Raw genomic sequence first — 57671 nt, forward strand, 5'->3', positions numbered from 1 at the left:
GGCGACACCTCACTCACGATGGGGTTTGAGGTCACGAATCTCAATGCGCTGATGCTCGTCGTCGTCACGCTGGTCAGCCTGCTCGTCAATATTTACTCGACGGGCTACATGCATGACGATGAGCGGATTCACGTGTTTTTCGCCTATATTGCGCTGTTTACGTTCTCCATGCTGGGGCTTGTCATTTCGGAGAATCTCGTGCAGCTGTTCATCTTCTGGGAGCTGGTGGGGGTCTGCTCCTTCCTGCTCGTCGGGTTCTGGTATTTCAAGCCTGAAGCCCGGGCGGCAGCCAAAAAAGCATTTATTGTTACCCGTGTAGGCGATGTGGGGCTGTTCCTCGGCATGCTGCTCCTGTTCTGGGTGATGCCTGAGCATTCGCTCAGCTTCAGTGCCATCACCAATGCGTTTAACCAGGGGCAGATCCCGGAAGCAACCGCTACCTGGATTGCCATACTGATCTTCATCGGAGCGATGGGCAAGTCGGGCCAATTTCCGCTGCACACCTGGCTGCCGGATGCGATGGAAGGTCCGACACCGATCTCGGCCCTCATCCATGCCGCAACGATGGTGGCCGCAGGAGTCTACCTCGTCGCCCGGACGTATCCGATCTTCATGGAGGCGCCCACGGCGCTTACGGTTGTGGCCGCGGTCGGTGCCTTCACGGCCATCTTCGCCGCCACTATCGGCACGGCGCAGAATGACATCAAGCGCATTCTGGCCTACTCCACGGTCAGCCAGCTCGGCTATATGATGATGGCGCTCGGGATCGGCACGTCGGTTGCTTTAACGGCAGGCATCTTCCACCTGTTCACGCATGCCTTCTTCAAAGCTCTGCTGTTCCTCGGGGCCGGAAGCGTGATTCACGCCGTACATACGCAGGATATTCACGAGATGGGCGGCGTCGGCAGGCATATGAAAGTCACGGCATGGACGTTCGCGGTCGGGGCCCTGGCCCTCAGCGGCATCTTCCCGCTGTCGGGCTTCTGGTCCAAGGATGCGATCCTGACGGAAGCCTTGGTTCAAGGACATCCGGTGCTCTTTGCGGTCGGTCTGATCGCCGCTTTCTTCACCGCGTTCTATATGTCCCGCCTGTTCTTCCTGGTATTCACCGGCACCTCCCGCTCCCCGCAGGGCGGTCATGCACACGAGTCTCCGGTCTCGATGACCTTCCCTCTGATGGTACTGGCCGTACTGGCTGTGGCGGCAGGCTTCGTGTTCACACCGTTCAACCCATGGCTCGGCGGCTGGCTGACTGGGGAAGCACACGAAGAGCATGCGAATTACCTGGTGATGGTACTGTCGACGCTGGCGGGTCTGCTGGGGATCGGCCTCGGTTACCTCATGTACTACAAGCAGAGCGTCCGTTCCGACCTTGTGTCCGGTCCCGCCCCGGGTCTCTATACTCTGCTGAGCCGCAAGTATTATATCGATGAGCTGTACCAGCTGGTGATCGTCAGGCCCCTGCAGGGCATCGGTTCCCTGCTGCATCTCTTCGATGTTTACGTCGTGGACGGGGTCGTCCGTCTCTGTTCCTACGCGGTTACCGGCGCCGGCCGGCTCGGTTCGCGCATGCAGAACGGGCAGGTGCAGACGTATGGGCTGGCAACCCTGCTCGGACTTTTGATTCTGATGCTGGCGCTTGCGGGAAGGAGGTTCATCGATGCCGGATAACTTGCCTGTCTTGTCTCTGATTACGTTCTCACCACTCATCGGTGTGCTTCTGCTGCTCTTCATACCGAAGACCCAAGGCCAGTGGATCAAAACGGTGGCAGTGCTCACCACGGTAGTACCGCTGCTGCTGTCCGGTTGGCTGTATTACGATTTTAATGCCAACCTGGAAGGCATGCAGTTCAAAGAAGAAGTCCCCTGGATTCTTGTCCCGCTGAATAAGGAGACGCTGAGCGGACTGACGTCCTTCTTCTATCAGTTTAACTATGTGATGGCTGTCGACGGACTCTCGCTTCCGCTGGTCTTCCTGACCGCTCTCGTCGCCTTGATGGCGGCTCTGGCTTCCGTGTACATCAAGAAGCGCTGGAAGACGTACTTCATTCTCTTCCTGCTGCTGGAGACGGGTATGTTCGGCGTCTTCATGGCTCAGGACCTGTTCCTCTTCTTCGTCTTCTTCGAGGTTACCCTGATTCCCATGTTTTTCCTTATCGGGATATGGGGGTATATGGACCGGGAGCGGGCAGCCAACAAGTTCCTGATCTACAACGGGCTGGGCTCGGCGATCATGCTGATTGCCTTTCTGATCCTGGTCACCACCGCAGGCTTCATCCAGACGGCGGCCGGCGGCGGAACCTCCATTCATTACTCCGGTGATATCAACGTCATTACGGAGAACCTGTTCCAGAACGCGCAGTCCTATGTCAACCAGAATGATCCCTCAGGAAACAATCCGTTCTTTCTGAGCGAGACGATGAAGTGGGCGCTGTTCGTTCTCCTGCTCGTGGCGTTCGGCATCAAGCTTCCGATCTTCCCGTTCCATACGTGGATGCTCAAGGTACATACGGAAGCGCCGCCGTCCATCGTCATGATTCACTCCGGCATTCTGCTCAAAATGGGCGCCTACGGCCTCATCCGTTTTGGGATCCTGCTCTTCCCGCAGCAGGCCGTCGCCTGGGCCGGCGTATTGGCGGTACTCGGCGTCATCAACATCCTGTATGGTGCGGTGCTCGCCTTCGTCCAGAAGGAGTTCAAGCTTGTTCTGGCTTACTCGAGTATCAGCCATATGGGGATCGTGCTTCTCGGCATTGCAGCCTTCAACACGGTAGGACTGGAGGGCGCGATCTTCCAGCTCGTCTCCCACGGTCTGATCTCCGCGCTGATGTTCCTTCTGGTCGGCAGCATCCATGAGCGGACGGGAACGACAGAGCTTGGGAGCCTCGGCGGACTGGCCAAAAGCATCCCGTTCATCTCGGGCATTCTGCTTGTGGCGGGGATGGCCTCGCTGGGACTGCCGGGCTTGTCAGGCTTCGTGAGCGAATTCCTGGCTTTCCTCGGGCTGTTCGAATCGCATCCGGTGATCACCGCCGTCGGTGCGCTGGGTATTATTCTCGCTGCCGTCTACGTGCTTCGAGGGGTGCTCAGCATCACGTACGGCCCGCTTCAGGAAGGGCTGCCCGAGATGCGCGATGCCCGGCTGATCGAAGCCGTGCCGATGATCACACTGGTTGCGTTCATCGTGGTGCTGGGGATCTACCCCGCCGTGCTGAGCGGACCGCTGCATCAAACCGTAAGCAGCTTCGACCAATTCATCCACAGCGTCGCGAAGATAGGGGGGTAGACCGGTGGAATCTCCATTACAGTTACTTACCGCCGCGGACTTGGCCCTGCTCGCTCCGGAGCTGACCCTGGTCGCCGCCAGCGTGGTGCTGGCCCTGCTGGACTTGGTGCTGCCGAAGAGCAGCAGCCGTCATGTCCTCGGCTGGCTGTCCTTCGTCAGCATCCTGCTCTCCGCTTACTTTGTCGTCTCCATGCTGCATCCGGCCGAGCCGAAACAGCTGCTTCAGTTCAGCTACCGGGTCGATGACTTCGCGGGTGTGCTGAAGCTCGTGCTTCTGGCGGGAGCGGGACTGATCACGTTCATGAGTATCGGTTCCGTGAAGGAAGAGGATATTCCGCATCTAGGCGAGTTCTACTATCTCATCCTTCCGGCTACGCTCGGCGGCATGATCATGGCCTCCTCCGGAGAGCTCATCACCTTGTTCGTGGGACTGGAGCTGCTCAGCATTACTTCTTATATTCTCGTGGCCATGCGCAAAAGGAATCTCCAATCGAACGAAGGGGCCTTCAAGTACATCGTGCTCGGGGGCATCTCTTCGGCGATTATCCTGTACGGCATGTCTTTCCTCTACGGGATGACCGGATCGACGGTGATCGCCGAGATCAATGCGGGGCTGGGCCAAGCATCGCAGGGCATGCTGCCGCTCATGTATCTGAGCTTCTTCCTGCTCCTGGCCGGTTTCGGGTTCAAGGTGGCTGCGGCGCCGTTTCATATGTGGGCGCCGGATGTATACCAGGGGGCGCCTACCCCGGTTACCGCCTATCTGGCGGTCGTCTCGAAGGCAGCGGCCTTCGCCATCCTGTTCCGGGTGATCTACAATGTCTTCGGTGTAGGCGAGCTGATGGGCCAGCCGTTCCAGCAGGACGTGCTGCTGAGCCTGATGGTGGTGGCGGCCATTGCGATGGTCGCGGGGAACTTTGTCGCGCTGCGCCAGTCGAATCTGAAGCGGCTGCTCGCCTACTCGGGCGTAGCCAACTCGGGGTACCTGTTGGTGCCGATCGCGACACATTTCTCGCTCGTGCACTATTCCAACTTCTCGGAGTTCGCCTTTTACCTGATCGCTTACCTCTTCATGAACATCGGCATCTTCGCGGTACTGATGATCCTCGAGGGGGCGACGGGAGATTCGGAACTGAAAAGTCTGGCGGGCCTGTATTACCGGGCGCCCTGGACGGCGGTGGCGACAGTGCTGCTCGTGCTTTCGCTGGCGGGTCTGCCTCTCTCGGGAGGCTTCTTCGGGAAGCTGTACATCATGTTCGGCACGATGCAGACGCAGCATTACTGGCTGGCCGCCGTTCTGATCGGCACCAGCGTCGTCTCGTTCTACTATTACTTCGGATTCATCCGCCAGATGTTCATGCGCAGCAACGAGGAAGCAGGGGAGACCCGTATTCCGCTGACCCTTGGCATAACCATGTGGCTGTGTGCCGGTGCGAGCCTGCTTCTCGGGGTCATCCCGCACGTGGTGCTCGGCTATATCGACAGCATCTTCTCGCTGACGAAGGACCTGTTCTTCATGTTCTGACAGGTGCCCAGCCGGAAGGACCGGGGATAACACCCCGGGTGACCAAAAAGCAAAAACTCCATGATCCCTGTACAAAGGGAAGCATGGAGTTTTTTTTGTGCTGTGCGAAGGGTTGTAAGGGACCGGGGAGGAATTTATGCAGCGCCCTGGCCTGAGGCAATTTGACAGGAGCTTCGCTACCCCCGGTCCCCGTTACCCGTACGGCCGCCGGCTTCGTGCACGCGCTTCAGCAGCGACTTGAACTGCTGAAGCAGGCCCTCGAACTCGGCGGCCGACAAACAGGTCTGCTCCATCAGGGCCTGCGGCACGATCGCAGCCTGCTCGCGCAGAGCCTTCCCCTGCTCCGTGAGGCCGATGCGCACGACCCGCTCGTCTTCGGCGGAACGGTTGCGGGTGACGAGCCCCGAAGCCTCCAGCCGCTTCAGCAGCGGTGTCAGCGTGCCGGAGTCGAGATAGAGGGCTTCGCCGAGTTCCTTGACACTGCACTCCTGCCGCTCCCACAGGACCATCATGGCCAGGTACTGCGGATACGTAAGGCCGAGCCGCTCGAGGAACGGCTGATACAGCTTGGTGATTTCACGAGATGTGGCATAGATCGCAAAGCAGAGCTGATTGTCCAGCTGCAGAAGTTTGGCATTCTGGTCCATGCGGGCTATCCTTCTTCCGTCTAAAGGCATTTTCTCTAAGGTATCCCGAAACGGGAGGGATGTCAATTGAGGGGGGATGATGGAAGTAGGGGAGAAGGACCGGGAGCCGGTCATGCGGAAAATCCGGAAAGGGGTCGCACGGGCGGAGGCCCTGTCGAACTCATCAATAATCCTCTAAAGGTTTCGGATTCCAGTTGCAGGGAGAGGGTGGAACGCTTAGAATGGGATAATGGAGTAAGACCGCACATATCAGACAAAGGATCCTGCATGCGATGAACGCTACTAAATGGAAGCTGTCGACGCTAACGTCGTTAACTTGTCTCGCACTATGTCTGACCTTTACCCAAGCGGCCAGAGGGGCTGAAGCAAGCGATCCCCTGGCTGCCAAGCAAACGTACCTCGGACCGACCGGGATGACCAAGGCATGGGACATCTCGAAGGGAGCCGGGGGCGTGACCATCGCCATTGTGGACACGGGCGTGGATCTGAATCACCCGGACCTCAAAGGCAACCTGGTCCCCGGCGTGAACCTCATCCAGCCGGGACAGCCTCCGGCGGACGATAACGGCCACGGCACCAATGTGGCCGGGATCATCGGCGCCGCAGGCGGCAATGACAAGGGCATCGCGGGGATGCTCTGGCAGGCCCGCATCATGCCGGTGAAGGCACTGGAAGCCGACGGCTCGGGCGGAGAGACGATGCTCGGCGAAGGAATCCGCTACGCGGTGGATCATGGAGCCAAGATCGTCGTTCTGTCGCTGGGACTCAACAAGTATTCCGATTACCTCAGCGAGATCGTCAAGTACGCCGAGTCCAAGGATGTGCTGCTTGTCGCGGCGACCGGGAACGAAGGCAACCGGGTCAAGTACCCCGCCGCTTATCCTACAGTGCTCGCCGTCGGCGGCATGACGGCCGGCGGCGCCGTGGACACCCGTTCCAACACCGGCCCCGAGGTCGATGTGGTGGCCCCTTGGAATGTGTTCACCACGGCGCTTGGCGGCTCGTACGAAGCCAAGGACGGCACGTCCATGGCGGCTCCGCAGGTGGCTGCGGCAGCAGCCTTGCTGTGGGAACGATACCCGCAGATGAAGGCCCACCAGATCCGCCAGTGGGTGCGTCAGACGGCACAGGACCTCGGTCCGGCCGGCTGGGACCCCGGGACAGGCTATGGCCTGCTGCGGGTCGACAGGCTGCTCAGCGAACGGATCGCAGAGGATATGTACGAGCCGAACGACCGCAAGGACCAGGCGAAGACAGTCTCGAACGCCAAGTCCGTTACGGCCTCGTTCGCCAGCGGCACCGACGCCGACTGGTATGTCATCGATGCGCAGTATGACGGCACCGTAAGCCTGTCTTTTGCTATGGACAGCAGCATGACGGTCAGCGCACAGCACACCGATGCCTCGGGCGTGCTGTCGGCCAAGACGGTACAGGGCGGGGGCGCCGTGACGTTCCCGGTATCCAAAGGCCGCAGCTATGTGCAGCTGCAGCTGAAGGACCGGGGACAGGCGGAGGCCGTGCCCTACCGGATGACGACCTCGTTCGAGATCTATCGGGATGCGTTCGAGGATAATGACCGCCAGTTCAAGGCTTCCGTGCTGCCGTCCCGTACCTTGACGGTCAAGGGGACGTTCCACCAAACCGGCGATACGGATTGGTACGAATTCCCGGTGCCCGAATCGGGATCCATGCGGATCCGCCTCACGTCGGACACCGCCCGCATCGACCCTGTCCTGCTCGTGCAGAAGCAGGGGGAGAAGTCGGTCACGGTGGACTATGGGGATGACGGGGCCGAGGAGGGCTATGAGCTGACGGAGGTGTTCCCGGGATCTTACTATATCCGGGTGACCAACGTGAAGGAATACGCCAATGCGGTCGTGGGCGAGTATACGCTGAAGATCGAGTATGATGCGAAGCTGGCGGATCCGAACGAACCGAACAACAAGTCGTATCAAGCCACGGTGGTCTCCCTGGATACGCCTTATACCGGGCTGCTCGATAAGCCGAATGAGACCGACTGGTTCCAGTTCCGGGTGGAGCAGGAGAGCCGGGTCGGCATTGGGCTGACGGACATTCCGGCCGGGGTCAGCCTCTATATGCACCTGTACGACGGCTCGATGCGGTCGATCGCCTCGTCGATGAACGAGCAGGGCTCGGCTGTCCAGTCGCTAACGGGCAGGCTCGAGCCGGGAACGTACTATGTGAAGCTGACCTCCAGCGTGCCGTTCGATAACCGCATGTATGAGCTCACGGTGGAAGCGAAGCCGCTGCTCGGCGGGTATACGGATGTGAGCGGCCACTGGGCCCAAAGCGCTATCCTGACCCTGTCCGGCCGGGGAGTGATCAACGGCTATGAGGACTATCTGTTCCAGCCGGACCGGCCGATTACCCGGGCGGAGGCCACGGCGGTGCTTACGCGCGCTTACGGCCTCACGAAGGAGAAGGAGATCGCCTACAGCGATCTTGGCAGCGGCCACTGGGCCTATACATACATCGCCCGGGCAGCGCAGGCCGGGATTATCGAAGGCTATCCCGACCGGACCTTCGCGCCCGACCAGCCGGTATCCCGCATGGAGATGACCGCGATGCTGGCCAGGGGCGCCGGTATGAGCGGCAAGCGGAGGGGGGCAGTTCCTTTCACCGACGTGGACGAATCGTACTGGGGGACGGGACTGCTCAAACAGATGAAGGCCGAAGGGCTGATCGGCGGCTACGCGGACGGCACATTTCGTCCGGACCAGCAGGCAACGCGTGCGGAATTCGTTCAGCTGCTGGCCGGGATGCTCAAATAAACATTTGGCATTCCGGGCCTCCGGGCCCGATTAAAGATACAGCAACTTGGGTAAAAATCCATGACGAAGCCGCGGTTCAACCGGTGGCTTTCGCCAAAGCAAGGAGCTCCGAAGCATGGATTATGTCGATCAAATGAATGCGTCCATGGGACTTAAGGGTGTCATCAACATCGCCGTGGTTCTTGTGTTCATCGGGTTTTCCTGGTGGGCCCTTCAGGAATTGAAGCTGGAAGCGATCCTGAAGCGTCCCCGGAGCGCAGCGGCCAAAACGCTGCAGATCTTCCTCTCCATTGCCCTCGGTTACCAGGTCGCTCGGTTCGTGATTGATTACCTGGACTGGTCGACATGGTTCTCCAAGATGTTCTGAAATTCCTTTTTTCTCGAATAACCGAGGAGAATGTTGTCAACAATGGATAGTACAACCGATATAAATCTAAGCGGCCTCACGAATGGTATAGTGACCGGCGGCTACAAGCACATCATACAGAATACGCGGAGGGGGACCATGATGAGCAAAATTATCGTCCGCGGCGGCAAAAAGCTTTCCGGCAGAGTGAGAATTCACGGTGCCAAAAATGCCGTACTGCCGATCATCGCAGCCTCTATCTTGGGATCCGAAGGAGTCAGTGTCATTCATGACGCGCCTCCCTTGGACGACGTACTGGTCATCAATAAAGTACTTGAAAGCTTAGGCATTGCCGTGGAATACCGGAACGAAACGATCCGGGTCGATGCCGGACGCATCACCACCTGCGAGGCATCCTACGACCTTGTCCGCAAAATGCGGGCGTCCTTCCTTGTCATGGGACCTTTATTGACCCGGATGGGTCAGGCAAGAATTTCCCTGCCGGGCGGCTGTGCCATCGGGACAAGGCCGATCGATCAGCACCTGAAGGGCTTTGAGGCCATGGGGGCGGAGATCGAACTGGGCCAGGGCTACATTGAAGCCCGGGTCAACGGCCGGCTCAAGGGCGCGAAGATTTATCTTGATGTCGCAAGCGTCGGCGCGACCGAGAACATCATGATGGCGGCCGCTCTCGCAGAAGGCACGACCCTCATCGAGAACGCCGCCAAGGAACCGGAGATTGTGGACCTTGCGAATTACCTGAACGCTATGGGCGCGAAGATCCGCGGAGCGGGCACGGGCCTCATCCGGATTGACGGCGTGGAACGGCTTCAGGGGGCGGTGCACACCGTCATTCCGGACCGGATCGAAGCGGGTACATACATGATTGCCGCGGCGATTACCGGCAGCGACCTCTACGTAGAGGGCGCGATTGGGGATCACCTGCGGCCGGTCATCTCCAAGATGCAGGAGATGGGCGTGCAGATCGAAGAAGACGAGAACGGCATCCGGGTCTACACCGTAGGTCCGCTGAAGGCCGTAGACGTCAAGACGCTGCCGTATCCGGGCTTCCCGACCGATATGCAGTCGCAGATGATGGCGCTGCTGCTGACCGCCGAAGGCACCTCCATTGTGACGGAGACGGTATTCGAGAACCGCTTCATGCATGTGGAGCAGATGGCGAACATGAGCGCGCAGATCAAAGTCGAAGGACGGACGGCCGTCATCAGCGGCGGTGCCAGACTCCAGGGCGCCAAGGTGTGCGCAACGGACCTTCGGGCCGGTGCAGCCCTTATTCTTGCCGCGCTGGTAGCGGAAGGCGACACGGAGATCACGGGGCTGCATCATATCGACCGTGGTTACGTGGGCATCACCGAGAAACTGAGCCTGCTTGGCGCCGAGATCCGCCGGCTGCCGCTCGAGATCGTCGAGGAGACGGAGCGGGAAGAAGTGCTGCCGCTGTTCGCGGTGCAGCCGAGCCTGGCGTAAGAATGCCGGCAGGATGGATACGGAATTTCAGAGAGAACCGGTTTTTCCCGCAGGGGAGAGCCGGTTCTTTTTTTGTTGCTCCACGTCTGGTAGCCATAGAATGAGATTCTCATTTCCCTGCTCCTATTACCTGGTCATAGGGAAGAGAGAGGGAGAGCCGGGTTCTATTCTATCTTTCGGATTCATATAGTTAAGGTACCTGCAGCCGTTGCCGCAGCCAAATAGAGCAGCCCTGACAGGGCCGGAGGACGAACCTTAGATGACGAAGTACAAGCTGAACCCCAGGCAGAAAAAGGTGCTGGGCTGGTTTGCCGTGTGGCTCGCCAGCTTTACGGCCGTCGTCGTGCTGGTGCCGGGTCTGCTCGTCCGTTCCACCACCCCTTCCGCGGACCCGGCGGCGGTCCGTCCGGCCAGTGCCCAGCCGGAGGCAGGCGACGTGCCTCTCATCCCGGTCTATCTCTCGAAATCGAAGTCGACGGACCGGATTCCGCTGGAAACCTACGTGCGGGGCGTCGTGGCGGCGGAGATGCCGGCGGAGTTCGAGCCGGAAGCGCTCAAAGCCCAGGCCTTGGCCGCGCGCACCTATATCATCCGGCGGATGCTGGCCGGTGACCGGACCGGCGTTCCTGCCGGGGAGGCCTTGGTTACGGACACGATCGCCCATCAGGCCTATATCAGCGATGAGGAGCTGGGGCAGCGGTGGGGCGCCGATTACGCCCGGGTCCGGGACAAGCTGAACCGTGCCGTGGAAGAGACGAAGGATACGATTCTTACTTATGAGGGGCAGCCGATCGAGGCCAGCTTTTTCTCCACCTCGAACGGGTATACCGAGAATTCGGAAGATTATTGGAACGTGAAGATTCCTTATCTGCGTTCCGTGGCCAGTCCCTGGGATGCGAAGCTGTCCCCCCGTTACAAGGAGACGGTCCGCTTCTCGGGCAAGGAGCTGCAGACGCGGCTTGGACTGCCCGCGGCGATCCCGGCGACCACCGGGGCCTCCAGGGGTCTCAAGGTGCTCGAGCGCAGCCAGGGCCGGCGCATCCTGAAGCTGTCCGCCGGCGGCAAGCAGTTCACCGGCCGTGAGGTCCGCGAGAAGCTCGGGCTGAACTCAAGCGGCTTCCAGTGGAGCTACAAGGACGGGGCCTGGGAGATCACGACGTTCGGATATGGCCATGGCGTGGGCATGAGCCAGTGGGGAGCGCAGGGAATGGCTCTGGAAGGCCGTAAGGCGGAGGAAATCGTGAAACACTATTATACGGGAGTTGAACTCTCGAAGGCTTCGACTCTATTGTCTGCAAAAAGTTTCTGAAAAGCCGCAAGCGGCGTGCGTATAAATCTCGCAAACCTGGTAAGACTGGTTAGCGAGGTGATATACATATGAATGAACAAAAAAGAGATTCCCAAAACGAGGCTCCTAAAACCATCGAAGGAGCGCAACACACGTCGTCTGCTTGGAAGAGATTGCTTGCCAAAAAGTGGGTGTTTCCGGCAACGTACATCGCTGCAGCGGCTATCATCCTAACCATCATGTGGGTGTATCAGGGCGGGGGTGGCCTGACAACGAACAGCGATGTTTCCGTTGACAAGCCCGCCGGTACGGTCACCGACAGTGTATCCGGTCCGGATTCGGTCGCGACGACAGCCAAGCAGGAAACGATGCAGTGGCCGGTGAAAAACCGCAGCGAGCTTGAAGTGGTGCTGCCTTACTTTGATCCGAATGCCGCGAATGATGTCAGACAAGCCGCCATGGTGGAGTACGGCGATACGTTCACACCGCACATCGGCATGGATTTTGCCAAGAAAGACAATGCACCCTTCGAGGTTCTCGCTGTCATGGGCGGCAAAGTAACGGCCGTACAGAAGGATCCGCTGGTAGGCAACCTGGTTGAAATTACGCATGCCAACGGTCTTGTGTCCGTGTACCAGAGCCTCGCCGAGGTGAAGGTGACCAAGGATGCGGAAGTGAAGAAAGGCGACGTGATCGCCCAAGCCGGCCGCAACGAGCTGGAGAAGGATCAAGGGACGCACCTGCACTTCGAACTGCGCCAGGGCCAAGGCGGGCCGGCGGTCAATCCGGAGCAGTACATCGCCGAACAGTAAATCGAACCGTGCAATATAAAGAAGAGGCAGGGAGGAGCCACCGACCTGCTTCTTTTCTCTTATCTGAAGATGCTTTCGTGCAGCCCGGATCGCGGATTCGAATGAATGCGCTGCCGTCCAGCTCGTGTCCGGGCCGGACGATTCGGGAGGAAACGTTTGAAAAACCGGGCTTGTCCTTGAAAATAAATGTGCTCCTGCGGCTTGTCAGGCCGGGAAACAGCGAATATAAGCGTGTGCCCCTCATATACTGTACCAAACTAACTCGAGTAGGGAGGCGAGGGGAGTGCACGATTACATCAAAGAGCGAACGATTAAGATCGGCCGCTGCCTGGTGGAGACCAAGCACACGGTCCGCACCATTGCAAAGGAGTTCGGCGTTTCCAAGAGCACGGTGCACAAGGACTTGACGGAGCGTCTGCCGGAGATCAACCCGGAGCTGGCCAATCAGGTCAAGCACATACTGGAATATCATAAGTCCATCCGTCACCTGCGCGGCGGAGAAGCAACCAAGATCAAGTACCGCAAAACCCGCAGCCCGAAAGTACAGGAGAAGCTCGTCACCGTGAAGTAGGCCCGAATTCCCGCTCTCTGCAGCCCTCCCCTGACCGGCCGGAAGCGAAGCGATATTTGTCGAAAAATCGTTCATGAAAAAGAGGATTTTGCGAACTCATGGCGAATGTACCTTATAAGCGTATATCATCTTGTATATCATGTTGTGCCGCTTCTGAGATTGTAGGAAAGACGGACGGTTGGCTAGGGAGGATTATTGGATGTTAAGCAAGGATATCGGCATTGATCTCGGGACGGCGAACGTTCTGATTCATGTGAAAGGTCGGGGCGTGGTGCTCGATGAGCCGTCCGTCGTCGCCATCGAAAGCGATGGGAAGCGGGTGCTTGCCGTCGGCGAAGAAGCGTTCCGCATGGTCGGTCGCACACCGGGCAATATCGTGGCGATCCGCCCGCTGAAAGACGGGGTCATTGCCGACTTTGAGATTACGGAACTGATGTTGAAGTACTTCATCAATAAGGTCGGAGGGAGGAATTGGTACTCTCACCCGCGTATTCTGATCTGCGCTCCGACCAACATCACCTCCGTGGAGCAGAAGGCCATCAGGGAAGCTGCCGAACGGAGCGGAGCGCGGGAAGTCTTCTTGGAAGAGGAGCCGAAAGCGGCAGCCATCGGCGCCGGCATGGATATTTACCAGCCGAGCGGCAACATGGTTGTGGACATCGGCGGGGGGACGACGGATGTCGCCGTTCTGTCCATGGGCGACATCGTCACCTCCTCTTCCATTAAAATTGCAGGGGACAAGTTCGATTCCTCCATCATGAAATATATCAAAAGCAAGTACAAGCTCCTGATCGGTGAGAGAACGAGCGAAGACATTAAGAAGCGCATCGGCACGGTTCATCCGGAAGGCAAGAAGGAGACGATGGATATCCGCGGCCGCGACATGGTCAGCGGACTTCCCCTGACGATGACGATCAACTCGCAGGAGATTCAGGAAGCCCTCGACGAGCCGGTCTCGAACATTGTGGCCGCGGCCAAGAGCGTGCTTGAGCGGACTCCGCCGGAGCTGTCGGCGGACATCATCGACCGCGGCGTCATTCTGACGGGCGGCGGTGCGATGCTGCACGGTATCGATCAGCTGCTGGCGGACGAGCTTAAGGTGCCCGTCCTCATTGCGGAAGATCCGATGCATTGTGTGGTAAAAGGAACGGGAATCATGCTCGACAACTTAGACAAGGTATCCAAACGCAAATTTTAGGAGGCATAGAATCCCCATGTTAAGAGGCCTGTATACTGCCGCATCCGGCATGATTGCTCAGCAGCGTAAACACGACATCGTGACCAACAACATCGCTAACCTGAATACGCCTGGCTTCAAGGGCGGCAACGGGATCAACCGGTCGTTTCCCGAAGTGCTTATTGAGCGTACCCGGGACGACAACTCGGGTCCTGCCGCCGCAACCCGGACCGTAGGCCGTATTCACACAGGCGTCTTGGCAGAGGAGAACGTGTCTTTGCATGCGCAGGGCGATCTTCAGGAGACGAACAATCCGTTTGATTTTGCCCTCGTTTCGAATATCCAGGTGCCGGGCGCACGCTTTGATTCCTCCGGCAAATATGTCGACGAGAACGGAGAGCGCGTCATCCAGCCGCAGGCGTTCTTCACGATCCAGAATGCGGCGGGCGACACCCGCTACTCGCTTAACGGCAAGTTCTCTCTTGATGTGAACGGCCGGATGATCGATTCGGAAGGCAATCAGGTGCTGGGTTCAGATGGACAACCCATCGTGCTTATGGACGGCAATACGCCTGTGACGAACTTCCGCATTACGCGGGACGGCCAGTTCACGAATGTGGACGGGCGTCCGATCAACGGGGCGAACGGACAGCCGCTCACCATGATGATTACCCGCGTTGAGGATCCGAACCTGCTCATCCGTGAGGGGAACGGGCTCTACCGTCTGAGTGAAGAGAATCAGGCAATGGCCCAGCAGGCCGGCGGTCAGGATCAATTCGAAGTACGCCAGGGCTTCGTGGAGCGCTCCAACGTGGATGCGGGACAATCCATGGTGGACATGATGTCCGCTCTCCGCGCATATGAAGCGAACCAGAAGATGATCCAGTTCTACGACAAGAGCATGGAGAAAGCCGCGAACGACGTAGGCCGCGTGTAATATTTGGCATCGATTCACATTTTGAACCGGACAAGCCGATATAAGTAGAATACATGACTACAGGAGGAAACCCCTTTGAATAACTCGATGATCAACTCTTCCGTATCGATGCATTCACTGCAGCAGAAGCTTGACCTTGTGGCGAACAATATCGCCAATGTGAATACGACCGGATACAAGCGCCGTGAAGCGTCGTTCCAGGACGTACTGACGAGTGTGAAGCAGCAGCCGCAGACCTTCGAGAAGAACGGGCGTCTTACCCCGCTCGGTTACGGTCAGGGCTGGGGTTCCAAGATGGTTGCCGCGCAGCTGAATCTGCAGCAGGGCTCCCTGCAGGTAACCGACAATCTGCTCGATATGGCTATTGAGGGCAACGGACTGTTCGAGATCTCGGCCAATGGGGAGGACGAGAACGGCAACCCTGCTAGAACGACACGCTGGACCCGTAACGGGGCCTTTGAGCTGTCGCAGTCGACCGATCCGGCCGATCCGCGGACCTTCCTGACTACCAAGGATGGGCACTACGTCATGGGCGCTGATGACCAGCCGATCCGGATTCCAGCCGGCCACCGCGTGCAGATCCAGGCGGATGGTGTTATTATGGCTTATAACGAAGCGAATCAAACGGCGGCTCCGGTACAGGCCGGCCAGCTGAAGATGGTCCGTGTGGTCCGTCCGCAGCTGCTTGAGCAGATCGGCGATAACCTGTACGGTTTGGCGGGAGACATCACACCGCAGCAGCGGGATGAAATTCTGCAAACGGTGAATGCGGGCAACAACGAAGTTGATCCGATCACGGTACGCCAAGGCTTCCTGGAGCAGTCGAACGTCAACCTTTCGGAGGAAATGACGGAGCTGCTTACGGTTCAGCGGGCATATCAGCTCAATTCCAGAGCGATTTCGTCTGCGGACCAAATGATGAACCTGGCCAATAACCTGCGTGTATAAGGCAGCTTGAATGGAGGCTGAACCGTTCCTCCGGCGGCTGCCGGCGCAGGCCGGAGCTGGAAGGTGGAAGGAGGCCGGGGAACGTTGCAAAGCGAGGTAGGAGTCTTGAGCGAGAATCCAAAGAAGGCGCCTGCCCTCTCCCCACGGTGGAAGAAGATCACACTCACCGTGCTGAAATGGACATGGATTCCCTTACTCTGTTTGGCTGCTCTGTTTACAGGGCTTTCGATCGGTTATGCGGTGATCGGCCAAGGAGACTTCAAGGATGTGTGGGATCCGGGAACATGGCGCCACTTGTTCGATTTGGTGTTTGCCGAAAATTGAATGAACCATTTAGGAAAACTCTCCGATACAGGGGAGTTTTATTTTTTACCTCATAAAGGTATAATGAATGGATGGGAATAGATGCAAAGAGAACAGAGAGCGAACAATTCGCCTGCCGTGCTGTTTCCATAAGGGGGACCGATGTGTGTGGAATGTGCCTAATATACTCACCCTATGCCGCTTTTTACTGATACCGGCATATCTCGTTGTATTCGAGGCCGGGTATATAAGAAGCGCCTTCTTCATTCTGCTGCTCGCCGGAGCAACAGATGTGCTCGACGGGTATATCGCACGCCGCCGCGGACTGGTCACGGATCTCGGCAGTATGCTGGATCCCCTGGCCGACAAGTCCATGATGATCGCGGTGATCCTGTCGCTTGTGTTCTCGCAGATGATTTCCTGGCAGGCGGCCTGCGCCATGTTCCTTCGGGATGCCGGCATGATTGCCGGATCGGCTTACTTTCATTTCCGGGGCAAGAAGACCGTCCCCGCTAACGCCATGGGCAAACTGACGACCGTTTTGTATTACGTGGCGATTCTTCTGATTATATTCGAGCTCCCCTATGCTCACGCCTACTTATGGTTCGTCATTTCGGTTTCTATCCTAACCTCCATCATCTATATCCTTCAATTCAACCTCTTACACAAACGAGCAGGCAAGCCGCAATCCTTGGATAAACCCAGGTAGAGGTACCTTAAGTTTCAGATCAGGTACGTCTGCATGGTTAAAAAGGAGCTCATGTTCAGGTCCGCCGCATGCAGACCGTTCGCGTGAACATAAGCTCCCTTATATCAACCTTCATTACTGCAGCTCATGAAGGGACGCTGTTAGTCTAAGTCACCACACCCTTTTTTATACTACGTGGAAGGAGCAACATCATTGTTAGACGCCAAGCAGATTCAACAGATTATCCCACACCGCTACCCGTTCCTCCTGGTGGACCGGATTCTCGAGGTAGAGGCCGGAAAAAGGGCCGTGGGCATCAAAAACGTCACGATTAACGAACCCTTCTTTCAGGGTCACTTTCCGGAATATCCGGTGATGCCGGGGGTGCTGATCGTTGAAGCGCTGGCCCAGGTGGGAACCGTAGCGATGCTCAGCGTGGAGGAAAATCAGGGCAAGATCGGCTTTTTTGCCGGGATCGATAATTTCCGCTTCCGTGAGCAGGTATTGCCGGGAGACACCCTGACCATGGAAGTGGTCATGACGCGGGTCAAAGGGGTTATCGGCAAAGGACACGGTACGGCACGAGTAGGGGACAAAGTCGTCGCCGAGGGAGAGCTCATGTTCGCCCTGAAGGCGCCTAACTAAGCTACCGATCATAATTCACATACATAGACACAACCATATCATGGGTGGAGGAGAGATTACGATGAACACACAAACACGGGTGCAAGAACAGTATGAGCTTTGGCTGGGGGATGCGGCGATCGACGCGGCAACCAAAGAGGAGCTGCGCTCCATCGAAGGCGACGCCAAAGAAATCGAAGACCGCTTCTACCGCGATCTCGAATTCGGTACGGGCGGCCTGCGCGGGGTTATCGGCGCAGGAACGAACCGCATCAACGCTTATACGGTTGCCCGCGCGACGCAGGGCCTGGCCCAATTCCTGCTGGAGACGGCAGGCAAAGATCAGCCTTCGGTCGTCATCGCATACGACTCCCGCAATCAATCGCCTGAATTTGCTCTTGAGACAGCCAAAGTGCTGGCCGGCAACGGAATCAAGGCATATGTATTCGAATCGCTCCGCACCACGCCTGAGCTTTCGTTCGCTGTGCGTCATCTGAATGCCGACGCAGGCGTAGTGATTACAGCAAGCCACAACCCGCCGGAGTATAACGGCTACAAGGTTTACGGCAATGACGGCGGCCAGCTCGTTCCGCATCAGGCGGAGCAGGTTATCGAGCAGATCCGCGGCGTGCAGTCCTTCGCCGATGTGAAGCGTTCTTCCCGTGCGGATGCCGAGAAGGCCGGTCTGCTGCAGTGGATCGGACAAGCGGTGGACGACGAGTATATCCGTGCGGTTACCGCCGTCAGCCGCAATCCGCAGCTGATCAAAGAGACCGCCGATGACTTCCGCATCGTTTACACGCCGCTGCACGGCGCAGGCAACCTCTCCGTCCGCGCGGCTCTGGCCGGCGTAGGCTTCACGCAGGTGCATGTCGTGGCCGAGCAGGAGCTTCCGGATGCCAACTTCTCCACCGTGAAGTCGCCGAACCCGGAAGAGCGAGAAGCCTTCACGCTGGCGATCAACGAAGCGAAGAAGATCGGTGCCGACATTATTATCGGCACGGACCCGGACTGCGACCGGATGGGTGCCGTAGTTAAGGATCCGAGCGGTGAATATTTCGTCCTCTCGGGCAACCAGTCGGGTGCGATCATGGTCGACTACCTGCTGAGCTCCCTCAAAGATCGCGGCGAAATGCCGGAGAACGGCGTTGTCGTAAAGACCATCGTAACAAGTGAGATGGGTGCGGTTATTGCCGAGCACTACGGTGCGAAGGTCGTGAACACGCTGACCGGTTTTAAATATATCGGCGAAAAGATGACGCAGTATGAGCAGACGGGCGAAGCCACGTTCCTGTTCGGTTACGAGGAGAGCTACGGCTACCTGGCAGGCAACTATGCGCGCGACAAGGATGCCGTCATCGCCTCGATGCTGATCAGTGAAGCGGCTGCCTACTACAAGAGCCAGGGCAAGACGCTCTACGACGTGCTGCAGGAGCTCTACGAGCGTCACGGCTACTTCCTCGAGAAGCTCGAGTCCCGCACGCTGAAGGGCAAGGACGGGGTAGAGCAGATCGGCAGCATCATGACAGACTGGCGTACGAACGCACCTGAGCAAATCAACGGCCTGAAAGTGACGAAGATCGAAGACTTCTCGGAGGGTCTGTATGGTCTGCCTGTCGAGAACGTGCTGAAGTATACGCTGGAGGACGACTCCTGGTTCACGCTTCGCCCGTCCGGTACGGAACCGAAGATCAAAGTCTACTTTGCGGTACGCAGCTCTTCTTCCGAAGGGGCGGCCAGCTCGCTTGACCAGCTTGTCGAAACCGTTATGAGCCGTGTAGATAAGAAATAACCAACAACAAATAAGTTTGGAGCTGACAGCGTTGAAAGGAAGGTATTTGCGACTGAATCAATGGGCGGTGAAGGCGCTGTGGTGGCTCGTGATCCTCGGAATGCTCGCCTCCTTAGCGATCGCCTATGAACGGTACCAGACGGAAGAAGGATCGGGCCGCCGGGTGGAGTTCGTCATGGATTACCGGGATCTCCTAGAGATCTCGGATCTGCAGACGGACCCTAAGCGGTTCGTCAGCGATCAGCTTCAGAAGTTGAAAGAGCATCGGGTCGGTTCCTTGGCCGTGTATGAGGCGACGCTCAATGAGCTTCAGCTCAGCCGCCGTCTGCAGGTATACTCTTCGCAGGAAGCGGCTGTGCTTACACAGTCGCCGGGCACCATAGGCGAGAACTTCACCTACGTGCTCTTCGAGAGCGGTGAGACGGAGCGCCGGCTTGCGCCAGTCATCCGTCAGGCGTTCGAAGACCTGGGTGTGGCGGTCCGCCCGTGGAACTACAAGAACCAGCCGGGTCTGCGGATCGAGATGGCCAAGGAAGAAGCGGTGCTGAAGTCCATGGACCCCGATCCGATGACGCTTGAGACGCTGAAGTCACAGGGCTTTACGATCGTATTCCGGATGTCCAACCGCAGAGCCTTTGAGGCGGCCCGAATGGACGCGCTGCTCAGCACCATGAAAGACCTCGGAGTACGCCGCATTATTGTGGACGGGGACAGCGTGCCCGGTTTTATCAGCGAGAAGGACGTATCCGGTCTGGATGGCATGGGTGAGATCCTCACCAAGCACAAGATCGGCCTGGCTGTGATCGAGATGCAAAAAACGCCGCAGCGGGGCTTCAACGGCCTGGCTCAGCGCATTCGCCATGATGTGGTGCGGCTGCACTCCTTCACGGAGAATGATGCACAGAAGCTCACCGAGAATATTACGGCTGAGGAGCTCAAGGGCCGGATTCAGGGCGTGGCGGACCGGTTCGTGCTGGCGGCCAAAGACCGGAACATCCGGATGGTGCTGCTGAACGCCCGCGCGGTCAAGAGCCTCGAGAAGGGGCGTATCCTGCATCCGCTCGATTCGATTTATGAGGCACTGACCGGTGCGGATGGAGCGATTCCGAGGATTGCCAAAGCCGGCTACAAGATGGCGCCGGCCGAGCCGTTCCAGCTCGTCCACTCTTCGTGGCAGACTCCGGCCAAGCTGCTCGTCTGGGCGGGCAGTGTGGCGCTCATCGCGCTGATGATCTCGTACTTCATTCCCGAAATTACCGCGGTGGTGTTCCTGCTTGGCATGATCGGATCGGCTGGGTTGTATGTGTTGAGCTCCTCCCTCTTCTCCCAGGGACTTGCCTTGGGAGCGGGAACGAGCGCCGCTACGCTATCCATCATGGTTGCTTTGCAGGCTGCGAGGCGGAAGCTCGATAAGCCTGACGGTAACCGGCTTCTCTTCGCGATTGGCCTGCTGCTCCGCGCCTCGCTGATTTCGGTCATAGGGCTGCTTTTCATCGTCGGTCTGCTTAATCAGATCCAGTATTCGCTCGTGCTTGAGCAGTTCCGTGGAGTCAGCGTGCTCCATTTGGCGCCGATCGCCTTGGTGGGGCTGTACTGGCTGCTCTTTATGGACAAAGTGAGCTATAAGGAAAGATGGGCAAGAGCCCAATCGATGTTATCGTCCAATATCAGTGTACTCTGGATCGTGGCGGCTGCGGTTCTGGCGGCTGCAGGGTACTACTACTTATCGAGAACCGGCAACGAGGGGCAGGCATCCGATTGGGAGAAATATTTCCGTTCCTTCCTGGAGAACACGCTCGGCGTGAGACCGCGGACCAAGGAATTCCTGCTGTCTCATCCGCTGTTCATCCTCGGGGCTTATCTCAGCTTTAAATACCGCAGTGCTCTTCTGCTGATTCTGGCGGGAGTCATCGGACAGGCATCCGTTGTCGATACGTTCGCCCATCTGCACACGCCGCTGCAGATTTCTGCCATTCGGGTGCTGTACGGGCTCGGCTTCGGTACGCTGATCGGCATCGCATTGATTATCGTATGGGAAATCATCACAAGGAGTTGGCAGCGTTGGGTACCCCGGTTAAACGAATAGTGCTATCCGGCTATTACGGATTCAATAACAGCGGTGACGAAGCCGTACTGCAGTCCATTCTGCTGGCGCTGCAGGAGCAGGGAGAACGACAGGGTGTAACTTTTCACCCTGTCGTTCTGTCCGTCAACCCTGCGGAGACGGCACGGACCTACGGCGTGGAGTCGGCCCATCGCATGCGGCCCATGGAGCTGTGGAAGGCCCTTCGGGGAGCGGACGGCCTGATCAGCGGAGGCGGCAGCCTGCTGCAGGACGAGACAAGCCCCAAGACGATTCCGTATTACCTTGGAGTTATTCGGCTGGCCCAGCTGCTCGGTAAGCCCGTATTCGTCTACTCTCAGGGGATCGGACCGGTTCACCGTCCGAAGTTCTTCGGCTGGATCCGTTCCGCTTTCCAGCGCTGCCGTGTGGTTACCGTCCGCGACGAGGAGTCCAAGGCGTTGCTGCAGCAAATGGGACTCAGCGGCAGCGAGGTCGAGGTAGTACCCGATCCGGTGATGGGCATGCCGCTTAAGAATGCCGCACGCCACAGGGATCCGGCAGGTGCAGACAGCGGCTTGGCACCGGTCATCGGAGTGTCGGTCCGTTTCTGGAACAAGGACCGCTCAGAACTGGACGCTGCCGCGGAGGCGCTCAGGAAGGTGATGGAGGAGACGGACGCCGTTGTCCGCTTCCTGCCCTTCCACCTCCCATCTGATGAGGAAGCCTCAGAGTATGTCGCTCAGCGCCTGGGGGAAACCTATAAACACCGGATTTCGATCGCCAAAGGAGTTACTCATCCGCAGGACATGCTGGCAGAAACGGCTTCGGTCTCGGTACTGCTGGGGATGCGCCTGCACTCTCTGATCTATGCGGCCGGAAGATACGTGCCGATGGTGGGTATCTCCTACGATCCGAAGATTGATCAGTTTCTGAACCGGCTTTCCATGCAGGCCGCCTGCAGTACGCAGGCTCCGAACGCCGCGGCGATTGCGGAGACTTTGCTTCACCTGCTGAAGAGCAGGGAAGCTTGGAGGGAAGACAAACGCCAGGTAATCGAACGGCTGAAGAGCGAGGCTCACCGGCCTGCTGAGCGGATTGCGGCATTTTACAGCAAGGCGCAAGGACGCAGATAAATACGGGGGGCCGGCATACAGCTGCTTTAGCGGATTGCGGCACCTTCCAAGAGGAAGAGGGACAACGGTTTCAACGACCTTTTTTATGGTGAAAAGATGACGTCAGGGGATAGAGAACCATCGCTTAGCGTTGTATCTTTTTCTTCCAAAAGGGACATAGGAGCCGTAAGAGGGCGTGAAAGTGATTTTCAAGAAGGAAAATACGCAGAAACCTTCATCAGACCTATGAAAACAACCTGAAAACCGTCCATACCGCCCAAAATCACGATGGAGTTTCCGTCAACTTCAGAGTATAATTTGAGTTGTTTGGGGTTTTCATAGAAAAAAGGGGCTGTGAATATTCGCATGAATCTGTTATATGGAATCGGTTTTGCCGCAGCATTATTGATTGCTTTGGTAATGACACCGCTGGTAAGACGCTTTGCATTCTGGGCTAAGGCAGTCGATGCACCGAACCACCGCAAGGTACATAGCCGGATTATGCCCCGGCTGGGCGGACTCGCGATCTTTATAGCATTCATCGGAGCTTATTTCATCGTCTCTCCTGCAATAGATACCCTTAAAGCTGATGTCGTGTTCGGCCTTTTGGTTGGAGGAACGATCGTCGTGCTCGTCGGAGCGCTCGATGACCGCTTCGATTTGTCTCCGAAGATCAAGCTGCTGGGACAAATCCTGGCTGCTTCCGTTGTGGTTTACTCTGGGGTCACCATTGATTTGGTCAACGTCCCATTCGGCGACGAAACGATCTCTTTGTCTTGGCTGGCGGTACCGCTCACGATCTTCTGGATCGTCGGTGTTACCAACGCTATTAACCTGATTGACGGGCTGGACGGCCTGTCTGCCGGTGTATCGGCGATTGCCACGACAACGATTCTGGTGCTCGCCTTGATGATGGGCAACGTTACCGTCGTTCTCCTGTGTACCCTGCTGCTCGGAAGCATCATCGGTTTCCTTTTCTATAACTTTCATCCTGCCAAGATCTTCATGGGCGACTCCGGGGCGCTGTTCCTGGGCTTTACGCTTGCAACCCTTTCGGTTCTGGGCTTCAAACAGGCCACAGTGGTCTCCCTGCTCGTACCGATTATGATTCTTGGAGTTCCTTTATCCGATACGTTCTTCGCCATCATGCGCCGCTGGGTGAACAACCTGCCCATATCCGCGGCGGACAAGAGTCATCTTCATCACTGCCTGCTGCGTATGGGGTTCAGTCACCGGACTACGGTCCTGATTATCTATGGAATTGCTACTTTCTTCGGCTTCTCGGCCGTACTGCTCTCCTATATGTCTGAACAGCAAGCCTTATGGGGCGCTGTCATTCTGGTAGCCGTGCTTCTGGTGGTTCTGGTCGTGGGTGCGGAATTTATCGGTATTATCTCGCGTACGAAGCGTCCGGTCCTGCATTTCCTTAATAAGATCCGTATGAAAACCATGCAGCGCATGACCAAATAACAGTATATAGAAGAAAAACCCAAGCCATACAGGCTTGGGTTTTTTTGTTCATTTTTTCGGACATAAAAAAGCTAAACGTTTGGGTGCCGGAAGCCGATATGATAAGTATCAACTTGTTGCTGTATGTTCTGATTATTTTCTATAATCACCACCCTGAAGGAGGATTCACACCTTGAAACGAACAACCAGCCTGCGGATTAGTGTTCTTCTGTTGTTTAACATGCTCTTCAGTCTGCTGGCTCCACTGACCGGTCTGGCTGATGGTATTCAACTGAAGATCAATGGCCTTGATGAAACGACGGAGTCTTCACCGGCTCAGCTGACGACCAGCACGATCACCCTTCCTGTTACGATTAACGGGATTTCGGCTGATCAGATTAACAGCATCTATTATGAAATTACGAACATGAATACAGGTGTAACCTCGGTAAACAAAACGAACAAAGCGGTGAAGAACGCCAATAATGCCAACGAAGTGGTGTTCTCCGGCGTTTCGCTGACCGAAGGCCTGAATAAAGTTGTCGCTAAATATGGCGAAGCCACAGTGGTTTCCTCCCCGGCGGCATGGGTGCACTTCACATCGGTAACGAACATTACGGATTTGAAGCTGAACGAAGTGGCTCTGAACGATAACGAAATGTATCCGAAGAGCGCTCCTTACACGAGCCTCAGCATTACGGGTACGGCAAGCAATGCGACAAGAATTCAGGCTTATGTTAACGGTACTGCTTATGATCCTGTCGTATTCAACCGCGGCAACTTCACGTTTATTACGAATACGGGCCGCAACAACGACCTGGCTCTGAAGCCGGGCGACAACGAAATGCGTCTGATCTCCACGAACAACAGCAACACGTATTATATCGATCGTACGTTCGTTTACGATAATGGTCAGGCTTTTGCTTACGATGCCTATGTGAAAAGTACGCCTGCAGCAGCTGATCAATATCAAAAGCTTGCAGCTGTTCCAACAGTAACGAAGAATACGGCCGATCAGGTAACGGTGAAGGCCAAATTGAAAGTTCCTGTGGACAGCAGCAATAACCTGCTCTACAAAGAAGTCGATGTAGCGGTAGGCAACCAAACGCCAACCAAATATGTTCTGAGCTCGCTTCCTGTCAGCTCGAGTGTGGCCAACCAATACCGGATTTACGATTTTGAATATAACTTTACAACGGACACAAGCAACAAGTATCAGGCAGTGACATTCAGCTTTATCACTACGTCTGACTTTGTTCAGCCTGGCGGGCAGTATGCCTTCTATGTGGTGGATCCCAACACTCCTTATGTCAATTACATGGAGTACTCCATTCCTAACGGCTTGACAGTCAAAGTAAATGAAGTGGGTATGACGCAGCTCAACCGCTTTCCTGCATCGCTGTATGTTTACACCACAACTAACGCATCCAGTGTAAAGCTGAGAGTGAACAACAGTGATTACGCAACAGCGAGTGTCATTGATTCCACGACTACGGATACGTCCGGCACTACTTTGAATGTATGGAAGTTTGATATTCCAACCTTGGCTGATGGGATCTCCACGCTGACGGTTGTCCCTGTCGGTGTGAATGGGGAGAACGTACAGGGGTCGAAGACATATCTCGTTCAGATCTCCAGTGCCCCTTACGTCATCCTGGACAGCATCTACAACGGACAAGTTTTCACGAGTGCGAGCAAGATTCTTTGCGGCAATACCGGCACCGGTCCTTGCTTGACGGGCCGCGTTGTGAACCTGCCGGAAGCGGAGAAGGACAACGTCGTCCTCCAGGTGAATGATATGCAGTTCAATATGAGCGGCTTGTACAAGACGCCATATGACGGTTCGTTCACCATCACATCCGCTACGCCTACGGCTGATGGCACCAAGACGTTCGGGCACAAAGACGTGATGGGTGCGGACGGCAAGAAGACTTTCCTGTTCTCTGTCAAAGTCGGCGGAAAAGTCATTACGGAATCGAAATTCGAGATTTTCATTCTCAGCGACAATGTTCCTTATATCAACAGCGTTGTTCCAGTGGAAGAAAACCCGGATAACAAGGTATTCAAAACGGTTAAAACCGATGAATATGCGACAACAGAAGATGTAGTGGCATTAACCGGTTCGGTGCGCAATGCTACAACTTATACGGTCGAATACACGATTCCAGGTGAGACCGCCAAGAGAAGTGTAGCGATCGCCAGCAAGACTCAAACGTATGACAATGATACGGAGAAGATCACATTCACGGAAACTTTCAATACCAATTCTGCACCTCTCTCAGTGAACGGTGATTATTACTTCCAGATCACGGCGAGCAATAATTCCGGTGTTCTGGCTACTAAGACAGTGAAGATTTCCAAAGAAGCACATCCTTATGTTATTACGCTTCCGGAGAAACTGTTTACGAATGAAAACGGCAAGACACAGGCCAATATCAATAAGAACTACCAAAGAATCGAGATTAAAGCCGAAGGAGCCATCAGCATCCTGTTCGGTAAAGTAGAAGTGTTCCCTAGAGGCGGTATGTTCGTCTATGAAGCCAAGGGACTTAAGGCGGGCGCGAATGAAATCAAGTTCACTGTAAACCGCGGTACGGCTCAAAATGCCGGCAGTCTCGTGCTTTATAATGTAAATACGCCGATCGAAGGTGCACAGTACAAGAGTGAAATTGCATCCTCGATGAAAGTGTTCGGCGGCGATCTGGAAATGAAGCTCGGCAAAGATGTGAAGCTGATGCGTAATGACCGGACGTCCACGGATACGTTCCTGACGAATAAAAGAGAGCTTTTGTTCGGTATTGCCAATGTGCAGACCGGTATTGTAGATAAGGATATCGAGTTTGCGAATTCTCTTGCTACTCAAAGTCTGTCCGGTGCTGTAGAAACGTACCGCTTTAAGCCGGCCAGCAAGCTGTTCTGGATTGATGCGGGAACGATCAGCGACCAGGTGGATGCAGGAGACGCAGCCGATCTGAAGGGCGCGCTTGAAGGCGGCGGTACACTTCCGCTCGTATCCAGCGATCCGGATGTATCATCGACTCTGCAGCCGACTCCATTCTATCAGCGTTACGACCTGCAGGATCTCGTTGTGCCTACGCAGCCGGTTACTCTGACGTTCAAGTATGATCCGACGATTACGGCTGACGCTTGGAAATATGTTACGGTGTTCCAATACAGTACGTTTGCTGACCGCAGCGGCGCCGAAATTTCGGCAGGTGTACCGGTATCCCAGATGGGCTGGAAGAACCTTGGGGGGGTCGTTGACTCCAAGAAAAACACAATCACGGTAACGGTGCCGTCGTTCGGATACTTCCAGGTCATGTATATGAACGACAGCTTCAATGATGTAACGAACCACGGATGGGCACGCGATATCATCGATACGCTGTACTCCAAGGGTTACATGTTCAACAAAGACAGCGGTGGCAGCCGATTCCTGCCGGACGATGCGATTACACGCGGGGAGTTTGTCAGCCTGCTTGTGAAAGTATTCGATATTCCGCTGACGAACCCGGATACCAGCAACCCTGATTTCCAGGGTACGTTTGGTGACGTTCGTAAGGGCGTGACATTGCAGAACAGCATCAATATGTACGATTATCTGCACATTGAAGCAGGCGCTCGCGCAGGTATTGTCCGTGGTACGTCGCAGGGCTTGTTCCTGCCGAACGAGGCGATTACCCGTCAAGATGCAGCTGTGATGATTGCCCGTGCAGCCGAACTCAAGATGGGTACGGACGAAGATAAAGTCCAGGCATCCCTGGATAAGCTCTTCACCGACTCGACCGATCCGAAATTCAGCTACTATGCCAAGCCGGCTGTAGAGGCTGTCACGAAGGCAGGCTTTATTGAAGGACGTCCGAATACTCTTCTGGCCGGCCAGACGGAGCTGACGAACCGTTTTGATCCGGTGGATAACATCACAAGAGCCGAGTCTGCAGCGATCGCTCTGCGTGTACTCGCCAAGCTGAAGAAAGTACCGAAATAATCCAGGTTAGACACAGTCCTTTTGGGGCTGTGTCTTTTTTTATTTAGTTAGGAGAATGGTGTTTTTGGTTGGGATAATTTGTGTAATGACAAGTTGGGCTCTTTGAAGTAGTATGCACTTTGTTGAATACATGGTTGGAAAATTGTAGCTCGGTTTTTGCGTTTTTTTGTGAGCGTAAAAAAGAATCCGAAAAAAAATAAAAGTTTTTTTCACAGGGCGCAACTTTTTGGAAAACCATGCGTTTAATACAGTGAAAAACAAACAAGGGCCGCTGAAAAGCGGTTTGGGAGTCCGCCGATGGATAATGATGACAAATTCATCCTTTACCTCGGTAACAGGCCGATGCTATAATGTTCAATGGCATGCGAATCTTTAGTCTATCATTTGGTTTACTAGTTTCTGCGGTTTCGGCTGCAGACTTAGCTAATAAGAATGAACACCGCTCAACTCTGGGAAGGGGGTGAATTGGCTAATGAGCTCGAGCCATCATTTTAGATCTTCCACACAGAACTCTCAAAACCCGAAAGATATCCGAGGAGGAGAAAAAAAGGTTATGAAGAAAAGTTTATCCGCAATCGTATCCCTGGCTATGGCTTTCTCGATGTTTTCTTCCGTAGCACTGGGCGCAACATCCGCTGACTTCAAAGATCTGAACGATCTGGACGCAGCTACTAAAGCAAAATTTGATGCAATGATTTCCGCTGGCATTTTCGACGGCGTAAGCGAAGATACATTCGGTCTGAAGGACAAAATGAACCGCGCTCAATTCGCAAAAGTTGCGGCTCTGATCTTCGGTCTGAAAGTCGACACTTCCCTGAAGACTTCCAGCTTCTCCGATGTTAAAACAAGAAGCTGACGACCCAGCTAACGGCTACGCGCTTCCTTACATCGAAGCTCTGAAAGCTGCTGGTCTGACGGACGGCTACGCTCCTGGTCAATACAACCCTGCTGGCGAAGTAACGAAGCAAGAGCTCGCTACGTTCCTCGTTCGTGGTCTGGGTTGGGAAGATCAAGTGAAATCCGATGTTGGCGTAAGCGACAAGACGGTTTCCGACTGGGCGTAAAGGTTATGTAGCTCTGGCGATCGAGAAGAAAATACCTGACTTCCGGCGAAGACGGAACGTTCGGCGGTACTTCCGCAGCAACTCGCGACCTGCTCGTGACTGCAGCATACGAAGCTAAGCTTGCGCACGAAGCTGCTAACAAGCCGGCTAAAGCATCCGTAGCTGAAGCAAAAGCAACTGGCGCGAAGCAAGTAACCGTTACTTTCAACCGCGATGTTGATACAGCTAAAGCTAAGCTGACGCTGAAAAAAGGTACGGTTGAAGTTGGCGGCACTGTGAAGTTTGCAGACGACAAGAAATCTGCAACAATCACTACGGACTCCCGTATCAGTGCAGGCACTTACAGCGTGACGCTGAGCGGCCTGGATGCAGCTGATATCGACAAAGCTACGGCTGAGTTCACAGCTCAAGACGAAACTCTGACGAAGATCGAGTTCGTTAACGCTAACGATACGATCGCCCAAACAAAGAAAGCAATCGTTAAGCTGAAAGCTACGAACCAATACGGTGAGAATGCTTCCTTGAACGCTAGCTCCTACACTGTGTACTCGGGCGATGTTCCAAACTCGTTGAAGAAAAATGATGCTGGAGAACTGCTGCTGACTTTGGATACTTCCAAAGAGACAAACGGCGATGATCTTGATCCGGGTCTCAGCATTATTCCAGTTAACATTTACAACACCGACTCTCGTAATGTGAGTGTGTCGAAGAACTTTAAACTTGGCAATGCTCCATTCATCTCCAAGCTTGAGCTGGGTACTGTGAAGTATGCTGCTGGTAAGGAATCGCTGGGTATCAATGAGTCTGCTACTGTGGACCTGCTTCAATATGATCAATACGGCAACCTTGTAGCTCACGATGCACCAGAAATTGAACTTGAAGATGTACAGATTAATGTTAATCCATACATCGATGAAGAAGATCTCGTAAGAGAAGTTGGAGACTCCAACAACGATGATATCTCCGACATCAAGTTCTCCTTGGGCGGCGGTGTTGACCGTTCCGGCGACTTCACTTTCAACGTGAACAGCCAAGCGGGTACAGCGACTGGCACACTGAAAGTTGGTTCTTCTAAGGTAGCAACTAAAGTTGAAATTGGTGATATGAACAACGTCATCGCAGCAGGCGACGAAGATGCATATGTGCCAATCATCGCTTATGACGCTAATGGCGATAAGCTGTCCCTTGAAGATCTGACCAATGAAACCAATGCCGGTGCTACTGATGAAGATGATGACAAGCGCATCGAATTCAACGTAAGTGGCGTTGATGATTATGAGTTCATGAGATCCGGTGAGCACAAAGGTGAGCTCAAGCTGAAAGGCATCCGCGATACTGCGTCTGGTGTAGTTACTGTAACTGCAATGATCGCAACTGCAAATGCGAATAGCGTTGTTACGAAGCAGTACACGATCCAAGATGCTCGTACTCCAGAAACGATCGCAATCGTTAAAGAGCCTGCTAAGAAGATCGTTGCCGGTGCTGAAAGCAAATTCGAGTTCCAAATCCGTGACCAGTACGGTAAAGAACTGAAGACGCTGAACTATGTTGACGATAATGGGAACGTAGATTCGACGACGGATTCCAACTTCCGTGTGACGGTTGTATCTGACACTTATAAGTCTAACCCTACAATCACGGTTAAAGAGAAGGACGGATTTAACTTTACCGACACTCAATTCGTATACGACAAAGCGTACGAGAAAGCCAACGGCAAGCTGGACGTAACCTTCAACGAAGAGCATAAGTTTGTTGCTGCAGGCGATGCTAAAGGTGTTGCGAGATTAACTGTTCGTATCGAGAAGCTGAACAGCAACAACGAGTGGGCTGAGATTGACAAGGAAACTCGTGAAATCGAAGCTATCGATTCCGACGATTCCCTGACATACTCCCTCAATGCTGTAGGCGATTTGTTCAACGCTATTGATAGCTCTGCTGTAACGGACTATACTTACAATAGTGCTGGAAACAAACTGGATGATGAGAATGATCAAGAGAAGGCAGATAAGAGCTTGTTTGCTAAAGAAGTTGTTGTAGCTGCTAAAGATGCTTCTGGTAACACTGTTGCCATCGCTGATAGCATTACTCAAATCTTTGCTGCTGACCAATCTGTTGCTAGAACAGCTATCAAGGGTACAGAAGGTTACGTAATTGGTAACAAGCCAGGTACTACTAATGTAACTGTCTCCTTCAAGAACCATAAAGGTGAAACTCTTACAAGATCGGTATCCGTAAATGTTAAGAGTGATCCAATCACAGTAACTAAGGTTAAAGCTGGTAAGACAGAAAGAACCATTGCACAAGCCCAAGCTGCTTCCAACATTTATGCACTGATGGAGCTTGATGTTGTTGATAACTACGGTATCACTTACGAGGATTCCGAAATTCAACAATACAACTACATCCTTGGCACAACAGTTAGCATCACTAACGTTGTTGGCGGTACAGTAGAAGTTAACCAATACGGTGAACTTAAATTTACTGGCAATGTTAAGAGCTTCGATCTGACGGTTTCTGCTAATGGCTTCTCTGCTACAACTGCTATCGTTGCGGAGTAATTACGAAATGAACGAAAAGAGAGACCTTCGGGTCTCTTTTTTCTTATCCAAAGACTGAGGTGTAGCATGAGAGCTTTATTTACAAAGTCCCTAATACTCGCTGGAATACTATCGATAGCTGCGGTTTATGTTGCCAGTGCAGATGGCACAGCTCCAGGAGTCGAACCAGGCTCCGTAGACGATCCAGTCATCACCAAAAGCTACTTCGACCAAAACATCGCAAACAAAGTTACCGATGAATTGTCCAAACAAAGCATCACCGAGGCTAAGGTGAAGGAGTTAATCTCTGCCGCACTTGCAGGTGGTGGGTCAACTGCAGCACCGGGAGAGCCCGTCAGCAGCGAAGGCTCAGCTCTAAAAGTCGTCCAGCTCCAACCTGGACAGACCATCCTCGGCGCCGCCGGCACTGAGATCATCGTGCGCTCCGGCAAAGTGCTGGCCGTTAGCGATACGGAAGACGGTATACCTGACGTCACCATCGGTAAGGATGTCACAGCTGGGGCACCCGTTGATTTGAATCATCTGCTCATTGTCCCGCGTGAAGGCCGGGGCATTAAGCCAGACCCTAAGAGCAAGGCAGACATCTATGTAATGGTTCGCGGCGGCTATACAATTACGGAAGCTTCTGATAAAAAGGCTACACCATAATTTTGTCCGTTCCTCCAGCATTTCATACGGGTGAGGCCATCGCATTCGGAGACAATAAGGGTACATTCCATTGAGGAGGTATCCCCGAATGTCGAAAACGAACAAGAAAGTGGTACCGGAAAGCGGAAAAGCGCTGGATGTGCTGAAGTATGAGATTGCCGCCGAGCTTGGACTGCCTGTTGGTAAATCTGCTGCTAATCTCAATGTTGAATTTGCGACTGAGCTTGGTGCCATTCCTTCTCAGAATATGAAAGAAGATTATTGGGGTCATATTGCTTCCCGTGATGCAGGTGCAGTAGGTGGGACCATTACGTCCAGACTCATTCGTAAAGCAGAAGAAATGATGTTTAATCTCTAAAGGTTTTTAAGGTGTTAATTTTTTGCGAACTCATCGTTATTTATTGACAGTGTCCGACAAATCCAGTAACATACACTATTGAAGGTATAAGAATGAAACTAACCTTTTCCAGTCGGAAAAGGTTGATTTTTTGTAAGGGGCCGATAAGCCAAGGCACTTATGAGAATACTAGCAGTAGGAGGTTGTTCTAATGTCCAATCCAGTAGGCCGTCGTTTGTTCACTTCGGAGTCCGTAACCGAAGGACATCCGGATAAGATTTGCGACCAGATCTCGGACTCTGTCCTTGATGCATTCCTCAAAAATGACCCGAATGCCCGCGTAGCGTGCGAAGTATCCGTAGCTACGGGTCTTGTTCTTGTAATCGGTGAGATTACAAGTCGTTCGGAATATGTAGATATTCAATCGATCGCCCGTGAGACGATCAAAGAAATCGGGTATACGCGTGCAAAGTATGGTTTTGACTCTACTACTTGCGCAGTGCTTGTTTCCCTGAACGAGCAGTCTCCTGACATCGCTCAAGGTGTTAACCAGGCACTCGAAGCTCGTGAAGGTCAAATGACAGACGATCAGATCGAAGCGATCGGCGCCGGTGACCAAGGGATGATGTTCGGTTTTGCCGTTAATGAAACGCCAGAATTGATGCCGCTCCCGATCTCCTTGTCCCACCAGCTGTCCCGCCGTCTGACTGAAGTCCGTAAGAACGGCACTCTGTCTTACCTCCGTCCGGACGGTAAGACTCAAGTGACTGTAGAGTACGAAGGCGATACTCCGGTTCGTGTGGATACCATCGTTATCTCTACCCAGCATGGGGAAGAAGTAACACTGGAGCAGATCCAGAAGGATATCAAGGAGCACGTGATCAAGCCGATCGTTCCAGACAACCTGATCGACGAGAACACGAAGTACTTCATCAACCCAACGGGCCGTTTCGTTATCGGCGGACCTCAAGGGGATGCAGGTCTGACAGGCCGTAAGATCATCGTAGACACCTACGGTGGGTACGCACGTCACGGCGGTGGCGCATTCTCCGGTAAGGATCCAACGAAGGTTGACCGTTCCGGTGCTTACGCAGCGCGCTATGTTGCGAAGAACATTGTCGCAGCGGGCCTGGCTGACAAGTGCGAAGTACAACTTGCGTATGCCATTGGTGTTGCTAAGCCGGTATCCATTGCTGTGGATACGTTCGGCACAGGCAAAGTCAGCGAAGAGAAGCTGGTTGAGATCGTACGCAGCCACTTCGATCTTCGCCCAGCCGGCATCATTAAGATGCTTGATCTTCGCCGTCCTATCTACAAGCAGACTGCTGCCTATGGTCATTTCGGCCGTACCGACGTGGATCTGCCTTGGGAGCGTACGGACAAAGCGGAAGCCCTCAAAGCAGCGGCTCAAGCTTAATCAATATCCTTTATCTGTCCAAGCAGGACGATCCGATTTTTCGGGTCGTCCTTTTTTGTTCTTTGAAAACTTCATATCTGTTCCTATTACTATGAATTAGATATGTAGGGCTTATTTGTTATTTTTCTGTAATCGTTCACCGCTAAGCCATATATTTCGCCTACCCCCGACGTAACTTTTCTAGTAAAACTAGAGTCTAAGATAGGAGAGTGGATTACGAGGAGGAGAACAGAAGCGTGAAACTGCAAAAAAACTGGCACAGGCTGTCCTGCGTCATGCTGTCGGCAACGATTTTTATTTCATCTTGGACCGTAGGGACGGTCTCCTATGCCACGGCAGAGCCTGTTGTTACGATGGTAAGTGAAGAGCCCTTGACCTCGGGTGCCATACTTAAGAAGTATGTGTGGCAAACCACCCGCAGCGGGAAGGCCGTGAAAACGAATGCGAATGTGGTGGAAGTCGATCTGACGAATCCCTATGTCAAAATAGATGTAATGACGGGAACGAACAATCAGTTTACGAAAAAGCAATCCGTACTGGCTATGGCCAAAGAAACAAAGGCTGTCGCGGGGATTAACGGGGATTTCTTTAATACGAAGGCGGAAGGCGTGCCCATGGGGGCTCAGATTGGAAACGGGCAGCTGATGGCTACTCCTATGCTGAATTCGCCGGGGTGGTATACGTTTGCGCTGGATAAGAACAATAAGCCTATCGTGGATGCTTTCACCTTCCAGGGGAACATCATTACCAAAGACGGGGCTTCTTATCCGCTCGGCGGAATCAACAAAACGTACTACTGGTACGGACCGAATGACACGCACAGCCATATCGACGGACTGTTCATGTACACGAATGCCTGGGGGCAGGTGGATCGTTCAAATGATGGTGTGACTTATCCTACGGAAGTACTGGTGCAGAACGGGATCATCAAGCAGGTAGCGGATAACGGCATCATCCAAATGATCGCCCCGCAGGATGGCTATATTCTTCGTGCTGCAGGCAAAGCAGCGGATTTTGTCAGGGAGCATATGAAAGCCGGCGATCCGATTCAAGCGGATTACAAAATGCTGCCGCAGGACGCAAGCAAAAATTATGACGTCGATTCGTTTAAAATGATGATCGGCGGTCATACCCTGCTGGTGGACCAGGGGCAGCCGTCCATTTTCACACTGGATCTAACGGGTCTTGGAGGGTATCGGGCGCGTACGGCCCTTGGGTATTCCCAGGATGAGAAGAAGGCCTTCATTATTACAGCCGACGCCAGCGGCGACAGCAAGGGACTCAGCATGACTGAGCTGCAGCAGTTCATGGTCAAAATAGGAGTGTGGAAAGGCCTGAATCTGGACGGCGGCGGATCGACTCAAATGGCAGCCCGTCCGCTTGGCGAAACGACCCCGGTGCTCATTAACCAAACCGAGGGCGGAGGCCAGCGCCAGGTAGTGAATGGAGTAGGGGTGTACACGCTTGCACCCAAAGGTGCTGTTAAAGGTCTGACGATTCAGGCACCGCTTTTCTTATTTATTGGTGAGAATGCCCCACTAAGTTTCCGGGGATATGACGAATACTATAATCCGGTAGAGGTGGGAACAGCAACAGCGGCTTGGAGCACATCGAGCAAGCTGGGCTCCTTTAAAGAAAATATCTTTACTCCAACCGGTGCGGGATTGGCCAAGGTCACAGCCACGGCCGGCACGGGGACGGCAATTGAAGACCTTGAGATTATTGGGCGCCATCAGCTGACGGGGCTGAAGATCAATGCAGACCGAGCGGTCATCGCAAATGGAGCTTCGGTGAAGCTTCCTGTAATCGCCATGACATCTGCAGGGGAATCCCGCGAAGTGCCTTCTTCACTCATCGAGTGGGAAGTGCTCGGAGTGAAGGGTGAGGTCGTCAACGGGGAGCTCAAAGTGAGCGACCTGAACGGCCAAAAAGCGGCACAGGTCATCGCCAAATATGATGGCTACAGCACGATGGCCGTGATTCCGGTTGGGGAAGACAAGGTCTGGTATGATCTTGACACCAATGCGGTGCAGACCTTCTCGGATGCTAAACCGCTCGGAGTAACCTCCTCTGTATATATTCGTCCGGATGAGAAGAATAACAAGTATCTGGCACTGCAATATGATTTTAGCGGTGGTGGTACGGAAGCGGACAAGTGGGCGTTCGCCACTTTGGACACCCGCATTGTCATTGAAGGCCAACCGGGACAGATGAAGATGCGCGTCAACGGGGATGAGAGCCTGAACTGGCTGCGTGCTGAGCTGCTGGATAACAGCGGCAAGATTCACCGGGTAGACATCGCTCGGAATATCAACTGGAAGGGCTGGAAGGAGCTCACGGTGAATCTCTCCGATTACCCGATCGACTTCCCGATCCGTGTCCAAAGTGTATACCTCGTGAATGAGGGCCAGGGGCAGGATGAGCGTGCCGAGAAGGGCCAGATCGGCATTGACGACATTACGTTCACTTACCGGGGCAGTCTTCCTCAGCCATCCAATAACTCGGTAAGCCTGACCGTTGGCAATAAAGCCGTATCGGTGAACGGCAAAGGCATGACGCTGGAACAGGCTCCGGTCATCGTGGAAGGCAATACGCTCATTCCGATTCGCTTTGTTACGGATGCGCTTGGCGGTACAGTACGTTGGGATGATCAGGAGCGAAAGGTTACGGTTATCCGCGGCGGTAAAATGATCGATCTTTGGATCGGCAATAAAGACCTGGTTGTTAACGGTGAACGGATTACGGCGGAAGTGCCCCCAGTCATCATGAGTGATCTGACGATGGTGCCTCTGCGCATTCTTTCCGAGAATCTGGGATGGAAAGTGACGTGGGATGGGAACACTCGACAAATCACACTGCAATAATTAGTCCTAACAGCACTCACAATCTCCTGTAAATATGGTACTATATTGCTAGTGCATTCTAAATAATGGCCATAATTTGACCTATTTCACATGAGCCTGGGTGCTGGGTTCCAGGTTTATGGGAAAATGGGTCAGCCTACACCAAGAAAAATGGCGAAGGAGCTTTGTCCGGATGTCAGTCGATGTGTTTGACCGCGTTATCAAAAATGCCATCGATGTGATGGAGAACAGCAAATACCAGATTTTTGAGATCTGCGAAAATGTCCGGGCAGAGCGTGAAGCGCTAAATAAAGAACTGCAGCTGGTGATTGAGGAAACGGCGATAACGATCGACATCGTGGACAAGTTTGAAGTGGATTACCGCCGTTCCCGCGTCCGGCTGACGGAAGTGAGCCGGGATTTCAAACGGTTTAACGAAGAGGATATTCGGGCGGCCTATGAGGCCGCTACCCAGCTTCAGGCACAGCTTGCGATTCACCGGGAGAAAGAGCTGCATCTGAAGATGCGCCGCGATGATCTGCAGAAGCGGCTCAAGAACCTGGACAAGCAGCTGGAGCGGGCGGAAGCGCTTGTATCCCAGTTCGGGGTGGTGCTGGAGTACCTCTCCGGGGACCTTCATCAGGTAACCCGTCTGCTGGAGTCGGCCAAAAGCCGGCAGCTGATGGGCCTGAAGATCATTTTGGCCCAGGAAGAGGAACGCAAGCGGATTGCCCGGGAAATCCATGACGGACTGGCGCAGAATATGGCGAACATGGTGCTTCGGACGGAGATTACCGAGCGCATGCTGGCGAAGGAAGCGTACAGCGCTGTCAAAGAAGAGTTGGCAGACCTGAAGAGCGGTGTCCGGGCAGGGATTGAAGAGGTACGCAAGATTATTTTCAATCTCCGCCCGATGGCGCTCGATGATCTGGGGCTCGTTCCGACCCTGCGCAAATTTGTGCAGGATTATGAGGAACGCTCCAAGATCAGCACGAAATTCGAGCTGATTGGCAAAGAGGTCCGGCTGCCGTCAGGGATGGAGGTGGCCGTGTACCGTCTGGTGCAGGAAGCGTTCTCCAATGTCCTGAAGCATGCCGAGGCATCCCACATTACACTCGAATTGACATTTCAGCAGCAGATGATCAAATTGACGGTGACCGATAACGGAGTCGGATTCAATACGGCAGGCATCGACAAAAAAATCACCCAAGGCAGCCACTACGGATTAATGGGCATGCGGGAGAGGGTAGAGCTGCTGGAAGGGCGGTTCGACATTCAATCCGAGGTTGGTGCCGGCACGAAAGTGTCGATGGTGATCCCGATCAAGTCCGAGTCCAAGGAGGAATAAAGGAATGGATATTATGGGCAGTGCCAAACGCCCCATCAAACTGGTTCTGGCTGACGACCATCAGCTGTTCCGCGAAGGGGTGAAGCGGATATTAAATATGGAGAGCGACCTGGAGGTCGTCGGGGAGTGCGGCGATGGCATTCAGGTGCTTGAGCTGTGCAACACGCTCCATCCCGATATCGTGCTCATGGATATCAACATGCCGGTAGAGAACGGTGTTGTGGCCACGGAGAAGCTTAAAGAGATTTTTCCGGACATTAAAGTCATCATTCTCTCGATTCACGACGATGAGAGCTATGTCTTCGAGACGCTCCGCAAAGGCGCTTCGGGATACCTGCTGAAGGACATGGAGGCGGAATCGCTGATCAATGCGATCCGCTCCGTAGTTGCAGGCCATGCATACATACATCCGAAAGTAACCGGAAAGCTGATCAACCAGCTGCGTCGCATGACGTACCTGGATGAGCAGGGAGTAACGGGAACGAGCCCGGTAGCGAAAGAAGCCGGGGTAAAGTATGTTCATATGGACAACAGTCCGCTCACGCGCAGAGAGGCAGAGGTGCTTCGCCTGATGGCAGAAGGCAAGAGCAACAAGAATATCGGCGAATTCCTTTATATCAGTGAGAAGACCGTAAAGAATCATGTGAGTTCGATCCTCCAGAAGATGGAGGTTGATGACCGGACCCAGGCGGTTATCATTGCAATCAAGAACGGATGGGTTACGCTGTAACGGGCTATACGGGCCAGGGCTGATTTCATCCGGAAGGCAGGAACCAACCACCTCATAGCGGCATATACTGTTCCCAAGGGAGGGAGCCGCTATGATGTTAGGCTTGGTTTGGATCATTGGCTGCTATGCAGCGGGGATCGCCGTGATTCACGCGCTTCACAGGCAGTGGAAACGCCGCGGCACCCGGCGGGCCGCACACTACGTTCTATATGCGCAGAACGCCCAGATGCAGCTGGAGTGGTATCTGCGGTCGCTGTACTTTTTCTCTTGGATCAAAGGCAGGCCTATTGAGGTGACGCTGGTCGATGAAGGGTCAACCGATGAGACGCTGCAGATTGCAGCAAGAATCGCCCAAGAGCAGGCACTGAATGTTGTAGAGTCCCCATATTGGAATATGGACACTTGGATAGAAGGACATCAGGAACAGGATGTTGTGGTCATCCGGCTTAATCAAATCAAAGGTTTGGAGAGCGCTTACAAATGGTTGTGAGAAACATCCCGCCGCGCTTCCGGCCAATATATAACAGGTGAGATATGAAAGCATGGGTATATGCCGTATCGACGGCAACCGGTATCACCTGGCACGTTTCCTTGGATATGCGTGCGGACAGGGATCATTGGATCCGGACCGCAGGACGCGGATTCAGGTTATTCGTGCTGGAACCGGAACTCTCTTTCGGACAAGCCCAAGAGCTTGCCGGAAGGGTCAAGGCAGGCGGGCCGGTACGGCAGCTGCTGGGGAAGATCCGGGCAGCTGGGGAAAGTTTGGGCATGCGTACGGCCGAAGGAAGCTCGGCGGTTTGGCGGCTGTGGGAGTGGGAGCCTGGCGGTGAAGGAGGAATCCCGGCCTCCCCCATCCCGGGATATGAAGCCATGGCGGCCAAGATCCATGCCCTGATGCCCGGGCGGTCACTGCTGCCGGAAGAGTACCTTTCGCTGCTGGCCCACAGCGGGTTGGAGGAAGCGGCACAGTCTCCTTACTATTACCTGCAGCGCGGATGGCTCGAAGGACGGCTCCATTTGGAGAAGGGTGTTGAACTTCACCGGGAGGGCAGGGGATTCCCGTTTCGGAGGCCCAAGCTCCGGGCGCAGTGCAAAAGGTGCGGCAGTCAAGGGGCGCAGCTGCCTCAGAAGGGTACCAGCTCTTCAGCTTCGGTGGTTTGGACCGCATGTCCCCACTGCGGAGGCCCTTGTCCATACTGCGAAGCCTGCCTAACGATGGGGCGGGTGCGTTTCTGTACGCCATTGATCCGTTCAGCAGAGCAGCCAAGTACAAGCACGTGGCAGCGGAAGACTCAGGGGTTCGATACAGAGATCTACTTGCAGCCGTGGGGACTGAGCGATGTTCAGCGGGAAGCCTCGGGCAGCGCACTGCTTTTTTTGAAAGGAAAAAATTCAGTTACAAGAAGTAAGGGAAAAGCATCATCTGAATATAAGCCGGGCCGGTTCCTGATGTGGGCGGTAACGGGAGCAGGGAAAACGGAAATGATCTTCCCGATGATTCACTACACACTGACTCAAGGCGGCAGGGCGGCTGTCGTTACGCCGCGCCGGGATGTGGTGCTCGAGCTGCAGCCCCGCTTGGCGAAAGCCTTCCCCGGTGTCCAGCTCGTCACACTGTACGGCGGCAGTGAGCAGCGCTGGGACCAGGGGGATCTCGTGCTGGCGACCACCCACCAGCTGATGAGGTTCTATGAAGCATTCGACCTCGTCATTATCGATGAAATTGATGCTTATCCCTACCACAATAATCCCATGCTGCAGCATGCCGCGGAGCAAGTCTGCCGGCCGGACGGAGCGTATATCCTGCTCTCCGCAACTCCGCCTGAGCCGCTCCAGCGGGAAGTGCGCCGCGGACGGCTTCCGCATGCCCGGGTGGCCGCGCGGTTTCACCGTCACCCGCTGCCGGTTCCCCTGCTGCTGGCCACTCCGCCGCTGCAGCGCAGCATGCAGCAGGGAAGCCTGCCGCTCCGGCTGAAGGACAAGCTGCAGGCTTCTCTGCGGCGAGGCGCCCAGCTCTTTGTTTTTGTACCGAAGATCGCTTCGGTGGGTCCGCTTACGGAGATCCTGAGAAGTAGCTTTCCCGGTGTTCCGGTGGAGGGAACCTCATCCAAAGATGAACAGCGGGCGGAGAAGGTGACGGCTTTCCGGCAGTCCCAAATTCGAATCCTGGTGACGACGACCATTCTGGAGCGGGGAGTGACGATCCCTAAGTCGGATGTCTTTATCCTCGACGCCGATTCCCGTCTGTTCGATGCTGCTGCATTAATCCAGATGGCCGGGCGGGAAGATCATCTGAGGATCCGGCCGGGACGGTGATCTTTGCTGCCCAGCAGAAAACCCGATCCCAGGCTTCCGCCCTACGGCAGATCAAGGAAATGAACCGTCTGGCGCGCAAAAAGGGGTATATAGGGTAATGATCTATGAAGTGCATGAGAGGAGATGGACCGGTGTGGACTGATAAGGTCCGGCGCTGGCTTGCCGTCCTGCTCGGTGAGAGTGAAAGTCTGCTGTCCCGCAGGGATCCCCCCTGTCTGATCTGCGGCACACCGGGCGGTAAACAGGCTCTTCCGGTATGCCGGTTGTGCTGGGCGAAAATTCCCTGGATCGCCGATGTCCGCTGTTCCGTATGCGGCAGACCGGAAGAATGCCAAGATTGTCTAAGGCGGGAAAGGACTTACTATACAAAAAACCGCAGTGTTGTTCGATATAATGATCATATGAAAGAATGGCTGGCCCTCTATAAATACCGGGGAAAAGAATCGATGCGTGAAGTGATCGGTCCCATGCTGCAGCATGCCTACCGGCTTCACCGCATGGCGGAGACGGCACCGGCGGTAGAAGTGCTCTCGTATGTGCCACTGAGCCAGCAACGATTCGGTGAGCGGGGATTCAACCAGGCGGAGCAGCTCGCCCGGGAACTGGGGCAGCGAACGAATGTGCCAGTACTCCCGCTCCTGCTGAGGACCCAGCATACCGGCAAACAAAGCTTCAAGAGCCGATCCGACCGTCTGCGCGATCTCCGAGGGGTATTCGCGGCAGAAGCCCAAGGGACCGCATGGATTCGGGAGGCCTGCCGCCGGGGACCCGTTCGGGTGTATCTCATTGATGATGTATACACCACAGGCAGTACGCTGAACGAGTGCGCGAGGACGATTCGCGAGGCGGTCAACGTCAAGGCTCCGGTGGAAGTTTGCGGCATCAGCTGGGCCCGGTAATGCCCATCGTATATACGGACAGCTACAACATTTTGTATGTGCGTTTGTCCTTAATTTAGGCTACACTAGAAGTATTAGGACAGGCACCAGGGGAGGAAGTATGCGATGAGTCTTAATGTGGAAAACTGTAACCGCTGCGGCAAAATTTATGTAAAGAACAACTTTGGTGTTTGCCCTGCCTGCATCAAGGAAATTGAACTGCAGTACGAGAAATGCCTGAAATACCTTCGCGAGAACAAGGGCAGCTCGATGCAGGAGCTCAGCGAAGCAACGGAAGTCCCCATGAAACAGATTATGAAGTTCATCCGCGACGGCCGCATCTCAATCAAGAACAATCCGAACATGACTTACGAGTGCGATGCCTGCGGAAATTCGATCCGCGAAGGCAATCTGTGCGATTCATGCCGCAACCGCTTGATGAAAGACACAAGCGATCTGCATGCGCAGGAGGAAAGAAAACGGCTGTATCAAGAACAGCATAAAGCGACATTCCAGTCCAAAGATAAAAATGATCGCTGATTTGCATATAATTCCACTAAACATTTGAATCCCGCCAGCCGATAAAAAAGTATATCGATAAAGGCGGGTTTCTCTATTCCTGCCGATTGAGGTGAAAAAGTATGAAAATCAACGGATCCAACCAAATGAATGCCATCAGCCGCTACAAGAAAACGGCTGAACCCCAGCAAGCCGCCGCTCCGGCCAAAGCGAAGCCGAAGGACCAGGTGGAGATCTCGAGTCAAGCGAAAGAGCTTCTCGAATCCCAATCCGTCAAGTCCGCCGGTGCCGCAGCCGATGCCCGCGCAGAGAAGATCCAATCGCTGAAACAGGCGGTTCAATCGGGAACTTATTCCGTGGATGCAGGCAAGCTGGCTGAACGACTGCTGCCCTATCTGACCTAATCTAACCTGGAGGTGGTGAGCCATGTCTTTCGAGGCCCTGCTCGATACCATGACCGAACTGAATGAGATTCACAACTCGCTTCTGGAGCTCGCGGAGCAGAAGAGACATGTGCTCATCCATAACCAAGTGGAGCAGCTGATGCAGATTGTAACCAAAGAGAACAAGATGCTGAAGCGCATTGGGGAGCTGGAACAGCAGCGGGTGGAAGTGACCGGTGCGTTCCTGATGGAAAAAGGCTATAAGCCGAATCCCCGTGTAACGGTAAGTGATCTGACGAAAATTTTGTTTAATATAGAAGACAAGAAACTGCTGCTCGACAAGCAGAAGCAGCTCGCGGCAGCCATTAGGAAGCTGCGGGAGCTCAACCGCGTGAACCAGCAGATGATCGAGCACTCGCTGGCGTATATTGATTACTCGCTTGACCTGATTGTAGGTCCTCCTGAGGATGAGTTCGTTTATAAGAACCCCCAGGCCGGGGCCAGCGGGCCGAAGCGTCAAGGGATGTTTGACTCGAGAGCTTAAAGGCGCGTTTACTATAATGGCTGATTTGCGGAACCGGAGGAAGAGCACCGGCCGCTGCGGCATAGATACCGGAGGGGAAACGAACACATGCGTTCAACATTTGGCGGAATCGAGATATCTAAGCGCAGCTTGTTCACACAGCAGGCGGCGTTGACTACCACGGGCCATAACATTGCCAATGCCAATACCAAAGGATACTCCCGTCAGGTCGTCAATATGGTGGCATCGATCCCGATCGAATATCCGGGTCTGATGCGCAGTAACATTCCGGGACAGCTTGGACAAGGGGTAGAGTTCGACCAGATCAACCGGATTCGTGAGAAGTTTCTCGACAATCAATTTCACAACGAAAATAAAAGCTTGGGCGATTGGTCCATTCGTAAAGATACATTGGAAAAGCTTGAAGCCATCATGAACGAGCCGTCCGATACAGGGATCCGCCAGACGATCGAGGGGTTCTGGAATGCCTGGCAGGAGCTCAGCAAATCGCCGGAAAACACAACGGCACGCGTCCTGGTAAAGGAGCGTGCGCTTGCTATGACCGATGCATTCAATCAAACCTCGCGCCAGCTCTCCGAGCTTGCTACGGACCTGACCGAAAGCATCGGGATCAAAGCGCAGGAAGCCAACACGGCCCTGAACCAGATCGCGAAGCTGAACGAGGAGATCTACCGCATTGAAGGGCTTGGGAACAACGCTAACGACCTTCGCGACCAGCGCGACCTGCTCATGGACGATCTGTCCAAGATTGTGAATATCACGTTCACCGAAGAGGCGAACGGATACAACGTCAGGATGGGGAACGTGCAGCTGGTAGCCGGCAGAACGGTGGGCACGCAGTTCACCACGGCTTCCATGGAGGCGGCGGCAGCAGCCGGCGATCTGAGCGGAGGCGAAGTCTACGGGATGATCCAATCGCGGGACAATTATGTGGGCAATTATCAGTTCCAGCTTGATAACATGCTGAAGACGCTGGTGCAAGGCGATATGCAGATCAAGCTGCCGTCCGGTGCTGTTATTCCGGAGGGAACCACGCTCACGATCATGAAGCCGGACGGTACCACCGAGCAGAAGCAGTTTACCGGCACGATGGCGGACCGTACGATTGGAGCCGACACGAATGTTGTCGTGAAAGGCTTCAACGGACTTCATGCGCTTGGCTATTCGGGGAATGATCCGATCAGCTCGGGCCTCGAGTTCTTTTCCTTGAAGACAGGATACTCGGAATTCAGTGCGGCAAGTGTAACGGTGAACAGCACAATTCAAAGCGATGTCTCCAACATCTCTTCCTCGTTCCGCACATATATGGGAGCAGACGGGAACGAGAAGGTGGTCAAAGGGAACAATGACATGGCCCTCCTCCTCGCCAATGTGCGGTATGAGCGCGTAGACTTCGATCCGACCGCCACAGGCAGACCCATGCTCACCGACGGTACGTTTGATGAGTTCTTCCGCTCGATTATCGGCCAACTCGGTGTACAAAGCCAGGAGGCCACCCGCCAGGCGACGAATCAGCAGACGCTGGTCGACCAGGTCGATTCCAACCGTCAGGCTGTCAGCGGTGTATCGCTGGATGAAGAGATGGCGAATATGATCAAATTCCAGCACGCATATAATGCCGCAGCCCGTGCACTGACCACATTCGATGAAATGCTGGACAAGGTCATTAACGGCATGGGAACCGTCGGCCGATAACCCTATCAGCACGATACTATTACTCTGAGGTGAGGATAAGCCATGACTATGCGGGTAACGCAAGGGATGCTGAACAACCAGCTGCTGCGTAACATCAACTCCAACCTGAACCGCATCAATACGCACCAGAACGAGCTGTCCACCGGACGCCGGATCAACAAGCCCTCCGATGACCCGGTAGGCATGACTTTTTCGCTCCGCTACCGCAGTGAGCTCTCCGCTAACGATCAGTACGAGAGCAATGTAACGACGGCCATCTCCTGGCTGGAGTATACGGATACGACGCTGGACCAAGCGAACACGGTCATTCAGCGCGCCCGTGAGCTGGCTGTCCAAGGGGCGAACGGTACGAATCCGCAGCAGGCCTTGGATGCTATCAAGACCGAGATTGACCAACTCTATCAGCAGATGGTGACGATCGGTAACAGCGAATTCAACGGCAAGCACGTATTTAACGGCCAAATTACCGACCAGGCTCCCTACACTGCTGCCAATGCGGCTACAACTTCGGTAGACACCGGTGCGATTCAATTCGATATCGGGGCGGGCGTCAGAGTAAAAGCGAATATTACAGGTGACGAAGTGTTTGGCCAGGCCTCTTCGAATACAAACGTATTCAAGGTACTGCAGGATCTCTCGACCGCATTGGGTGCAGGTAACCAGAATGGCATCAATGATGCCCTGGGCCGTTTGGATCAAGCCAATGACCTGTTCCTGCAGGGACGGGCCGATGTCGGAGCACGGATGAACCGCATTGAACTGGCTCAATCGCGGCTGCAGGATATCAACGTGAATCTGCAGACGCTGCAGTCCCGCACGGAAGACGCTGATATATCCGAGGTCATTACGAATCTGAAAACCGATGAGAACGTCTACCAGGCTTCCTTGTCGGTAGGTTCGAAAATTATCTCTTCGTCGCTTGTTGACTTCCTGAGATAAGAGGTGGGCCTATGAGTCTGTCGATTTCTCCTCAGATTGGAATTCATCAGCAGTATGCACGTATCGGTATTGATGCGGATCTGGGTCAGTTCCAGATCTCGCAAAGTCCTGCCTCGCTGGAGATTACCACGACTCCGGCGAAGCATGACTACCATACGGAAGGCGGCAAGCTTACGATCGACAACAGCGCTTGGCGGGATGCACTAGGCAACGGCCCCCATCTGGAGGTCATGAACCGGATCTACTCCAAGAGTCAGAGCATTGCCCTTCAGGGGATTGCCAAGATTGTTGAAGACGGAAACCGGATGGCGGCCATTCACACCAAAGAAAATGCGATTGCCGCACTTGCCGCAGACAGCACGCAAGACATCGACTTCAGGGAATACATGTATATGGGCGATGCCGCTTATGACAATATTGATCTGAATTACGAGCCGGCCCGGGTGATTCGGGATATCCAGCCGGCGCAGGTACATATCAATGTCACCCGCAATGCTCCGGAGATTCAGTATAACCGGGGGAAGCTGGATATTTACATGCAGCAGCATGCCAGTGTTGAATTCACGCCGCCGCAGATTGACTACAAAATTTAAAAAGAGTCATAATGAAGCTATAGAGGCATTTTGCGCTATAGCTCGTTTTTTTATTCCATAAGGAAGAAGGTGCGCTCTTGCGTATTAACACATTGGCTCTGGGAGAGATCGAATACACCGAGGAAGAGGTGCTTACGTTTCCTAACGGAATTCCCGGATTTGAAGAGTATACCCGGTTTTTGATTATCGGACGGGGGGAAGCCTTCTCGTATCTTCAGTCACTGGAGGACGAAGGGATCAGCTTCGTCATTCTGAATCCCTTTGACATTTATCGGGCTTACGAGTTCGAGCTAAGTCAGGAAGATCAGGACGAGCTGGAAATCCGGTCGGAAGAGGGCATTGAAATATGGTCCATCGTGACTCTCGGGAAGCAGCCTGAGCAGTATACGGTCAACTTGATGGGACCACTGGTTGTGAATACCGTGAGCTGCCTGGGTAAGCAGGTTGTCCTTCATCATTCGCCTTATGGAACCAAACACAGCTTGGTCGAATTGATCGCCAATTCGAAAGAGGGGGAGTGACCGGAATGCTTGTACTCTCACGCAAAAAGGGCGAATCCATCATGATCGGGGATGGGATCGAGGTGATTGTTCTCGGGGTGGAAGGAGAGACGGTAAAAATCGGTCTGAAGGCTCCCCGGCAGCAGTCCATTCTGCGCAAGGAAATCTATCTCGCGCTCAAGGAATCGAACCAGGAAGCCTCGACAGCACAGGATGGATCCGGCAATCAGATCGACCAGTTAAAAAAGCTGCTCGGAAAATAGAAAAAATTTTCGGAAACTGGAAAAATACTATAAAAAACGGCCCTGAAGCCGCCGATATATTGTAAGGTAGAGGAAATTTAAGGGCGGCCGACCTTATCTCACCTTTCGAATTTATTCGGGTCTCCGCAAGGACGCGGCAGACGAACTTCAGGGAGGAAGAATCCAATGAGAATCAACCATAACATTTCCGCACTCAACACGCACCGCCAGCTGGGCACGAACACAGCAAACGCAGCAAAGAACATCGAGAAGCTGTCTTCCGGTCTTCGTATCAACCGTGCAGGCGATGACGCTGCAGGCCTTGCGATCTCCGAGAAGATGCGCGGCCAAATCCGCGGTCTGGATCAAGCATCCCGCAACGCGCAGGACGGCATCTCCCTGATCCAAACAGGCGAGGGCGCCCTGCAGGAAGTACACTCGATCCTTCAGCGTCAAAGAGAACTGGCTGTACAATCCGCGAACGACACGAACGTAACGGCTGACCGTACGGCACTGGAAGCGGAATTCGACCAGCTGTCCAGCGAGATTTCCCGTATCAAGGACAACACGACGTTCAACACGCAGAAGCTGCTTGACGGCAGTGCAGCGGCAGCGCTGAAGATCCACGTAGGCGCCGATGCCGGTCAAACGATCGACATCGACCTCGACACGGCAGGCGTAGACCTGACGGCGATCCACACGGCAGCAAGCGGTGCAACGATTGCAACGCAAACGGATGCCAACACGGCGATCACGACGATCAACACGCAAATCGAGTCCGTATCGTCCGGCCGTTCGTACCTGGGTGCGCTGCAGAACCGTCTGGAGCACACGATCAACAACCTGAACAACGCGTCCGAGAACCTGACGGCTTCCGAGTCCCGGATCCGCGACGTAGACATGGCGAAAGAAATGATGGAGCAGACAAAGAACAACATCCTGTCGCAGGCTGCGCAGGCGATGCTGGCTCAAGCGAACCAGCAGCCGCAGGCGTACTGCAGCTCCTCCGTTAATATCATATATCCAGGGGGATGGAGAAACGCCATTCCCCTTTCTTTTTTCGTCAGTTGATTTTTCCAAGGGCAAAAGCCGCGGAAGTCCCTGCCATGTCATGAAGTAAGCATCATGCCTTATTTTCCCTTTGGAAAAGTTACACTTACACTACACGAAGGAGTTATGTACATGACAACGTTGGTCGACACGTTAATTCCTGAATATGTGAAACGGTTTACCTGCATCGGCGGGGCCTGTGAGGATACATGCTGCTCCGGCTGGACTGTCAATATAGATCAGCACACGCTTAAGAAATACAAGAAGGTCAAGCATACGGAATTCAAGACGAGGCTCCGGGAGAATGTCGTCAAGAATGACAAGAATCCGACGGAGAACTTCGCGGCAAGCATGAAGCTGAAGCAGTCCCGCTGTTCTTTCCTCAATGAGGAGAACCTGTGCGATATCCAGCTGAACCTGGGAGAAAGCTTCCTCTGCACCACGTGCTCTGTCTATCCGAGAAGAACCAATAAGGTAAACGGGAAGCTCGAGCAGGCGCTCTCGGTTTCGTGTCCGGAGGCCGCACGCCTCGTTATGCTGAATGAGGGCGGCATATCGTTTGAGCAGGGTCAGGATCAGAAGGATGCGTTCCGCTGGATCGCCACCAATATTGAGACCCGCGGCGGCGGGGTGTCTGATTGGCGGAGCTTCTTCGAGGAGTACCGCTATGTGACTATCGCTATTCTGCAGAATCGGGCTTATACGCTGGAAGAGCGGCTGCTGATTATCGGCTTGATGTTCGGTGAGCTGCAGGAAAGCGTCGATACGGGCAAACCGGAGAGCATTCCGGATGTACTCGGCAATTACCTGAAATGCTCTGAAGACGGCACCTTCCAGGGAGCATTCAACGAGGTGGCGAAGCGCCTCGATATCCAGGTTCGCCTCTGCAGAGAACTGGTTGTACTGGGGCTGAAACATACGCCGGGCTCCACAAGATATTTGGAGTGCTCCAGAGCGATGATGGCAGGACTCGGGATGGAAGATGGGGCGGAAGACCATCAGGTTCAGGAGAGTTACGAAAAAGCGTACGGCACATACTATCTCCCTTTCATACAGGAGCATGGTTATATGCTGGAGAACTATCTGGTCAACTATGTGTTCAAGAACTGTATGCCGCTGGACAGCACTTCTCTGTTTGAAAGCTATGCCCGTATGATCATGCACTATTCGCTGATCAAGATTCATATGGTGGGCATCGCCGGCCATGAGCAGGGGCTGACTTCCGACTCGGTGATCAAGCTGATTCAGTCGATCTCCAAAACCTTCGAACACAGCATTGAGTATTTCGAGAAGATCATGACGCTGGTGAAAGAGAACGGCTTTATGTCCATGCCTTATATGTCGATCCTGATTAAAAACTAAACAGGCACTTACGAACCTCAAAAGGCCTTGGCGCACAGCCAGGGCCTTTTGATTTTCTATGCCCGGGTAGCAGAGCCTGACCATTGCCAGGAGAAATCTACCATGCAATAAAGCTCTTCAACCTCTTCACTTTGCGTCCGGGCATGACGATATATATATCATGAGGGGATGAGAGAGCGGGCGGCGAGCCCGAAGATCATCAGCCCTCCACTAATAAACCAAACGATCCACAAGGATGTGGACGTCCCATTCAAGGAGGAAGAACATCATGAGAATCAACCACAACATTTCCGCACTGAACACGCACCGCCAGCTGGGTACCAACTCGGCTAACGCAGCAAAGAACATTGAGAAGCTGTCTTCCGGTCTTCGCATCAACCGTGCAGGCGATGACGCTGCAGGTCTTGCAATCTCCGAGAAGATGCGCGGCCAAATCCGCGGTCTGGATCAAGCATCCCGCAACGCACAGGACGGTATCTCCCTGATCCAAACAGGCGAAGGCGCCCTGCAGGAAGTACACTCGATCCTTCAGCGTCAAAGAGAACTCGCTGTACAATCCGCGAACGACACGAACGTAACGGCAGACCGTACCGCTCTGGAAGCCGAATTCGACCAGCTGTCGAACGAAATCGGCCGTATCAAGGACAACACGACGTTCAACACGCAGAAGCTGCTCGACGGAAGTGCAACAGCTGCACTGAAAATCCACGTAGGTGCCGATGCATCCCAGACGATCGACATCGATCTCGACACGGCAGGCGTAGACCTGACGGCGATCCACACGGCAGCAAGCGGTGCAACGATTGCAACGCAAACGGATGCCAACACGGCGATCACGACGATCAACACGCAAATCGAGTCCGTATCGTCCGGCCGTTCGTACCTGGGTGCGCTGCAGAACCGTCTGGAGCACACGATCAACAACCTGAACAACGCGTCCGAGAACCTGACGGCTTCCGAATCCCGGATCCGCGACGTAGACATGGCGAAAGAAATGATGGAGCAGACAAAGAACAACATCCTGTCGCAGGCTGCGCAGGCAATGCTGGCTCAAGCGAACCAGCAGCCGCAGGGCGTACTGCAGCTCCTCCGTTAATATCATATATCCAGGGGGATGGAGAAACGCCATTCCCCTTTCTTTTTTCTTCAGTTGATTTTTCCAAGGGCAAAAAGAACCGTCCCGGCATAGCCCCTGCTCATTTTCCCTTTGGAAAAGTCAGACTTATGGCTGCCTGAATCAGGGCACCGTTCCTTCTATCCCACCATCTACCAGCAAAAAGTAGGAATAAAGAGCTACTTTTCTATAACACCCGGCGCTCAGACGACCGATATATAGGTAAGACCGTAACTCGGGAGGGAAAGAGAACTATGGATACGCCGATCACAGGAAGCGGCGGAGTCGACCGTATTCCGGCCGCAAGTCCAGCGCTGAAAAGCACCAACAAAGAGGCGGAAGCAGCTGCATCGAGCGCAGTGGATTCGATTCACTCGGTTAAGGAAATGAAGCTGGCCGAATACCGCGGTGAAGAAATCACGATCAGCGACGAGCAGATGGTGAAAGCTCTGGAGCGGGCGATCAAAGCGGTGGAAGGCAAGAACACGTCGCTGAATTTCTCCATCCACGAAAAAACAAAGCAGATCATGGTCAAAGTCATCGATAAGGAGTCCGGGCAAATCATCCGTGAGGTTCCGCCGGAGAAGAATCTTGATTTTCTCGCGAAGCTTTGGGAGATGGCCGGTATTCTGGTGGATGAAAAACGGTAAACGCAGGAAAGGGTGGATGTTATGGTAAACCGCATCACCGGTATAACCAGCGGTCTGGATACCGATACGCTCATCTCGCAGCTGATGAAAGCGAATCGGATCCCGGTCGACAAGATGGCGCAGCAGAAGCAGACCGTCGAATGGCAGCGGGATGCCTACAAGGAAATCAATGCCAAGATCCTTGACTTCCGCAACAACAAGCTCTTTAACTTCAAAAGAGAAGGCACGTTCGCGGCCAAGACCCTGACTACGGTAGGAGACACTTCAGCGGTGGGTGCCAAGGCGACATCAAGCTCGGTCCCGGGAACGCTGAAGGTGGAAGTCGTATCGCTGGCACAGCCGTCGGTCAGCACAAGCACGGCGGCCATTACGGCCGATCCGGCATTCAAAACGAATGTGCCTTTGAAGGACACCGAGTTCGTGGCCGGTTTTACCCCCGTCGCTCCGGCGACAACGCCGCCGACTTACCAGGAGTTCGATATTACGGTCAACTCGAAGGTGATCCGCATCAATCCGAATACCGATTCCCTGGATTCGATGATGTCCAAGATCAGCAGCCAGGCCGGGGTCACGGCGTTCTATGACTCGACCAACCGCGTAGTCTCCATGTCCGGAGGCGGCCAGGCGATTTCCGTAGCCGGAGACTTCCTGACCAACACGCTGAAGCTTGGAGCGGGTTCTGCACCTGTCGATGCACAGCTCAAGATCAACGGTGTAGCCACCACCCGTGCTTCCAACAGTTTTTCCGTAAACGGCGTGGATATTACACTCAATGGCGTGGGCACAACGACGATTGATGTGAAGAGCGATACCGATAAGGTCATGGAATCGATCAAAACGTTCATCACCGATTACAACAGCATGCTCAAGACCATTCAGGAGAAGCTGGGCGAAGATAAGTTCCGTGATTACACACCGCTGACTTCCGAGCAGAAGGAAGCGATGAAGGACAAGGACATCGAACTGTGGGAAGGCAAAGCAAAGAGCGGTCTGCTCCGCAACGATTCGATTCTCTCGGCGCTTGCCAACACGATGCGCTCGTCGATGTCCACTCCGGTAGAGACCGGAAATCCGAATTACAAAACGCTGAGTGCGATCGGAATCGATTCGGGATCCTATCTGGAGAAGGGACAGCTCTATATCAAGAGTGAAACCAAGCTCCGGGAAGCGATCGAGAAAGACCCGCAGGCCGTGATCAACCTGTTCACACAGGACGGTAATGGAGATACGGACCGTTCCGATGTCGGTGTGGGCGAACGCCTCTATCAGGACCTCATGGGCAGTCTGGAGAAAATCGCGAAGAAGGCCGGTACGTCGGCATTCTCGGATATGTCGGTCTTCAAATCGGACAGCGATCTCGGCAAAAGATTGACCGATTTGAACACACGGATCGCCAAAGGCAATGAACGCCTGGCGGATATTGAAAACCGCTACTATAAACAATTCGCAGCCATGGAAGCGGCGATGAGTAAATACAATTCGCAATCGTCTTATCTGGCTAATGCATTCAGCAGCTAGAATCACATCCACGGAGATCTCTTAGGAGGGAAAACGCATGCTACAAGCACAGCAAAATAAGTACCTGTCCACCTCGGTTCAAACGGCGTCACCTGCTCATCTGCTGATGATGCTCTACGATGGGGCCATCCGCTTCTGCAGAGCCGGGATTGAAGCCATGAAGCAGAACCGGTATGAAGAGGTTAACCGGAACTTGGTCAAAGCGCAGGATATCGTGCGAGAGCTGATGGTAACCTTGGATCCTAAGCAGCCCATCTCCGCGGACCTGACTCGGCTCTATGATTATTTCATCTTCCGTCTGGTGGAAGCCAATATGAAAAAGCAATCCGAACCCGCTGAAGAAGTGCTCGAATATCTCGTCTCCCTGAAGGAGACCTGGATTCAGGCCAGCCGCGCGGCAGCGGGCGGTCAAGCTGTCGGAGCGACCCATGCGTGAGCATATTGAGGCGCTGGAGACGCTGACGGCCGGGATGGCTTCCCGTCTTCCGGAGGCGGAGTACGAAGAGCTCGAGCAGTTTGTGCGTGAGCGGGAGGAGATTATCCTCTCGATCCGCCGCGGGCTTCAGACGAACCCCGAGGCGGCCTCGCTCTATGCGGAGCGTGTGCAGCAGGTGCTGCGGCAGGATGAGGCCATCATGGAATGCATGGAGGCCCTGCGCAGCGAGGCGGCCGGGCAGCTGCAGAAGGTCGATACAGCCAGGACGCAGCGGGGCGCTTATGACAAGGCTTATACACCGGACAGCCTCTTTTTTGATAAGCGAAAATAGATATGGTCGGCTCCTTGCCTGGGCAAGGGGCTTTTTTACTGTGAACAAGTGCCTGTGGACAATGTGGATAACTCTGTTGATAACTTTGCAGAAAATGTCGGAAAACCGCATGAAATCAGGCTTTTTCTCTGTGAATAGAAAGTTAAGGAAATGTTAATACTCGAATTTTCTAAATATTTGGCCAACATGAAGAAGTTTCATTGACAGGGGAGTAAAGGGGATGATATATTCGAAATGCAGTAGGGAAATGTTAGCAGTTATTTGATAACGAAGGGAATGTTTTGCATGCAAGGTAAAGTAAAATGGTTTAACGCAGAAAAAGGCTATGGCTTCATCGAGCGCGAAGACGGCGGCGACGTATTCGTACACTTCTCCGCGATTCAAACAGAAGGCTTCAAGACTTTGGAAGAAGGCCAGTCTGTTGAATTCGACATCGTAGAAGGCGCTCGCGGTCCTCAAGCGGCTAACGTAATCAAGCTGTAATCATCCGGCCGCTTGGCCGCTGAATAGATGGTTATCATTGATATGAATTAGCAGCAAAAGGCACCCCCGGTACTCCGGCGGTGTCTTTTTTGTATGCGTTTTTATGAGCTTTGGCGACTGGAGAGAATTTGTAAAGAATGTTGGCGAATTGTGAAGGATTTTTGAACGTACGGGGGGAATATAGTATACTGTAAGGACGAAAGGAGGAGTAATACATGAAATTCAACATTCGCGGTGTCAACATTGAGGTTACAGATGCGTTGAGAGATCATGTGGAAAAGAAACTCAGCAGACTTGAGAAGTACTTCGAGGCTCCCCCTACATCGGAAGTAAGCGTTTCACTTAGCGTATTGAAAGGTCTGCAGGCTGTGGAGGTTACCATTCCGCTGCCGAATCTGCTCCTGCGGGCGGAAGAGAGACAGGCCGATATGTATGCCTCCGTCGATCTGGTGGTGGACAAGCTCGAACGCCAGATCCGCAAAGCGAAAACGAAAGCCAACCGGAAGATCCGTCAGGAGGGCGGGCTCAAGGATCTGTTCCGTGCCTCGGAGCCGGACGATTCCTATGTTGCCGTTCACGAAGAGGAGGATGACTTCGAGCTGGTTCGGACGAAGCGGTTTACGCTGAAGCCGATGGACATTGACGAGGCCATTCTGCAGATGAACATGGTAGGTCATAACTTTTTTGTCTTCGCCAATTCCGATACGTCAGAAGTCAACGTGGTTTATAAACGCAACGACGGCAAGTATGGATTGATCGAACCGGCCAAGTAAAGGTCTGCTCTTTATATCATATAGGAACACAATCAAGGGCCCGGCCGAACAGCCAGGCCCTTTTATTCTAAACGAAAGGGGGATCTGTAGCATACCATTCAGGTTTGACCGAAGCATCGATACATAAGGGAATGGGAATGAACAGGGATAGGGCTCCCAAGGAACGGCTGCATCGGTTTGTAATGAGGAGGATAGCCTTGGGGCAAGCTTCTAGATAAGAAAACGAGAGTGAAATCGCCGCCTTGACTGCCGCGGCTCCGAAAGGGTTTGTTTGTTGCGGCGGCATGGTTAAAAATGCTACAATTTGGGGTAAGACATACCGTTCGAAAAAGGAAGGGGATTAGCAGCATGCTAGGACTCGTGAAAAAAATATTCGGAGACCCCAACGACCGCGAACTCAAGCGTCTTTGGAAGGCCGTGGAGTATATTAACTCGCTCGAGCCCCAATTTGAGGGATTATCCGATGAAGAACTGCGCGGCAAGACGGCCGAATTCCGCGAGCGCTTAGAGAAGGGCGAAACGCTCGACGATCTGCTCCCGGAAGCTTTCGCGGTAGTCCGTGAAGCGGGCAAACGTGCGCTTGGCAAACGTCATTACGACGTGCAGCTCATCGGGGGCATGGTCCTTCACGAGGGCAAGATCGCCGAGATGCGCACTGGGGAAGGGAAAACCCTGGTCGGTACGCTTCCTGTGTACCTGAATGCTCTGGCGGGCAAGGGCGTTCACGTGGTTACCGTCAACGACTATCTCGCCCAGCGGGACAGTGCGGAGATGGGACAGCTTCACAATTTCCTGGGACTGACCGTCGGGGTGAACCTGTCGAATATGTCCCACGAAGCGAAGCAGGCGGCCTACGCCTGTGACATAACGTACGGAACGAACAACGAGTTCGGTTTCGATTACCTGCGCGATAACATGGTTGTATATAAAGAGCAGATGGTGCAGCGTCCGCTGTCCTACTGCGTTATTGACGAAGTGGACTCGATTCTTGTGGATGAGGCGCGTACGCCGCTGATTATTTCGGGACAAGCCGCCAAATCGACCGAGATGTACCTGATCGCCGACCAGGTGGTCAGCCGTCTCAAAGAAGAGGAAGATTACATTATCGACATCAAGGTACGCTCCGTTACGCTGACGGAAGCCGGAGTGGCCAAGGTGGAAAGATCGTTCGGCATCGAGAATCTGTTCGATCATGAGCATGTGACGATCAACCATCACATACAGCAGGCCCTGAAGGCCCATGCGATCATGAAGCGCGATGTGGATTATGTCGTCTCCGAAGGCGAGATCATGATCGTCGACGAATTCACCGGCCGTCTCATGACCGGACGCCGTTACAGCGAAGGTCTGCACCAGGCCATCGAAGCGAAGGAGCACCTGCAGGTGCAAAACGAGTCGATGACGCTGGCTACGATTACGCTGCAGAACTACTTCCGGATGTACCGCAAGCTCTCGGGTATGACAGGGACAGCGAAGACAGAGGAAGAAGAGTTCAAGAAGATCTACGGCCTGGAGGTCATCACGATACCGACCAACAAGCCTACGATCCGCCAGGATATTCCGGACGTCGTTTACAAGTCGGTGCAGAGCAAGTTCCGCGCCGTAGTGAACGAAATCGCGGAGCGGCACAAGAACAAACAGCCGGTGCTCGTCGGTACGGTTTCTATCGAGAACTCGGAAGTGCTCTCCGAGATGCTGAAGAAGAAGGGCATCCCGCATAAAGTCCTGAACGCCAAGTACCACGCGGAGGAAGCGGAGATTGTCTCGCGTGCCGGCCAGCTCGGAGCGGTAACGATCGCCACCAACATGGCGGGCCGCGGTACCGACATTATGCTGGGCGAGGGCGTTGCCGAACTCGGCGGTCTGCATATCATAGGTACGGAGCGGCATGAGAGCCGCCGGATCGACAACCAGCTGCGCGGCCGTGCGGGCCGTCAGGGCGACCCGGGCTCCTCGCAGTTCTACCTCTCGCTCGAAGATGAGCTCATGCGCCGCTTCGGTGCGGAGAACATCATGGGGATGATGGACCGTCTGGGCTTCGAGGAAGACCAGCCGATCGAGAGCAAGCTGATCTCCAAGGCCATCGAGTCCGCCCAGAAGCGGGTGGAAGGCAATAACTTCGACGTGCGTAAAGTCGTCCTCCAGTATGACGACGTGATGAACCAGCAGCGGGAGATCATCTACAAGCAGCGCCGCGAGGTCATCGAATCGGAGAATATCCGCGAGATCGTGATGGGCATGATTACGCCGGTCATCGACCGTATCGTCGATGCGCACTGCGCAGAGGACCTGCCGGAGGAGTGGGATCTGCAGGCGATCGTGGACTACTGCAACGGTACGTTCCTGCACGAGGGCCAGCTGAAGGCCGAAGAGCTCGAGGGCAAGGAGAAGGAAGACATCGCCGAGTACCTCAAAGGCGTGCTGACCCGCTTATACGAAGAGCGCGAGGCGGCCATTGGTGCTGAGTTCATGCGTGAATTCGAGAAGGTGGTCCTGCTGCGCGCCGTAGACAGCAAGTGGATGGATCATATCGATGCGATGGACCAGCTGCGCCAGGGT

49 protein-coding genes and 2 pseudogenes (2 of these 51 cut by a window edge) are annotated in these 57671 nt (G+C 54.3%); 50 read left to right on the plus strand and 1 reads right to left on the minus strand.

Translation table 11 applies throughout. The features are described 5' to 3' along the window. The 3 genes in view from nuoL to PM3016_RS00315 are tightly spaced (at most 4 nt apart) and all read left to right on the plus strand, a layout consistent with a single transcriptional unit that may run on beyond the window. On the plus strand, positions 1 to 1671 hold the 3' portion of the coding sequence (nuoL, locus tag PM3016_RS00305) for an NADH-quinone oxidoreductase subunit L (RefSeq protein ID WP_014368084.1). The gene continues 222 nt to the left of window position 1, outside the view; the window shows 1671 of its 1893 coding nt (coding positions 223-1893); its start codon lies beyond the left edge, outside the window; the stop codon is at positions 1669 to 1671. Further along, on the plus strand, positions 1661 to 3286 hold the full coding sequence (locus PM3016_RS00310; protein WP_014368085.1) for a complex I subunit 4 family protein: 1626 nt from the start codon (positions 1661 to 1663) through the stop codon (positions 3284 to 3286). The genes nuoL and PM3016_RS00310 overlap by 11 nt, the downstream gene beginning before the upstream one ends. A gap of 4 nt (positions 3287 to 3290) precedes the next feature. Further along, positions 3291 to 4811 carry an NADH-quinone oxidoreductase subunit N gene (locus PM3016_RS00315; RefSeq protein WP_013913883.1) on the plus strand — a complete coding sequence of 507 codons (1521 nt, stop codon included), beginning with the start codon at positions 3291 to 3293 and terminating at the stop codon, positions 4809 to 4811. Positions 4812 to 4987: 176 nt separating this feature from the next. Here the strand turns inward: PM3016_RS00315 and PM3016_RS00320 are convergent, their stop codons facing one another. Continuing rightward, a complete protein-coding gene (locus PM3016_RS00320; protein WP_013913885.1) occupies positions 4988 to 5458 on the minus strand; it encodes a MarR family winged helix-turn-helix transcriptional regulator in 471 nt (156 codons plus the stop codon). A 272-nt stretch (positions 5459 to 5730) separates the two neighbouring features. Between PM3016_RS00320 and PM3016_RS00325 the strand changes: the two genes are divergently transcribed. The 47 genes and pseudogenes from PM3016_RS00325 to secA form a co-directional block, all read left to right on the plus strand. After that, the gene (locus PM3016_RS00325; RefSeq protein ID WP_014368087.1) at positions 5731 to 8250 is read left to right on the plus strand and encodes a S8 family serine peptidase; all 2520 of its coding nucleotides are present in this window, start codon (positions 5731 to 5733) and stop codon (positions 8248 to 8250) included. A gap of 115 nt (positions 8251 to 8365) precedes the next feature. Beyond that, positions 8366 to 8617 (plus strand): DUF1146 family protein, encoded by a 252-nt coding sequence (locus tag PM3016_RS00330; RefSeq protein ID WP_013913887.1) that lies wholly within the window; start codon positions 8366 to 8368, stop codon positions 8615 to 8617. A 141-nt stretch (positions 8618 to 8758) separates the two neighbouring features. Further along, the gene (gene murA / locus PM3016_RS00335) at positions 8759 to 10084 is read left to right on the plus strand and encodes a UDP-N-acetylglucosamine 1-carboxyvinyltransferase (protein WP_014648987.1); all 1326 of its coding nucleotides are present in this window, start codon (positions 8759 to 8761) and stop codon (positions 10082 to 10084) included. A 259-nt stretch (positions 10085 to 10343) separates the two neighbouring features. After that, entirely contained in the window at positions 10344 to 11393 is a 1050-nt protein-coding gene (spoIID, locus tag PM3016_RS00340; protein WP_014368088.1) for a stage II sporulation protein D, read from the plus strand. 68 nt (positions 11394 to 11461) lie between these two features. Next, positions 11462 to 12184 carry a M23 family metallopeptidase gene (locus PM3016_RS00345; protein WP_014368089.1) on the plus strand — a complete coding sequence of 241 codons (723 nt, stop codon included), beginning with the start codon at positions 11462 to 11464 and terminating at the stop codon, positions 12182 to 12184. A gap of 283 nt (positions 12185 to 12467) precedes the next feature. Next, positions 12468 to 12755, plus strand: coding sequence for a sporulation transcriptional regulator SpoIIID (gene spoIIID, locus PM3016_RS00350; protein WP_013913891.1), 288 nt, complete (start codon positions 12468 to 12470; stop codon positions 12753 to 12755). Between the two features lie 199 nt (positions 12756 to 12954). Beyond that, positions 12955 to 13953 (plus strand): rod shape-determining protein, encoded by a 999-nt coding sequence (mreB, locus tag PM3016_RS00355; protein WP_013913892.1) that lies wholly within the window; start codon positions 12955 to 12957, stop codon positions 13951 to 13953. Positions 13954 to 13969: 16 nt separating this feature from the next. Next, complete coding sequence (locus PM3016_RS00360) at positions 13970 to 14869, plus strand: flagellar hook-basal body protein (RefSeq protein ID WP_013913893.1); 900 nt, start codon at positions 13970 to 13972, stop codon at positions 14867 to 14869. Between the two features lie 75 nt (positions 14870 to 14944). Next, entirely contained in the window at positions 14945 to 15817 is an 873-nt protein-coding gene (locus PM3016_RS00365) for a flagellar hook-basal body protein (RefSeq protein WP_014368090.1), read from the plus strand. Positions 15818 to 15901: 84 nt separating this feature from the next. Beyond that, the gene (locus PM3016_RS00370; protein WP_014368091.1) at positions 15902 to 16141 is read left to right on the plus strand and encodes a DNA-directed RNA polymerase subunit beta; all 240 of its coding nucleotides are present in this window, start codon (positions 15902 to 15904) and stop codon (positions 16139 to 16141) included. Positions 16142 to 16286: 145 nt separating this feature from the next. Continuing rightward, positions 16287 to 16829 (plus strand): CDP-alcohol phosphatidyltransferase family protein, encoded by a 543-nt coding sequence (locus tag PM3016_RS00375; RefSeq protein WP_013913896.1) that lies wholly within the window; start codon positions 16287 to 16289, stop codon positions 16827 to 16829. Positions 16830 to 17021: 192 nt separating this feature from the next. After that, on the plus strand, positions 17022 to 17453 hold the full coding sequence (fabZ, locus tag PM3016_RS00380; RefSeq protein ID WP_013913897.1) for a 3-hydroxyacyl-ACP dehydratase FabZ: 432 nt from the start codon (positions 17022 to 17024) through the stop codon (positions 17451 to 17453). Between the two features lie 61 nt (positions 17454 to 17514). Beyond that, positions 17515 to 19224: a phospho-sugar mutase gene (locus PM3016_RS00385; RefSeq protein WP_014368092.1), complete on the plus strand. Its 1710-nt coding sequence runs from the start codon at positions 17515 to 17517 to the stop codon at positions 19222 to 19224. Positions 19225 to 19255: 31 nt separating this feature from the next. Beyond that, positions 19256 to 21310 carry a DUF5693 family protein gene (locus PM3016_RS00390; RefSeq protein WP_013913899.1) on the plus strand — a complete coding sequence of 685 codons (2055 nt, stop codon included), beginning with the start codon at positions 19256 to 19258 and terminating at the stop codon, positions 21308 to 21310. Further along, positions 21286 to 22422 (plus strand): polysaccharide pyruvyl transferase CsaB, encoded by a 1137-nt coding sequence (gene csaB, locus PM3016_RS00395; protein WP_014368093.1) that lies wholly within the window; start codon positions 21286 to 21288, stop codon positions 22420 to 22422. The genes PM3016_RS00390 and csaB overlap by 25 nt, the downstream gene beginning before the upstream one ends. A gap of 345 nt (positions 22423 to 22767) precedes the next feature. Continuing rightward, positions 22768 to 23871 carry a glycosyltransferase family 4 protein gene (locus PM3016_RS00400; RefSeq protein ID WP_013913902.1) on the plus strand — a complete coding sequence of 368 codons (1104 nt, stop codon included), beginning with the start codon at positions 22768 to 22770 and terminating at the stop codon, positions 23869 to 23871. Between the two features lie 172 nt (positions 23872 to 24043). Then, the gene (locus PM3016_RS00405) at positions 24044 to 27838 is read left to right on the plus strand and encodes an S-layer homology domain-containing protein (protein ID WP_014368094.1); all 3795 of its coding nucleotides are present in this window, start codon (positions 24044 to 24046) and stop codon (positions 27836 to 27838) included. A 553-nt stretch (positions 27839 to 28391) separates the two neighbouring features. Next, a complete protein-coding gene (locus tag PM3016_RS39215; RefSeq protein WP_238540405.1) occupies positions 28392 to 28694 on the plus strand; it encodes an S-layer homology domain-containing protein in 303 nt (100 codons plus the stop codon). Next, on the plus strand, positions 28675 to 28902 hold the full coding sequence (locus PM3016_RS39220) for an S-layer homology domain-containing protein (RefSeq protein ID WP_238540406.1): 228 nt from the start codon (positions 28675 to 28677) through the stop codon (positions 28900 to 28902). Before PM3016_RS39215 ends, PM3016_RS39220 begins: the two co-directional genes overlap by 20 nt. Positions 28903 to 28997: 95 nt before the next feature. Continuing rightward, complete coding sequence (locus PM3016_RS00410) at positions 28998 to 31460, plus strand: hypothetical protein (protein ID WP_238540407.1); 2463 nt, start codon at positions 28998 to 29000, stop codon at positions 31458 to 31460. Between the two features lie 66 nt (positions 31461 to 31526). Then, entirely contained in the window at positions 31527 to 32108 is a 582-nt protein-coding gene (locus PM3016_RS00415; protein ID WP_014368095.1) for a hypothetical protein, read from the plus strand. Positions 32109 to 32196: 88 nt separating this feature from the next. After that, on the plus strand, positions 32197 to 32466 hold the full coding sequence (locus PM3016_RS00420; protein WP_013913906.1) for an alpha/beta-type small acid-soluble spore protein: 270 nt from the start codon (positions 32197 to 32199) through the stop codon (positions 32464 to 32466). Between the two features lie 190 nt (positions 32467 to 32656). Beyond that, complete coding sequence (gene metK / locus PM3016_RS00425) at positions 32657 to 33862, plus strand: methionine adenosyltransferase (RefSeq protein WP_014368096.1); 1206 nt, start codon at positions 32657 to 32659, stop codon at positions 33860 to 33862. A 236-nt stretch (positions 33863 to 34098) separates the two neighbouring features. Continuing rightward, complete coding sequence (locus tag PM3016_RS00430) at positions 34099 to 36726, plus strand: stalk domain-containing protein (protein ID WP_014368097.1); 2628 nt, start codon at positions 34099 to 34101, stop codon at positions 36724 to 36726. Between the two features lie 172 nt (positions 36727 to 36898). Then, positions 36899 to 38053: a sensor histidine kinase gene (locus PM3016_RS00435; RefSeq protein ID WP_013913910.1), complete on the plus strand. Its 1155-nt coding sequence runs from the start codon at positions 36899 to 36901 to the stop codon at positions 38051 to 38053. A 4-nt stretch (positions 38054 to 38057) separates the two neighbouring features. Next, complete coding sequence (locus PM3016_RS00440; RefSeq protein WP_013913911.1) at positions 38058 to 38783, plus strand: response regulator; 726 nt, start codon at positions 38058 to 38060, stop codon at positions 38781 to 38783. Between the two features lie 91 nt (positions 38784 to 38874). Beyond that, positions 38875 to 39273 carry a hypothetical protein gene (locus PM3016_RS00445; RefSeq protein WP_013913912.1) on the plus strand — a complete coding sequence of 133 codons (399 nt, stop codon included), beginning with the start codon at positions 38875 to 38877 and terminating at the stop codon, positions 39271 to 39273. 44 nt (positions 39274 to 39317) lie between these two features. Further along, on the plus strand, positions 39318 to 41102 hold the full coding sequence (locus PM3016_RS00450; protein WP_014368098.1) for a DEAD/DEAH box helicase: 1785 nt from the start codon (positions 39318 to 39320) through the stop codon (positions 41100 to 41102). 446 nt (positions 41103 to 41548) lie between these two features. Then, positions 41549 to 42001: a ComF family protein gene (locus PM3016_RS39225; protein ID WP_238540408.1), complete on the plus strand. Its 453-nt coding sequence runs from the start codon at positions 41549 to 41551 to the stop codon at positions 41999 to 42001. 105 nt (positions 42002 to 42106) lie between these two features. Beyond that, entirely contained in the window at positions 42107 to 42520 is a 414-nt protein-coding gene (locus PM3016_RS00460) for a flagellar protein (RefSeq protein WP_013913915.1), read from the plus strand. A 101-nt stretch (positions 42521 to 42621) separates the two neighbouring features. After that, positions 42622 to 42903, plus strand: coding sequence for a flagellar biosynthesis anti-sigma factor FlgM (gene flgM / locus PM3016_RS00465; protein ID WP_013913916.1), 282 nt, complete (start codon positions 42622 to 42624; stop codon positions 42901 to 42903). A gap of 22 nt (positions 42904 to 42925) precedes the next feature. Next, on the plus strand, positions 42926 to 43426 hold the full coding sequence (locus PM3016_RS00470; protein WP_014368100.1) for a flagellar protein FlgN: 501 nt from the start codon (positions 42926 to 42928) through the stop codon (positions 43424 to 43426). Positions 43427 to 43513: 87 nt separating this feature from the next. Then, complete coding sequence (gene flgK / locus PM3016_RS00475; RefSeq protein WP_014368101.1) at positions 43514 to 45121, plus strand: flagellar hook-associated protein FlgK; 1608 nt, start codon at positions 43514 to 43516, stop codon at positions 45119 to 45121. Positions 45122 to 45169: 48 nt separating this feature from the next. After that, positions 45170 to 46060: a flagellar hook-associated protein FlgL gene (gene flgL, locus PM3016_RS00480; RefSeq protein WP_013913919.1), complete on the plus strand. Its 891-nt coding sequence runs from the start codon at positions 45170 to 45172 to the stop codon at positions 46058 to 46060. A gap of 11 nt (positions 46061 to 46071) precedes the next feature. Further along, a complete protein-coding gene (locus PM3016_RS00485; protein ID WP_013913920.1) occupies positions 46072 to 46653 on the plus strand; it encodes a DUF6470 family protein in 582 nt (193 codons plus the stop codon). A 77-nt stretch (positions 46654 to 46730) separates the two neighbouring features. Next, entirely contained in the window at positions 46731 to 47174 is a 444-nt protein-coding gene (gene fliW, locus PM3016_RS00490; RefSeq protein WP_013913921.1) for a flagellar assembly protein FliW, read from the plus strand. A gap of 5 nt (positions 47175 to 47179) precedes the next feature. Continuing rightward, positions 47180 to 47416, plus strand: a complete 237-nt coding sequence (gene csrA, locus PM3016_RS00495; RefSeq protein WP_013913922.1) for a carbon storage regulator CsrA — start codon at positions 47180 to 47182, stop codon at positions 47414 to 47416. 165 nt (positions 47417 to 47581) lie between these two features. Continuing rightward, positions 47582 to 48408, plus strand: a pseudogene (locus PM3016_RS00500) (flagellin N-terminal helical domain-containing protein). Between the two features lie 169 nt (positions 48409 to 48577). Then, the gene (gene fliB, locus PM3016_RS00505; RefSeq protein ID WP_014368104.1) at positions 48578 to 49807 is read left to right on the plus strand and encodes a flagellin lysine-N-methylase; all 1230 of its coding nucleotides are present in this window, start codon (positions 48578 to 48580) and stop codon (positions 49805 to 49807) included. Positions 49808 to 50075: 268 nt separating this feature from the next. Beyond that, a complete protein-coding gene (locus tag PM3016_RS00510) occupies positions 50076 to 50903 on the plus strand; it encodes a flagellin N-terminal helical domain-containing protein (protein ID WP_014368105.1) in 828 nt (275 codons plus the stop codon). 272 nt (positions 50904 to 51175) lie between these two features. Continuing rightward, the gene (locus tag PM3016_RS00515) at positions 51176 to 51571 is read left to right on the plus strand and encodes a flagellar protein FlaG (protein WP_013913928.1); all 396 of its coding nucleotides are present in this window, start codon (positions 51176 to 51178) and stop codon (positions 51569 to 51571) included. 21 nt (positions 51572 to 51592) lie between these two features. Next, positions 51593 to 53089 carry a flagellar filament capping protein FliD gene (fliD, locus tag PM3016_RS00520; RefSeq protein WP_014368106.1) on the plus strand — a complete coding sequence of 499 codons (1497 nt, stop codon included), beginning with the start codon at positions 51593 to 51595 and terminating at the stop codon, positions 53087 to 53089. A 37-nt stretch (positions 53090 to 53126) separates the two neighbouring features. Next, positions 53127 to 53525: a flagellar export chaperone FliS gene (gene fliS, locus PM3016_RS00525; RefSeq protein ID WP_013913930.1), complete on the plus strand. Its 399-nt coding sequence runs from the start codon at positions 53127 to 53129 to the stop codon at positions 53523 to 53525. Further along, on the plus strand, positions 53518 to 53856 hold the full coding sequence (locus PM3016_RS00530) for a flagellar protein FliT (protein WP_013913931.1): 339 nt from the start codon (positions 53518 to 53520) through the stop codon (positions 53854 to 53856). The genes fliS and PM3016_RS00530 overlap by 8 nt, the downstream gene beginning before the upstream one ends. A 285-nt stretch (positions 53857 to 54141) precedes the next feature. Further along, complete coding sequence (locus PM3016_RS00535; protein ID WP_013913932.1) at positions 54142 to 54339, plus strand: cold shock domain-containing protein; 198 nt, start codon at positions 54142 to 54144, stop codon at positions 54337 to 54339. A 215-nt stretch (positions 54340 to 54554) separates the two neighbouring features. After that, a complete protein-coding gene (gene hpf / locus PM3016_RS00540; protein WP_013913933.1) occupies positions 54555 to 55112 on the plus strand; it encodes a ribosome hibernation-promoting factor, HPF/YfiA family in 558 nt (185 codons plus the stop codon). Between the two features lie 348 nt (positions 55113 to 55460). Then, positions 55461 to 57671 (plus strand): annotated as a pseudogene (gene secA / locus PM3016_RS00545) (preprotein translocase subunit SecA) (it continues 301 nt past the right edge of the window).

Source organism: Paenibacillus mucilaginosus 3016 (assembly GCF_000250655.1).
In the GTDB taxonomy this organism is placed as follows: domain Bacteria; phylum Bacillota; class Bacilli; order Paenibacillales; family NBRC-103111; genus Paenibacillus_G; species Paenibacillus_G mucilaginosus.

What these genes read in the sequence shown, in the direction of transcription:
- PM3016_RS00310 (WP_014368085.1), top strand. Translation starts at nt 1,661, where the DNA reads ATGCCGGATAACTTGCCTGTCTTGTCTCTGATTACGTTCTCACCACTC.
- PM3016_RS00320 (WP_013913885.1), bottom strand. Translation starts at nt 5,458, where the DNA reads ATGGACCAGAATGCCAAACTTCTGCAGCTGGACAATCAGCTCTGCTTT.
- PM3016_RS00325 (WP_014368087.1), top strand. Translation starts at nt 5,731, where the DNA reads ATGAACGCTACTAAATGGAAGCTGTCGACGCTAACGTCGTTAACTTGT.
- PM3016_RS00330 (WP_013913887.1), top strand. Translation starts at nt 8,366, where the DNA reads ATGGATTATGTCGATCAAATGAATGCGTCCATGGGACTTAAGGGTGTC.
- murA (WP_014648987.1), top strand. Translation starts at nt 8,759, where the DNA reads ATGAGCAAAATTATCGTCCGCGGCGGCAAAAAGCTTTCCGGCAGAGTG.
- spoIID (WP_014368088.1), top strand. Translation starts at nt 10,344, where the DNA reads ATGACGAAGTACAAGCTGAACCCCAGGCAGAAAAAGGTGCTGGGCTGG.
- PM3016_RS00345 (WP_014368089.1), top strand. Translation starts at nt 11,462, where the DNA reads ATGAATGAACAAAAAAGAGATTCCCAAAACGAGGCTCCTAAAACCATC.
- mreB (WP_013913892.1), top strand. Translation starts at nt 12,955, where the DNA reads ATGTTAAGCAAGGATATCGGCATTGATCTCGGGACGGCGAACGTTCTG.
- PM3016_RS00360 (WP_013913893.1), top strand. Translation starts at nt 13,970, where the DNA reads ATGTTAAGAGGCCTGTATACTGCCGCATCCGGCATGATTGCTCAGCAG.
- PM3016_RS00385 (WP_014368092.1), top strand. Translation starts at nt 17,515, where the DNA reads ATGAACACACAAACACGGGTGCAAGAACAGTATGAGCTTTGGCTGGGG.
- PM3016_RS00400 (WP_013913902.1), top strand. Translation starts at nt 22,768, where the DNA reads ATGAATCTGTTATATGGAATCGGTTTTGCCGCAGCATTATTGATTGCT.
- PM3016_RS39215 (WP_238540405.1), top strand. Translation starts at nt 28,392, where the DNA reads ATGAAGAAAAGTTTATCCGCAATCGTATCCCTGGCTATGGCTTTCTCG.
- PM3016_RS39220 (WP_238540406.1), top strand. Translation starts at nt 28,675, where the DNA reads ATGTTAAAACAAGAAGCTGACGACCCAGCTAACGGCTACGCGCTTCCT.
- PM3016_RS00415 (WP_014368095.1), top strand. Translation starts at nt 31,527, where the DNA reads ATGAGAGCTTTATTTACAAAGTCCCTAATACTCGCTGGAATACTATCG.
- PM3016_RS00420 (WP_013913906.1), top strand. Translation starts at nt 32,197, where the DNA reads ATGTCGAAAACGAACAAGAAAGTGGTACCGGAAAGCGGAAAAGCGCTG.
- metK (WP_014368096.1), top strand. Translation starts at nt 32,657, where the DNA reads ATGTCCAATCCAGTAGGCCGTCGTTTGTTCACTTCGGAGTCCGTAACC.
- PM3016_RS00435 (WP_013913910.1), top strand. Translation starts at nt 36,899, where the DNA reads ATGTCAGTCGATGTGTTTGACCGCGTTATCAAAAATGCCATCGATGTG.
- PM3016_RS00440 (WP_013913911.1), top strand. Translation starts at nt 38,058, where the DNA reads ATGGATATTATGGGCAGTGCCAAACGCCCCATCAAACTGGTTCTGGCT.
- PM3016_RS00445 (WP_013913912.1), top strand. Translation starts at nt 38,875, where the DNA reads ATGATGTTAGGCTTGGTTTGGATCATTGGCTGCTATGCAGCGGGGATC.
- PM3016_RS00450 (WP_014368098.1), top strand. Translation starts at nt 39,318, where the DNA reads ATGAAAGCATGGGTATATGCCGTATCGACGGCAACCGGTATCACCTGG.
- PM3016_RS39225 (WP_238540408.1), top strand. Translation starts at nt 41,549, where the DNA reads ATGCGTGAAGTGATCGGTCCCATGCTGCAGCATGCCTACCGGCTTCAC.
- PM3016_RS00460 (WP_013913915.1), top strand. Translation starts at nt 42,107, where the DNA reads ATGAGTCTTAATGTGGAAAACTGTAACCGCTGCGGCAAAATTTATGTA.
- flgM (WP_013913916.1), top strand. Translation starts at nt 42,622, where the DNA reads ATGAAAATCAACGGATCCAACCAAATGAATGCCATCAGCCGCTACAAG.
- PM3016_RS00470 (WP_014368100.1), top strand. Translation starts at nt 42,926, where the DNA reads ATGTCTTTCGAGGCCCTGCTCGATACCATGACCGAACTGAATGAGATT.
- flgK (WP_014368101.1), top strand. Translation starts at nt 43,514, where the DNA reads ATGCGTTCAACATTTGGCGGAATCGAGATATCTAAGCGCAGCTTGTTC.
- flgL (WP_013913919.1), top strand. Translation starts at nt 45,170, where the DNA reads ATGCGGGTAACGCAAGGGATGCTGAACAACCAGCTGCTGCGTAACATC.
- PM3016_RS00485 (WP_013913920.1), top strand. Translation starts at nt 46,072, where the DNA reads ATGAGTCTGTCGATTTCTCCTCAGATTGGAATTCATCAGCAGTATGCA.
- csrA (WP_013913922.1), top strand. Translation starts at nt 47,180, where the DNA reads ATGCTTGTACTCTCACGCAAAAAGGGCGAATCCATCATGATCGGGGAT.
- fliB (WP_014368104.1), top strand. Translation starts at nt 48,578, where the DNA reads ATGACAACGTTGGTCGACACGTTAATTCCTGAATATGTGAAACGGTTT.
- PM3016_RS00510 (WP_014368105.1), top strand. Translation starts at nt 50,076, where the DNA reads ATGAGAATCAACCACAACATTTCCGCACTGAACACGCACCGCCAGCTG.
- PM3016_RS00515 (WP_013913928.1), top strand. Translation starts at nt 51,176, where the DNA reads ATGGATACGCCGATCACAGGAAGCGGCGGAGTCGACCGTATTCCGGCC.
- fliD (WP_014368106.1), top strand. Translation starts at nt 51,593, where the DNA reads ATGGTAAACCGCATCACCGGTATAACCAGCGGTCTGGATACCGATACG.
- fliS (WP_013913930.1), top strand. Translation starts at nt 53,127, where the DNA reads ATGCTACAAGCACAGCAAAATAAGTACCTGTCCACCTCGGTTCAAACG.
- PM3016_RS00530 (WP_013913931.1), top strand. Translation starts at nt 53,518, where the DNA reads ATGCGTGAGCATATTGAGGCGCTGGAGACGCTGACGGCCGGGATGGCT.
- PM3016_RS00535 (WP_013913932.1), top strand. Translation starts at nt 54,142, where the DNA reads ATGCAAGGTAAAGTAAAATGGTTTAACGCAGAAAAAGGCTATGGCTTC.
- hpf (WP_013913933.1), top strand. Translation starts at nt 54,555, where the DNA reads ATGAAATTCAACATTCGCGGTGTCAACATTGAGGTTACAGATGCGTTG.